The following is a 56,167-nucleotide window of genomic DNA, read 5'->3' as shown; positions in this document are numbered from 1 at the left end:
CGGCCAGCGGCACCCCGGCCTCGCCCGAGGAGCCCGCCCGCCTCTCGATCCCCTCCATCGGCGTGGACAGCGCGCTGCTGCGCCTCGGCAGGAACGGCGACGGCACCGTGCAGGTGCCGCCGCCGGAGAAGGGCATGACGGCCGGCTGGTACACGGGCGGGGCCGTGCCCGGCGAGCCCGGCGCCGCCGTCGTCATCGGCCGCGACGACACCCGCGAGGGCAGCGCCGTCTTCCACGACCTGGAGAAGGTGGACGAGGGGACGGCCGTCGACGTCCGGCGCGGGGACGGCAAGCTGCTGCGCTTCTCCGTCACCGGCAAGGAGACGGCCGAGGGGTCCGCCTTCCCCGCGCGGAAGGTCTACGGGCCGACGAAGGAGCGCGTGCTGCGGCTGGTCACCTGTGCGGGCGGCCCGGACGCGGACGGCCACCCGGCGAAGCACCTCATCGTCTACGCGGCCCTGACGCCGTGACGCCGGGGCCGCGCAGCGCGAACGAGGCGGATGTCAGGCCAGCTCGGCCGACAGCGTGATCGTCGTCCCGGTGAGGGCCTGGCTGACGGGGCAGTTCTTCTTGGCGTCCTCGGCGGCGGCCGCGAAGCCCTCCTCGTCGAGGCCGGGCACCTCTCCGCGAACCCACAGGTGGATGCCGGTGATGCCCTCGCCCGGCTGGAACGTGACGTCGGCCTTGGTCTCCAGGCGGGTGGGCGGGTTGCCCGCGCCCGTCAGGCCGTGCGAGAGGGCCATGGAGAAGCAGCTGGAGTGCGCGGCCGCGATCAGCTCCTCCGGGCTCGTCTTGCCGTTGGCCTGCTCGGCGCGCGACGGCCACGACACCGGCTGCGAGCCGATGCCGGACGAGTCGAAACTGACGGTGCCGCTGCCCTTGAGCAGCTCGCCTTCCCAGACGGTGTGCGCGGTGCGGGTGGTAGCCACGGATACGTCCTCCAGTCACTGCTCGGTTACGAGGATCAAAGCTTATGGGCCTGCAGCGGGCGCAGGCCCCGTGTCACGCCGACCGGACGTTCCAGGCCACGAGCGCGGGACGCCCGTGCTCGGTGCCGATCCGGCTGACGGTCGCGGTGTCGAGCCGGAAGAGCGCGCCCGCGGCGGGCGGCAGGCCGAGCCTGCGGGCGGTCAGCACGCGCAGGAAGTGCCCGTGCGCCACGAGGACCACGTCCCCGCCACCGGCCTCCAGCAGGGGGACGACGCGGGCCAGCACCCGGTCGGCGCGGGCGCCGACCTGCGCGGGCGTCTCACCCGGGTGCTCCGGCGGCCCGGGAACCACGCCGTCGTCCCACAGGCACCATCCGGGGCGGGTGCGGCGGATCTCCTCGGTGGTGACGCCCTCGTAGCCGCCGTAGTCCCACTCGTGGAGGTCCGGGTCGGTCTCCGTGCTCTGCGGGCTCTCCAGCCCGGCGAGCTCGGCCGTCCGCAGGGCCCGCTTCATCGGGCTGACCAGGACCTTCGCGGGCGTGCTGCCGGCGAGCAGCGGGCGCAGGGCCTCCGCCTGCCGCTCGCCGCGGTCGGTCAGGGACACGTCCGTGAAGCCGGTGTGGCGGCCGTCGCGGCTCCACTCCGTCTCGCCGTGCCGGATCAGCAGCAGCTCACTCACCGGAGGGCTGCCCCTCGCCCTGCATCGTCGGCTGCCCGGCCTTGGCCTGCTCCTCGGCGACGGAGGCGCGCACCTCGTCCATGTCGAGCGCGCGGGCCTGCCGGATGACGTCCTCCAGCGCGGCCTCCGGCAGCGCGCCCGGCTGCGCGAACACCGCGATGTTGTCCCGCACGATCATCAGCGTGGGGATCGACCGGATGTCGAAGGCGGCCGCCAGCTCGGGCTGGGCCTCGGTGTCGACCTTGGCGAAGACCAGGTCGCCGTGGCGCTCGGAGGCCGCCTCGTACACCGGTGCGAACTGCCGGCAGGGGCCGCACCACGACGCCCAGAAGTCGATGAGCACGAATCCGCTGCCGGAGACGATCTCGTCGAAGTTGTCCTTGGTGAGCTCCACCGTGCTGCTGCTCATGCGTCGCTACCTGCTTCCGCTGTGGCGTCGGGTGACCGTCGGACCGGCCCAGCAGCGCCAACAGGATGACGCCGGGCCGTATTCCGCCGCATACCCGGGCGGGGACGGGGCAGACGGTCCGCATGGCACGACGTGGCCGAAGTCATGCGGTCCCGGGCCCCGCACAGCAGCAAGCCCCGCCGGGGCCGAGCGGGAGCCGGGCCGGGCGGGGCTTCGTAGACGCAGGTCGCATCGTTTCTGCAGCGACATCGCGCGAGTGGGGCGGGTGGGACTCGAACCCACGGCCGACGGATTATGAGTCCGCTGCTCTAACCGGCTGAGCTACCGCCCCGTTCACGGCGCGTCGCGCACATCTGTGCGCGCCGTCTGCCGCAGCATAGCCGCTCATACGATCTGCTGCCCCTGAGGGGGCGTATTGCGTGACCTACCTGACCATGAGGACTTCGATCACGGCGGGACGGTTCCCTCCGGAAGCACATCCGGACACGAAAAAGGACCCCCGAAGGGGTCCTCGATCGTTTGCTCCTCCGACTGGACTCGAACCAGTAACCTGCCGGTTAACAGCCGGCTGCTCTGCCAATTGAGCTACAGAGGATCGCGCTCCCCCGACTGGACTCGAACCAGTAACCTGCCGGTTAACAGCCGGCTGCTCTGCCAATTGAGCTACAGGGGACTGCTGCGTTTGCTTCGAATGCCCTTCCGACCGGTCTTCCGGGCGGCGGGCGCTCGCTGCGAGACATACATTAGCGCAAGCAGGGGGGTGCTCCGCCAATCGGTATCCCGGGAGTGACCTTCGCACCCGGCGGGTAGGCGGCGACCACGGTGCGACGACGGTGTCCGAGGGATCCGAGGAAGGGTGGAGCGGGATGCGCTACCGGCTGACGTTCATGTTGGGAGCAGCCGTCGGATACGTCCTGGGGGCGCGGGCCGGCCGGGAACGGTACGAACAGCTGCGCAAGGGGGCCCGGCAGATCGCGCAGAACCCCGCCGTCCGGAACACCGTCGAGTCCGCCGCGCAGAACGGCCGGGCGCTGGCTTCCCAGGCCCTCGCCAAGGCGGGCGACCGGATGCCGGAGTCCGTGGCCGGGCGCGTGCGGTCCCTGCGTGAGCGGGGCCAGGGCTCCGAGGACGACTGGGGCACCAGCAACACCTGACCCGGCCGTCCCGCCCCGCCCCCTCCGCGGTCACCCCCGTCCCGGCGGTTCACTCCTGACCCGGGCCGGCGGGCGGGCGGCTAACACCCCTCCGGCGCACGGAGCATGCCCCGGGGTTTGGCATCATCTCGGCATGGGCATAGTCGCGGGCTTGGACAGTTCCACCGAGAGCACACGGATCGTCGTCTGCGATACGGACACGGGTGCCGTGCTCCGGCAGGGGTACGCCCCCCATCCGCACACCGACGGCGACCCCCAGGCCTGGCTGATCTCCCTGGGCGAGGCCGCCGCCGGCGGGCTCCTGGAGGGCGTCCAGGCCATCGGGGTGTCCGCGCAGCAGAACGGCCTGCTCGCGCTGGACGCGGGCGGGGTGCTCGTACGGCCCGCGATGCTCGGCAACGACAAGCGGATGCAGCCTTCCGCCGCCGACCTGACCGACGCGCTCGGCGGCCGGGCCGCGTGGGCGCAGGCGGTCGGTTCCGTGCCGCAGCCCGGCCACATGGTCGCCAAGCTGCGCTGGCTCGCCCGCAACGAGCCCGAGTCCGCCCAGCGCATCGCCGCCCTGCTGCAGCCCCACGACTGGCTCGTGTGGCAGCTCCTGGGCCGCCCGCTGCGGCGCACGACCGACCGCGGCGACGCCTCCGGCACCGGTCTGTGGTCGGCCGCGACCGGCTCCTGGCGGCCGGACCTGGTGGAACTCGCCCTGGGCCGCCCGGCGGTGCTCCCCGACGTGCTCGCGCCCGCCGAGCCCGCCGGGCACACCCCCGAGGGGCTGCTGATCTCCGCGGGCACGGGCGAGACCATGGCCGCCGCCTTCGGGCTGGGCGTGGGGCCGGGTGACGCGGTGATCTCGCTCGGGGCCTCGGGCTCGGTGTTCGCCGTGCACCACGAGGCGCTCGTCGACGACACCGGGACGATCACCTCCCTCGCCGACGCGACCGGCATGCACCTGCCCGTGGTGCACACCCTCAACGCCGTACGGGTGCTGCGCGGCACGGCCGAGCTGCTGGGCACGGACCTCCCCGGCCTGTCCGAGCTGGCCCTGCAGTCCTCCCCCGGCTCGTACGGGCTCGTGATGCTGCCGTACCTGGAGGGCGAGCGGACCCCGCACCTGCCGCACACGGCGGGCAGCCTCGCGGGGCTGCGGCGCGAGAGCATGAAGCGCGAACACCTGGCGCGGGCCGCGTTCGAAGGCATGCTGTGCGGGCTGACGGACGCCCTCGACGTGCTGCGCACGCGCGGGGTGCAGGTGCGGCGGGTGTTCCTGCTGGGGCCCGCGGCGGAGCTGCCCGCCGTGCAGGTGATCGCGCCGGCGCTGTTCGGCACGCAGGTCGTCGTGCCGCAGCCCGCGGACTACGCGGCCCTGGGCGCGGCCCGGCAGGCGGCCTGGGCGCTGGGCGTCCAGCACGGGGGGCTGGCGCCCCACGAACCGCCCCTGTGGCCCGCCGCCGCCGGTCAGGCGTACGACCCCGGGGAGGATCTCGCCGTGGGGCAGGCGGTGCGGCAGCAGTACGCCGCCGTGCGCGATCAGACGCACCCGGAAGCGTTCCAGGCCGGCTAGGCGGGGCCGCGCCCCCGGCCCGGTCCCCCGGCCCGGCCCGCCGGGTCAGTCGAGGTAGCCGCGCAGCTGGTCGGCGAACGCGTGGTCGCGGAGCTTGTTGAGGGTCTTGGACTCGATCTGGCGGATCCGCTCGCGGGTCACGCCGAAGATGCGGCCGATCTCCTCCAGGGTGCGGGGACGGCCGTCGGCCAGCCCGTAGCGCAGCTGCACGACCTTGCGCTCGCGCTCGCCGAGCGTCGACAGGACGGCCTCCAGGTGCTCGCGCAGCAGCAGGAACGCGGCCGACTCCACGGGGGAGGCCGCGTCGCCGTCCTCGATCAGGTCGCCGAGGGCGACGTCGTCCTCCTCGCCGACGGGCGCGTGCAGCGAGACCGGCTCCTGGGCCAGCCGCAGCACCTCGCTGACCCGTTCCTGGGTGAGGTCGAGGTGGGCGGCCACCTCGTCGGCCGTGGGCTCGTAGCCGCGCTCCTGGAGCATGCGGCGCTGGACGCGCACGACGCGGTTGATCAGTTCGACGACGTGCACGGGGACGCGGATCGTGCGGGCCTGGTCCGCGAGGGCCCGCGACATGGCCTGGCGGATCCACCACGTCGCGTACGTGGAGAACTTGTAGCCGCGGGCGTAGTCGAACTTCTCCACGGCCCGGATCAGGCCCAGGTTGCCCTCCTGGACGAGGTCCAGCATGGTCAGGCCGCGGCCGATGTAGCGCTTGGCGACGGAGACGACGAGGCGCAGGTTGGCCTCGATGAGGCGCCGTTTGGCCATCCGGCCGAGCACGACCAGGCGGTCCAGGTCGAGGGCGAGCTGGGAGTCCAGGTCCGGGGCGCCGGCGAGCTTCTCCTCGGCGAACAGGCCGGCCTCCACGCAGCGGGCCAGCTCGACCTCCTCGGCGGCGGAGAGCAGCGGGATGCGGCCGATCTCGCGCAGGTACTGGCGGAAGAGGTCGGAGGAGGGGCCGCCGCCGGTGTCGGGGCGTACGGAGTCGGCCCGGGGGGCCTCGGATTCGGCCTCGGGTTCGGCCTCGGCGGCGGCTTCGGCGGCCTCGGACGCGGCTTCGGTCTCGGCCTCGTTCTCGTTCTCGGCTTCGGATTCCGCTGCCCGGCTCGCGGCCGGATCCGGCAGGAGCGGCTCGTCGGGGAGGCTCTCGGCCTGCGGTGCGGCGGGCTGCCGGGGCACGCCCTGGGCCGGGGCGGCGGCCGGGGGCCGGGGCTGGGGCCTGGTCGGGGTCCGGGTCTGCACGGGGGCGACCTCCAAGGTGATCGCTGCCGGTTTCGGGGCGGCATGCGCCGGAGGGGCGGCAGCGGCCTGGCCGCCGGCCGTCCCGGGGATCAGGAGCGGCTTCGCGAAGGGTTCCGAGTTCCGGGTCCGAGCGGCCGGGCCTGCCGCGTCCGAGGACTCAGGCACCGCCCACCAGTGTGGGGTACGACGCGGGCCCGCCACGAGGGGCCTGCGGGCACTTTCTGAGTCCGTTCCGTGACCGGGGGTTACGACCTCCGCTTCCGCGGCGGTGGGCCGACAGGGCCGGGCCCGTTGCTCCCGGAGCACCGCTCCCTCGGATCCGCCGCCGCGGCGATCAGCCGGTACGGCGCGGACCGGCGGTGCCAGGCGAAGCTGCTGGGCGGCTTGGCACCGCCGGACCGCTCGGTGGGGGTCACTCGCCGTCGCGGCGGAGTTGAAGGGCGTTCACCCGCCGGTTCCCGGCACCGGGCCCGGGCCCCCTCGGGGCGGGCGCTACAGCGCCGCCGCCCCGCGGTCCTTCAGGGAACGGGCGTACTGCTCCAGGACCCACAGTTCGTTCTGCACGGCGGCCAGGTGCTCCGGATCCGGCCGGCTGCCCAGGCGGATCAGGCTGCCCTGGACCTCCTGGATGCGGCGCTCCACGGCGCGCAGCCGGACCTGGACGAGCTGTATCCCCGCGTAGACCTCGTCCACGTTCTTGTGCCGGATCGCCTCGACGGCCAGCTCCGTGATCATCGCCCGGACGGTGTCGTCGGGGGCGGCCTCGCGGACGCGGGTGAGGTAGTCGGCGGGGGCGGCGGTGACACCGCCGGCCTCCTCGATGGCGCGGCGCACGGCCACGTAGGGCGCGGCGGTGAACTCGTCCTCGCCGTACGCGTCGAAGGCGGGGGCGACGAGCTCGGGCCGCTGCAGGGCGAGCTTGAGCAGCTCGCGCTCGGTGAGCGCGACGGGGCTGCGCAGGTTGAGCGCGGGCCCGCGGGCCTGCGGCCCGCCGGTCCGGTGGGCGAGCCCCGGCGCGGGCCCGGTGGGGCTCGCGGCGGGCCCGGGGGCCGGCGCGCCGGCCCGGCCGGCGGAGCGCTGCTGGGGGCCGCCGCGCTCCCCGCGCTCGCGCGCCCAGCGAGCCAGCTGCCCGACGCGCATGACGACGAACTGGGTGTCGAGGATGCCCAGCAGGCCGGCGAGCCGGACGGCGTACTGGTGCCGGATGGAGCCGTCCTTGATGTTCGCCACGATGGGCGCGGCCTCCTCCAGGGCGGCGGCCTGGCCCTCGGGGTCCTCGACGGTGTGCCGGGCGACCACGGAACGGATCGCGAACTCGAAGAGGGGGGTACTCTCCTCGACCAGTCGCCGTACGGCGTCGTCGCCGTCGGCGAGGCGGAGCTCGCACGGATCCATCCCGCCGGGACTGATGGCGATCTTGGTGCTCGCCGCGAACTTCTGGTCGTCCTCGAAGGCCCGCAGGGCCGCGCGCTGCCCGGCGGCGTCACCGTCGAAGGTGAAGATCACCTTCGCGCCGGAGTTGTCCATCAGCAGCCGGCGGAGGATCTTGATGTGGTCGCCGGCGAAGGCCGTGCCGCAGGTGGCGATGGCGGTGGTGACGCCGGCCAGGTGGCAGGCCATGACGTCGGTGTAGCCCTCGACGACGACGGCGCGGCTGGTCTTGGCGATGTCCTTCTTCGCGAGGTCGATGCCGTAGAGGACGTGCGACTTGCGGTAGAGGGGCGTCTCGGGGGTGTTGAGGTACTTGGGGCCGTTGTCGTCGTCGCGGAGCTTGCGCGCGCCGAAGCCGACGACCTCGCCGGTGATGTCGCGGATGGGCCACATCAGGCGGCCGCGGAAGCGGTCGATGGGGCGGCCGCCGCGGCTCTCCTGGGCGAGGCCGGAGAGGATCAGCTCCTTGTCGCTGAAGCCCTTGCCGCGCAGGAAGCGGGTGAGGTGGTCCCAGCCGGCGGGGCTGTAGCCGACGCCGAAGTGCTCGGCGGCGTCCTGGCCGAAGCCGCGGCTCGCGAGGAACTGCCGGCCGATCTCCGCCTCGGGGCTGCCGAGCTGCTCGGCGTAGAACTTCGCGGCGTGCTTGTGCGCCTCGACGAGGCGGATGCGCTCGCCCTGCTGGCGGCCCGGGGTGTAGCCGCCCTCCTCGTAGCGCAGGGTGATGCCGGCCTGGGCGGCCAGCCGCTCGATCGTTTCGGCGAAGGAGAGGTGGTCGATCTTCATGACGAAGTCGACGGTGTCCCCGCCCTCCTGGCAGCCGAAGCAGTAGAAGAGCCCCTTGGCCGGGCTGACCTGGAAGGACGGAGACTTCTCGTCGTGGAAGGGGCACAGGCCCTTGAGGTTGCCGCCGCCCGCGTTGCGCAGCTGGAGGTACTCGGACACGACGGCGTCGATCGGGACCGCGTCCCGTACCGCCTTCACGTCGTCATCGTTGATCCGTCCTGCCACGCGTGAATTCTACGGGCGGGGGGCGGCGGAGCGGACCGGTCAGGACTGTGCCGGGCTGGGCAGCAGGGCGTCGAGGGGGACGGCGGGGTCGGCGAGGGCCTCGGGGTCCAGGGGGGCGCCGGAGCGGATGAGCTTCTGGATGCTCTCCGTGACATCCCACACATTGACGTTCATCCCGGCGAGGAGGCGGCCCTCGGCGAGCCAGAAGGCGATGAACTCGCGCTTGCCGACGTCGCCGCGGCAGACGACCTGGTCGTAGGAGCCGGGCGGGGCGTAGCCGGAGTACTCCAGGCCGACGTCGTACTGGTCGGAGAAGAAGTACGGCACGCGGTCGTACGTGACTTCCTGGCCGAGCATGGCGCGGGCGGCGGCGGGGCCGGTGTGGAGGGCGTTGGCCCAGTGCTCGACGCGGAGGCGGGTGCCCAGCGAAGGGTGCTCGGCGGCGGCGACGTCGCCGGCGGCGTAGATCTCGGGGTCGGAGGTGCGCAGGGAGGCGTCGACGGCGATGCCGCCGCCGTCGGCGCGGTCGACGAGGGCGAGGCCCGCGGCCTCGGCGAGGGCGGTGCGGGGGGCGGCGCCGATGGCGGCGAGGACGGCGTGGGCGGGGTGCTCCTCGCCGTCGTCGGTGCGGGCGGCGAGGACCATGCCGTCCTGGCCGGCGATCTCGGTGAGGCGGGCGCCGAAGTGGAAGCGGACGCCGTGCTCGCTGTGCAGGTCGGTGAAGAGCTGGCCGAGCTCGGGGCCGAGGACGGGGTGCAGCGGGGTGGGCTCGGGCTCGACGACGGTCACCTCGGCACCGTAGGAACGGGCGGCGGCGGCCACTTCGAGGCCGATCCAGCCCGCGCCGGCGATGACGAGGTGGCCGTTGTCGCGGCCGAGGGAGGCGAGGACGCCGCGCAGCCGCTCGGCGTGGGCGAGGCGGCGCAGGTGGTGGACGCCGGCGAGGCCGGTGCCGGGGATGTCGAGGCGGCGGGGCTCGGCGCCGGTGGCGAGCAGCAGCTTGTCGTAGTGGACGCGGGTGCCGTCGCCGAGGCGGACGGAGCGGGCCGCCCGGTCGAGGTGGACGGCGGGCTGGCCGAGGTGCAGCTCGATGTCGGCCTGGGCGTACCAGGCGGGCTCGTGGACGAAGACGCTGTCGCGGTCCTCCTTGCCCGTGAGGTAGCCCTTGGAGAGCGGCGGGCGCTCGTAGGGGTGTTCACGCTCGTCGCAGATGAGGATCACCCGGCCGGTGAAGCCTTCCGCGCGGAGGGTCTCCGCGGCCTTCGCCCCGGCCAGGCCCCCTCCGACGATGACGAACGTCTGGTTCGCGTCGACCACTTGCTGCCTCCTCGCTGCCACGCGCTGCGTCTGCAGCGCGTCTGCGGTGAACCGCCCCCGGCCGGAATCGGCCCGTGCAGAGGTTGCCGCACGGGGCCCGCCGCCGGAAGAGGGACTACCCCGGACGGGTCAGTACCCGCAAGGTGTGGGGGAAGTCCTCGGATTCTGTGGACATTCGGTCACCCTTCTGACACACCACGCCCTTCGGTGAGGCGGGCGAGCAGGGAGCGCGCGGAGACGTCGGTCAGGGCGGCGATCTGGTCGACGACGGCGCGCTGGCGGCCGGCGTCGTCCGTGGCGGCGGCGTAGAGGGTGCGGAACTGCGGGTCGAGGCCGTCGGGGGCGCGGGCGGTGAGGGCCGCGGCGAGCTCGGCGATGACGACGCGCTGCTCGGCGCGGAGCTTCTCCTGGTCCTCGCGCTGCATCACGTAGCGGTCGGCGACGGCCTTCAAGACCGCGCATTCGAGGCGGGTTTCGCGGGGGACGACGAGCTCGGCCCCGTAGCGGGTGAGCCGGCCGGGGCCCCACGCGGCGCGGGTGGCGGTCTCGGCGGCCAGGCAGAAGCGGCCGATGAGCTGGCTGGTGGCGTCCTTGAGGCGGGCCTGGGCCACGGCCGAGCCGTCGTAGCCGTGCGGCCACCACTCCTGTTCCAGGAGCCGGTCGAGGGCCTCGGCGAGCTCGCCGGGCGCGGCGCCGGGGGCGTAGCGGCCGGCGGCGACGGCGAAGACGTCCTGCCGCTCGGGGGCGGCGAGCAGCACGTTGGGGTCGAGGTGGCCGGCGTGCAGGCCGTCCTCGACGTCGTGCACGGAGTAGGCGACGTCGTCGGCCCAGTCCATGACCTGGGCCTCGAAGCTCTGCCGGCCCGCGGGGGCGCCCTGCCGCAGCCAGCTGAAGACGGGCACGTCGTCCGCGTAGACGCCGAACTTGCGGGAGGCCGGGTCGGTGGGGTGGCCGCCGCGCGGCCAGGGGTACTTGGTGGCGGCGTCGAGGGCGGCCCGGGTGAGGTTGAGGCCGACGCTGACGAGCTCGCCGGTGCGCTCGCTGGGGACGAACCGCTTGGGCTCCAGGCGGGTGAGGAGGCGCAGCGACTGGGCGTTGCCCTCGAACCCGCCGCACGGGCCCGCGACTTCGTTGAGCGCCTCCTCGCCGTTGTGGCCGAACGGGGGGTGGCCGAGGTCGTGCGCGAGGCAGGCGGCCTCGACGAGGTCGGGGTCGCAGCCGAGGGCCGCGCCGAGCTCCCGGCCGACCTGGGCGCACTCCAGGGAGTGGGTGAGGCGGGTGCGGGGGCTGGCGTCCCAGGCCTGGGAGCTGACGCCGGGTGTGACGACCTGGGTCTTGCCGGCGAGGCGGCGCAGGGCGGCGGAGTGCAGCACGCGGGCCCGGTCGCGCTGGAAGGCGGTGCGCCCCGGGCGTTTGTCGGGCTCGGGGGCCCAGCGCTCCAGGTCCTGCTCGTCGTATCCGGCGATGGGGGGCCGCTCGCCCTCGGTGCGTGCCGTTCCGTTCATACTCCTGACGGTAACCGCCGGGTCTGACAGCAGCGACGGCGCGGGCGGCCGCGGGCCACGGTTCCGGACGTGGCGCAGGGGGCACGGCCCTGACCTGCGGGAGCCGGGAACCGGCCGGGTGTCCGGCGCGTCCTTACCGGTCGACGGGGAGAGTGATCGACATGATGCGGGGCCGCGTGCTGCGGATGCGGATACGGCTGCCGCGGACGCGCCGGGAGCGGCGGCGGCTGCTGTGGGCCGCCGTGGCCGGCTGCGTGCTCGGTCTGCTGCCGGCGACGTGGGTGTACGCGGCGGCGGAGCCGCGGGTGCGGACCGTTGCCGACGTGCCGGCCGCCCCGGTCGCCATGGTCTTCGGCGCGGGCCTGTGGGACGGCAAGCCGTCCCCGTACCTGGCGCACCGCCTCGACGCGGCGGTCGAGCTGTACCGGGCGGGCAAGGTCCGGGTGGTGCTGGTCACCGGCGACAACAGCCGCGAGGAGTACGACGAGCCGGACGCGATGCGGGCGTACCTGACGGAGCGCGGGGTGCCGGCGGACCGCATCGTGAGCGACTTCGCGGGCTTCGACACGTGGGACTCGTGCACGCGCGCCGTGCGTGTCTTCGGCGTGAAGAAGGCGGTGCTCATCACCCAGGGCTTCCACGTCCGGCGGGCGCTGGCGCTGTGCGGGGCGGCGGGGATCGACTCGTACGGGGTCGGGGTGGCCGCCAAGCACGACGTGACCTGGTACGCGGGGGGTGCGCGGGAGGTCTTCGCGTCGGGCAAGGCGGCGCTGGACGCGATCGTGCGGCCCGGGCCGCGGTTCCTGGGGCCGCACGAGCCCGGGGTCGAGCAGGCGCTGGCGGACGAACCCGCGCGCTAGCCGCGCTCGGGCTCCCGGTCGTTTATGGCGTCCAGGTACAGCTTGAAGATCTCGTCGTCGTTGACCGGGCTGTACGAGATCCGGGCGCTGTCGTCGCCGTCCGGCCCGCCGCCGTTGAGGCCGCCCAGCACGCCCACGAGGTCGCCGGTGCGCGTGCGCTCGTCGAAGTGTGTGAGCCACGGGCTGCCGGAGGTGCCCGAGACGAAGCCGTCGCAGCGCATCCGCAGCTGGTTGCGGTCTTCGAGGCGGGTGGTCATGGCGGTGCAGCGGACGGCCTTGTCGGCGGGGTCGTCGTCCGCGTCGGGATAGCCGATGACGGTGACCCGGTTGACGTAGCCGGGCGTGCGGACCAGCCGGTTGGCGCCGGTGACGCGCTCGATCTGGCGGCCGCGGCCGTCGGCCCTGACGGTGGCGAAGGCGAAGTCCAGGTCGGAGCCCGCGCCCGTGTCGCTGCGGCGGGGGTCGGCGTAGACGTGGTCCACCGGCCACACCCCGTACGGCTGCTTGCCGGCCCCGGCCCGGTAGTCGGGGACGAACGCCGCGTCGTCGCCGATGGAGCAGTGCCCGGCCGTGACGATCAGATTGCCCTTGGGGCTGTGCACCACGCTGGCCGTGCAGTGGTGGTCGCGCATGTCCTCGCCGACGGAGAAGAGCATGCCCACGGACGGCACCCCGTCGAAGTGGCGGGCGCTGCCGGTGATGCGCTGCGCGTCGGGCACGGCGTCGCCGTTCTCGCCGTCGGCGCCGTCCTGCGCCGACTGCTCCATCCGCGTCGGGCCCCAGAACCGCCGGGCCTCTTCGCTGGACCAGCTGCCCTCCCGGCCGTGGCCACCGGCCCCGCGCGGCACGGCCGCCGCGAGGGCGACGACATAGAGCCCCGCGAGCACGGCCCGGACCCACCGGGCCCGGCCCCACCGGGAGAAACGCACGAGAACCCCCACCACGTCAGGAAGGTAGTGGTCAGGCTAGCCCCATTCACGGGCGCACCGGATCGCGCCGGGCCTATTTAAGGGATTTCTTATGCAAGTGCCAGCCGTTCGGTGCAGCCGGGCGCCTTTGCGCAGCTCAGACGGCCCCGGCGGCGTGGGCGGGTCAGCCGCCCCACTGGTCGTATCCCAGCTTGCACACCAGCGACAGGACCACCACGACGAGCACCACCCGGACGAAGCCGCTGCCCCGCTTGAGGGCCATGCGGGCGCCCACCGCGCCGCCGGTGAGGTTGAACAGCGCCATGGGCGCGGCGATCTGCCAGATCACGGCGTGCTGGAAGGAGAAGGTGACGAGCGCGCCCACGTTGGTGCACACATTGACGATCTTGGAGGTGCCGGAGGCCGTCACCAGGTCCATGTGCAGGATCGCGGCGAGGGCGAGCACGAGGAACGTGCCGGTGCCGGGGCCCATGAGCCCGTCGTAGAACCCGATGCCGAGGCCCGCGACGACGATCGCGGCGAGGACGCGGCGACGCGACACCGGCCCGGCCTCCGGGAGCGCGCCCGTGCCGAAGGAGGGGCGCAGCAGCACGAAGGCCAGCACGGCCACCAGGATCGCCATGATCAGCGGGCGCAGGACGGCGCTGCTGATGGCGGAGGCGAAGAAGGCCCCCGCGAAGGAGCCGCCCAGCGCGGCGAGGCCGATGCGCAGCGCGGTGCGCCCGTTCACCGGTGCGCGGCGGGTGTAGGTGACGGCGGCCGCCGCGGTGCCGCAGATGGCGACGGCCTTGTTGGTGCCGATGGCGTGCGGGACCGGTACGTGCGGCAGGGCCACCATCAGCGCGGGGAGCTGCAGGAGGCCGCCGCCGCCCACCACGGCGTCCACCCACCCCGCCGCGGCCGCGGCGAGGCAGAGCACGAGCAGCGTCGTCAGCGATATGTCGGTGGTCACCCCGGCGATCGTACGGGTTCCGCCCAACTCGCCTGCGGAAGACGGCGGCAGGCCGCGCCGGAGCCGGACACACAGCCGTCACACCTGTGGTGAAAACGTGTGCCACGGTGGCGACAGACGGCGGCGGCTGTGCCACAGTGCTGGGCGCTCCGCAGCCCGGCCCGCTCCCCCACCGTCCCTGCCCGCTCTCCCGAAGGGACCTCCCGCGATGACCGTCGCTCCCGAGCAGCTCCCGCCCGCGCCCGCCTCCGCGCCCGTCTCCGCAACTGTCTGCGCACCCGGCTCCGTACGCGCCTCCGTACGCGTCGAGGCGCTCCTCGGGCGCCGCTGGCACGCCCTCTGCGAGCTGGGCGATCTGACGCCCGGCCGCGGGGTGGCGGTCCTGCTGCCGGACGGCCAGCAGGCCGCCGTCTTCGTCGACCGGGCGGGGCGCGCGTACGCCATAGGCAACCAGGACCCGTTCAGCGGGGCGTACGTCCTCGCGCACGGCCCGCTGGGCTCCGCGGGCGGGCGGCCCTACGTCACCTCACCGCCGGCCGGGCGGCGGTTCGACCTGACGGACGGCCGGTGCCTGGACGACGCCGCCGTGTCGGTCCCGGCGTATACGGTCCGGCTGCGCTGAGCGGGGGCGCCCCGCGGGCGGGCCACCGTATCGGGCGAATGCCCGCCCTGCACCCGCACCCCCTCGCCTACGCTGGGACCGACGAGGGCTACTGACGCGTATGTGCCGGGTGCGGACCGCAGAGGAGCGCAGCAGACGTGACTGGATGGAACGCGAGCGAGATCCCCGATCAGAGCGGCCGCACGGCGGTGGTCACGGGCGCCAACAGCGGCCTCGGCTTCGTCACGGCCCGCGAGCTGGCGCGGCGCGGCGCGCGGGTCGTCCTCGCCTGCCGCGACGCGACGCGCGGCAAGGCCGCCGAGGAGCGGGTCCGCGCGGCGGCGCCCGGTGCCGACGTGCAGTTCGCCCCGCTCGACCTCGCGGACCTGTCCTCGGTGCGGGCCTTCGCCGCGGACCTGCCCGGCGACCGGCTGGACCTGCTGATCAACAACGCCGGGGTGATGGCGCTGCCGCAGCGCCGCACGGTCGACGGGTTCGAGATGCAGTTCGGCACGAACCATCTCGGCCATTTCGCGCTGACCGGGCTGCTGCTGCCGCGGCTGCGGGAGGCCGGGCACGGCGCGCGGGTCGTCACCGTCGCCAGCGGGCTGCACGTCCTGGGCACGGTCGACCCGCACGACCTCAACATGGAGCACCGCTACCGCCGCTGGATCGCCTACGGCCGCTCCAAGAGCGCCAACCTGCTGTTCACGCACGAACTGGCGCAGCGGCTGACGGCGGAGGGCTCGCGCGTCATCGCCGTCGCCGCGCACCCCGGCTACGCGGCAACGAACCTGCAGACGGCCGGGGCGCGGATGGAGGGCCGGGAGGCGGCCGAGCGCCTCGCCGAGCTGGCCAACCGGCTCTTCGCCCAGAGCGCGGAGCAGGGGGCGCTGCCCACCCTGTACGCGGCGACGGCGCAGGACGTCCGGCAGGACGACTACTTCGGGCCGCGCTTCGAGTTCCGCAGTGCGGGGACGCCCACGCGGCGGGCGGTGCGGGCGTGGTGGACGCGGAACGATCGTGCGAGTGCGGGGCTCTGGGCGGCGTCGGAGCGGCTGACGGGCGTGACGTACGACTGGCTGTGACCCGGACCTGACCCTGGTCATTGTCCTCAATCGCCGGACAGGCTCTTGTGGGTGAGCGCATCCAGCAGCCGCCGCGCCCCCTCCCCGTCGATCCGTTCCGCCAGTTCCGTCAGCGGTGCCCCGCCCTCCCGCAGCAGGCCGCTCTCGCGGGCGCGCCGCACCCCGGTGTCCAGCCAGTGCCAGAGCAGCGGGTTGGCGACGAGCACTTCCGGGTCGAACTCCACGCGGTTGCCCCCGGCGTCCCGCAGCACGAGCCGCGGTGTCATGCCGTCCGCGCGGCGCACCTGCGTGAGCAGGTCCGTGCGGACGCGCTTCTCGCCCAGCAGGCCGCGCACGGCGAGCCAGCCGTCGCCGGCGGTGACCTTCTGCGGCAGCAGGACGGCCAGCAGGAGCGCGCCGAGGCCGGTCCAGCAGGCGGCGCGCGGCCAGTCGAGCCCGCCGCGGGCGAAGTCGGCGAGGACGAGGACGCCCGCGAGGGCGGAGCCGCAGTACCAGGCGGCCCGCGCCTCGCGCCGCCAGCCCCGGTCGTGGGCGAGGACCGCGCCGCCGGGCGGCCGGGCCTTGGTCCGTGCGGTCTGCGCGACGGGTCCGCCCGCCCGCGCCTTCGAGAGCTGTCGCCGTCCCATGCCCGAGACGCTAGGCCCGTACCAAGGGCGGAACGCCCGGTGTTGACGGGGTACTGACGCCACTTGGGCCAACCCTTACGCCTCGCTGACGTAACCGGAGCCTGCCCGTCAAGAACACGTGAAGATCCCTCCGGAACGCGCCAAGAGCCCGCCAAGGATGTGCGCGGGCGCGCGGGGCCGGTTGCACGCTGGGCGTCCCACTCACGGAGGTACGAACAGAATGTCCCTGCTCGCGCACGCGAACCAGCGGCCCGAAGGGGCCGGCGAGGAACCCCCTGATACCGGCGCCGCGCAGCCGTCCGCCGAGGACCGGCACCGGCTGACCGCCCCTCAGGGGCTCGCGGCCCTCTCGCTGGACGCGATGGCGTCGGTGGCCTACGGGCCCGAGTCGATCGTCCTGGTGCTGGCCGCGGCGGGCGCGTACGGGCTGGGCTTCACGCTCCCCGTCACCTTCGCGATCGCCGCGCTGCTGGCGGTCCTCGTCGCCTCCTACCGGCAGGTCATCGCGGCGTTCCCGGACGGCGGCGGCTCCTACGCGGTCGCCAAGCGGCACCTGGACCGGCGCACCGCCCTGGTGACCGCGGCCTCCCTGGTGCTGGACTACGTGCTGAACGTGGCGGTGTCGGTCACCGCCGGCGTCGCCGCCCTGACCTCCGCCTTCCCCTCCCTCTACGGCGACCGGCTGTGGATCTGCCTGGCCGTGCTGGCCCTGGTGACCGGGGTGAACCTGCGCGGCATCGTGGAATCCGCGAAGTGGTTCATGGTGCCGACGGCCGTGTTCGTCGGCTCGGTCCTCACGATGATCGTGGCCGGGCTGCTGCGGGACGCCCCCGCGAGCACCGAGGCCGCCACCGGGCACGCCTCCGTGCTCGCCGGGAACGCCACGTCCGTGGGCGCCCTGCTGCTCCTGAAGGCCTTCGCCGCCGGCTGCTCCGCCCTCACCGGCGTGGAGGCCGTGGCCAACGCCGTGCCGGCCTTCCGCGCGCCGGCGCAGCGGCGGGCCCAGCGCACGGAGGTCGCGCTGGGCGCCCTGCTGGGCGTCATGCTGATCGGCCTGGCGGTGCTCATCGGCCGCTTCCACCTGCAGCCGGTGGCGGGCGTCACCGTCCTCGCGCAGCTCGCCGACGCCTCGCTCGGCCACAACTGGGCGTTCTACGTGGTGCAGTTCGCCACGGTCCTGCTGCTGGCGCTGGCGGCGAACACGTCCTTCGGCGGGCTGCCCGTCCTGATGGCCCTGCTGGCCCGGGACAACTACCTGCCGCACGTCTTCGGCCTCAAGGCGGACCGGCAGGTGCACCGGCACGGCGTGCTGGCCCTGGCGGCGGTCTCCGCGCTGCTGCTGGTCTTCTCCGGGGGCGACGTCAACACGCTCGTGCCGCTGTTCGCGATCGGGGTGTTCGTGGGCTTCACGATCTGCCAGGTCGGCATGGTGCGGCACTGGCGGCAGGAGCGCTCGGCGGGCTGGCGCGGCAAGGCGCTCCTCAACGGCTCCGGCGCGCTGCTGACGGGTGTGTCGGCGGTCGTGGTCACGGCCACGAAGTTCGAGGAGGGCGCCTGGCTGATCGCCCTGGCGCTGCCGCTGATGGTCCTGGTCTTCGAGGCCGTGCACCGTTCGTACGGGCGAATCGGCGAGCGGCTGGGGCTGGGCCGGGTGCCGGAGGCGCCGCGCCGCTGCCACAGCGTGGTCGTCGTGCCCGTCTCCTCCCTCTCCCGGCTGACCAGCAAGGCCCTGACCGCGGCCGTGTCGCTGGGCGACGAGGTGATCGCGGTGACCGCCGTGCAGCCCGACGCGGAGGGGGCGCGGGCCGCCGAGACCCTGCGGCGCGACTGGGAGCTGTGGAACCCGGGCGTCGACCTCGTCGAACTGCCCGCGCCCACGCGGGCCCTGGGCCGGCCCATCGTCGCCTACGTCCACGAGCTCACCGACCGGCACCCCGACAACCGCGTCACGGTCCTGATCCCCGAGGTCGAGCCCGCCCGCATCTGGCAGCGGCTGCTGCAGAACCAGCGCGGCGCGGTCGTGGCCCACGCGGTGCGGCGGGACACGGACGCGGTGATCTGCCGCCTCCGCTTCCGCATCGGCGCGGAACCGGCCCGGCCGGCCGACACGCGGCGGTAATCACCCTGTCGTAATCCTCCCCCATCGTTGATCGTTGGTCCGTACGGTCCCGACCGCGAGGGGGAGAACCGACATGCCGATCAGCCGCAGACTGCTCTTGGCCGGGGGTGCGGGCATCGCACTGACCGGGTGCGGGTCCAACACGGGGCGCGGCGGGGAGGGTTCGGGCCGGCCGCGGCTCTCCCACTGGTACCACCAGTACGGCGAGGCGGGCACGCGGCAGGCGGTGGGCCGGTACGCCGCCGCGTACGAGGACGCCGACGTGCGGATCGAGTGGCGGCCCGGGAACTACGACCAGCAGACCGCCGCAGCCCTGCTGACGGACTCCGGGCCGGACGTCTTCGAGGTCAACGGCCCGACCCTGGACCAGATCCGCGGCGGGCAGGTCGCCGACCTCACCGGCCTGCTGGAGGGCGTCAAGGACGACTTCGACCGGACCGTCCTCGCGCCGAAGACGTGGGACGGCCGCGTGTGGGCGGTCCCCCAGGTCGTCGACACCCAGCTGCTCTACTACCGCCGCAGCCTGCTGGAGCGGGCCGGGGTGCGGCCGCCGCGCACCCTGGACGAGCTGGTCGACGCCGCGCGCAGCCTCACCCGCGGCACGGTCAAGGGCCTCTTCCTCGGCAACGACGGCGGTGCGGGCGTCCTCGGCGGCACGCCCCTGTACGCGGCGGGCCTCTCGCTCGTCACCGCCGACGGCAGGCCGGGGTTCGACGACCCGGCCGCCGCCCGCACCCTCGGCAAGCTGCACCGGCTGTACGCCGACAAGTCGCTGCTGCTGGGCGCGCCCGCCGACTGGTCCGACCCGTCGGCCCTCGTCCAGGGGCTGACCGCGATGCAGTGGTCCGGGCTGTGGGCGCTGCCGCAGGTGAAGAAGGCGCTCGGCGGCGACTTCGGGGTGCTGCCCTTCCCCGCCGACGGGCCCGCGGGCAAGCCGGCCCTGCCCGTCGGCGCGTACGGCGCGGCCGTCAGCACGCGCGGCAAGCGGCAGGAGGCGGCGAAGGCGTACGTGAAGTGGCTGTGGGTCGACCGCAGCGACTACCAGGAGGACTTCGCGCTGTCGTACGGCTTCCACATCCCGGCCCGCAAGTCGCTGGCGGCCAGGGCCGGCAAGCTGAGGGAGGGTGCGGCGGCCGAGGCCGTACGGTTCGCCGCCGACCACGGCTACGCCCAGCCGCTGCTGTGGACGGTCGCCGCGCAGAGCGCCTACCAGGACGGGCTCAGCCGGATCATCAAGGAGGGCGCCGATCCGGAGCGCGAGGTGCGGGCGGCGGTGGGGCGGGCCGCGGAGGAGCTGAAGCGCGCCGGGAAGAAGGCCTGACGTGGCGGCGTACGGTGCGGTGCGCCGGCGTCGGCAGGCCCTGTGGTTCTGGGTGTTCACCGGCCCCTTCGTGCTGGGTCTCGTCCTCTTCACGTACGTGCCGCTGGGCTGGAGCGTGTGGCTCAGCTTCTTCGACGCGCACAACACCGTCTCCCCCACGGACTTCACCGGTCTGGACAACTACCGGCAGGTGCTCGGGGACCCCGCGTTCCGCTCCTCGCTGGGCACGTTCGTGCTGTTCACGGCCTTCATCGTGCCCGCCACGTACGCCCTGTCGCTGGGGCTCGCGCTGGCCGTGGGCCGGCTGCGGCGGGCGCGGGCGTTCTTCCGGTCGGTGTTCTTCCTGCCGACGGCGTGCAGCTACGTGGTCGCCGCGCTGGTGTGGAAGCTGTCGGTGTTCAACGGCGTGCGGTTCGGGCTGGCCAACACCGTGCTGGGCTGGTTCGGCGCCGAACCGGTGGCGTGGCTGTCGACCACCGACCCGCCCTGGTACTGGCTGGTCGTGGTGACCGTCCGGCTGTGGCTCCAGGCGGGCTTCTACATGGTGCTGTTCCTCGCCGGGCTGCAGCGGATCCCGCCGCAGCTGTACGAGGCGGCGGCCGTCGACGGGGCGCGGCCGGGGTGGCAGACGTTCCGGCACATCACCTTCCCGGCGCTGCGGGCGACGTCGGTGGCGGTGGTGCTGCTGCTCGTCATCAACGCCTTCCAGGCGTTCGACGAGTTCTACAACCTGCTGGCGGACGCGCGCGGCTATCCGCCGTACGCCCGGCCGCCGCTCGTGTACCTCTACTACACAGCGCTCGGGCAGGGGCAGAACCTCGGGGTGGGCAGCGCGGGAGCGGTGGTGCTGGCGCTGGTGATCGCGGTGGTGACGGTGGTGCAGTCGCGCTGGTCGGGGCTGGGCAGGAGGGAGGCATGAGGCGGACGGACGGAAGCATGAGGCGGACGGACGACGCCCTCGTACGGGCCGGGCGGGCGCTGCGGCTGGTGCTGCTGGTCGCGCTCGCCGGGCTGTTCCTGATCCCCTTCTACCTGCTCGTGCGGAACGGGCTCGCCGCCGAGGCGGACATCACCTCGCCGGAGTGGACGTTCTTCCCGTCCGAGGTGCACTGGTCGAACGTGCGGGAGCTGTTCGCCGACCCGGACGTGCCGATGGCGCACGCCCTGCTGAACTCGGCGCTGATCGCGGTGGCGACGACGCTCGGCACGCTGCTGCTCGCCTCGCTCGCGGGCTACGGCCTGGCCCGGATCCCCTACCGGTGCTCCGGCGCCGTCCTGGCCGCGGTCCTGGGCACGCTGCTGGTGCCGGCGGCGGTCACCTTCGTGCCGTCGTTCGTGCTGGTGTCGTCGCTGGGCTGGGTCTCCAGCCTGCGCGGGCTGATCGTGCCGACGCTGTTCAGCGCCTTCGCATGCTTCGTCTTCCGCCAGTACTTCCTGGGGTTCCCGCGGGAGCTGGAGGACGCGGCGCAGGTGGACGGCCTCGGGCCGTGGCGGACGTACTGGCTCGTGGTCGTGCCGAACACGCGGCCGGTGTTCGCCGCGGTCGGCACGATCGTGTTCATCGGGGCCTGGAACTCGTTCCTGTGGCCCCTGGTCATCGGCCAGGACCGCGACGCGTGGACCGTCCAGGTCGCCCTGTCGACGTTCACGACGGCCCAGGCCGTGCACCTGCACGAGCTGTTCGTGGCGGCGGCCGTGTCGGTGGTACCGCTGCTCGTGGTCTTCCTGGTGCTGCAGCGGTACATCGTGGCGGGGGTGGAGCGCTCCGGGATCGACGGCTGAGCCCCCCCGGCCCACGCCGGGCTGGGGGTCCGGGGGTCATCCCCCGGGAGACTGCAGCATCGTTGCCGGGGTGGAGCGCTCCGGGATCGACGGCTGAGGCGGCCTGGGCGCGAGCGGTGTCGCCTTGTGGCCGCCGCGCAGGAGGGCCGCGCCCAGGGGCGTCAGGGTGTGCATCACCGCGCTGCCGTTGCGCAGCGTCAGGACCAGGCCCGCCTCGCGCAGCACGCCCGCGTGCTGGCTGGCCGAGGCCGCGGACACGCCGACGCGGCGGGCGAGTTCGCTGGTGGTGCAGCCGCCGCCGATGGAGCCGAGGACCGCAGAGCGGGTGTGCCCGACGAGCTTGCCGAGCGAGCGCGGCGCGGCCTGCACGGCGGGCGCGGACTCCGACATGTGCCGGGCGGGGTAGACGAGGACCGGGGTGAGTTCGGGGTTCTGGTAGGTGACGGGCGTGCGCCGGCAGAAGAAGGAGGGAACCAGCAGCAGCCCGCGGCCGTTGAGGTGGACGTCGCGGTCGACGGGGTAGTCGGCTTCCAGGACGGGCGCGCGCCAGCGCATCATGGGCGGGAGTGAGGAGAGCAGGGCGTCCGCGCCGCCGTCCAGCAGGGCCCGGCCGCGCACGGCCCGGTCGGCCTCGATCTGGGCCTGGATGTGCTGCCAGTAGGGTGCTATCGCGGCCTCGTGGTAGGCCTGGAGCGCGCCGGTGAGCTTGGCGAAGGCGCGCTCGTCGCCCTCGGCCATGGATCGTATCCAAGCGGGGAGCGTCCGGGCCGTGGAGAGCCGGCCGAGCTCGCGGTGCACCCGCTCGCCCGGCGTCTCGCGCAGGGCCTGCATGCCGGAGTCGAGTCCGAGTACCCCTTCGGGGGGTGTGAGGAAGTCCGGAAAATACCCGCGGGAAGGCACCAGCGGGGCGAGAAGCCGAGTTTCACCATTCAACCTGGCGCGGGTTTCCGAGCGCCAATCCCCGAAGATCGACTCGCCTTGTTTGTCCCGGAGCCGGTGGAGGCTCAATACGGTTTCCCAGAGTGCGTCCGGGTCTCCGGCCAGGCGCAACCGGGCCAGATCGAGTCCCGTGAAATGGACGCGCAGCACCAAACCCCCACATGAGACATCCGCAACCACCCCCCGCTCACTGAGTATGCACACCGATACGAGCTGTTACCACGCCCTTTTGGCCACAGTTGAAAGGACTCGCGGGGAACGCGGGGGAAGCGAAATGCTATTCACGCACTCGGGGCCGCGCCCCGCTCGTTCCCGTGGGGGGTGGCGAGCGAAAAAGCGGCCGCTGAGTATGCGAGTTGCCGCCCGAGCCGATGCGGGCGGCAACAACTCCCGGTGGGGGAGTAAAGAGGGGCGGCGCTCCCGCACGAGCGCCGCCCCTTCGCCCTGCCCGGCACAGGGAAGCCACAGGTCGGGCACATCTCGGGCGCAGGATCACCACAGGATGACCACGCGCCGGTAACCCCCGCGTCATGTGCCGGAGACACCGCCGCCCCACCACGCGCCCCACGGGCCCCACGGGAGCGGCGTTTTCCGGCCACCAGGGTTCCGGATGAGGGGCCTTGGTCCGTACCGGACGGTCCGTGCGCAGGCGGTCGGGCGCGGGCGCACGCGGGCGGATCATACGCGTGCGAAGGGGCGGCCCCCCGCACGGGTGCCGCCCCTTCGAGGTGCTGGAGCCGCCGCCGGGGCTGAGGGTCGGGGTCGCCCGGGCGGCGGCTCCGCCGCGCCGGCCCGGTTCGTGCCGGGCCGGCGCGGCAGCCGCGTCAGCGGCTGTCCGAGCCCCCCTTGCCGAGCGCGGCCGCACGGCCGGCCTCCAGGCGTGCCACGGGGATGCGGAAGGGGGAGCAGGAGACGTAGTCCAGGCCCACCTCGTGGAAGAAGTGCACCGAGTCCGGGTCGCCGCCGTGCTCGCCGCAGACGCCGAGCTTGAGGTCGGGGCGGGTGGCCCGGCCGGCCTCGGCGGCCGCCCGTACGAGCGAGCCCACGCCGTCGCGGTCGATGGTCTCGAAGGGGCTGACGCCGAAGATGCCCTTCTCCAGGTACGCGGTGAAGAAGCTCGCCTCGACGTCGTCGCGGGAGAAGCCCCACACGGTCTGGGTGAGGTCGTTGGTGCCGAAGGAGAAGAACTCGGCGGCCTCGGCGATCTGACCGGCCGTGAGCGCGGCGCGCGGCAGCTCGATCATGGTGCCGAGGGTGAGCCCCAGGCCGGTGCCGGTGGCCCGCTCGACCTCGGCGATGACCCGCTCGGCCTCCTCGCGGACGATCTCCAGCTCCTGGACGGTGCCCACCAGCGGGATCATGATCTCGGCGTGCGGGTCGCCGCCGGCGTTGCGCCGCTCGGCCGCGGCCTCGGCGATGGCCCGCACCTGCATGGCGAACAGGCCCGGGATGACGAGGCCGAGGCGGACGCCGCGCAGGCCCAGCATCGGGTTCTGCTCGTGGAGCTTGTGCACGGCCTGCAGCAGGCGCAGCTCGTTCTCGTGCGGCTCGTGACGGGCCTCGGCGAGCGCGACCCGCACCGACAGGTCGGTGATGTCGGGCAGGAACTCGTGCAGCGGCGGGTCGAGCAGGCGCACCGTGACGGGCAGCCCGTCCATGGCCTCGAAGAGCTCGACGAAGTCGGACTTCTGCAGCGGCAGCAGGGCCTTGAGGGCCTCGTCGCGCTCGTCCTCGTGGTCGGCCAGGATCAGCCGCTCGACCATCTCGCGGCGCTCGCCGAGGAACATGTGCTCGGTGCGGCACAGGCCGATGCCCTGGGCGCCGAAGCGGCGGGCGCGGGCGGCGTCCTCGGCATTGTCGGCGTTGGCCCGGACCTGCAGCCGGCGCCCGCCGTCCGCGTAGGTCATCACGCGGTGCACGGCCTTGACGAGCTCGTCGGCGTCCTCCGCGGCGCCGTCCGCGCGGCCCTCGAAGTACTCGACGACCGGGGAGGGCACGACGGGCACCTCACCGAGGTAGACCTTGCCGGTGGAGCCGTCGATGGAGACGACCTCGCCCTCCTCGATGACCACCCCGCCGGGGGCGGTCATCCGGCGGCGCTTGGTGTCGACCTCCAGCTCCTCCGCGCCGCAGACACAGGTCTTGCCCATGCCGCGGGCGACGACGGCGGCGTGCGAGGTCTTGCCGCCGCGGGAGGTGAGGATGCCCTCGGAGGCGATCATGCCGTCGAGGTCGTCGGGGTTGGTCTCGCGGCGGATCAGGATGACCTTCTCGCCCGAGCGGGACCACTTCACGGCGGTGTACGAGTCGAAGACGGCCTTGCCGACGGCGGCGCCGGGCGAGGCGGCGATGCCCCGGCCGAGCAGCTCGGTGTTGGCCTTCTCGTCGAAGCGCGGGAACATCAGCTGCGCGAGCTGCGCGCCGGTGACGCGCTGCAGCGCCTCGGCCTCGTCGATCAGGCCCTGGTCGACCAGCTGGGTGGCGATGCGGAAGGCGGCGCCCGCGGTGCGCTTGCCGACGCGGGTCTGCAGCATCCACAGCTTGCCGCGCTCGATGGTGAACTCGATGTCGCACAGGTCCTTGTAGTGCGTCTCGAGCGTCTCCATGATCTGCATCAGCTGGGCGTAGGACGCCTTGTCGATGCGCTCCAGGTCGGCGAGCGGCACGGTGTTGCGGATGCCCGCGACGACGTCCTCGCCCTGGGCGTTCTGCAGGTAGTCGCCGTAGACGCCCTGGTGGCCGCTGGCGGGGTCACGGGTGAAGGCGACGCCGGTGCCGGAGTCGGGGCCGAGGTTACCGAAGACCATGGAGCAGATGTTGACGGCGGTGCCGAGGTCGCCGGGGATGCGCTCCTGGCGGCGGTAGAGCTTGGCGCGGTCGCCGTTCCACGAGTCGAAGACCGCCCGGATGGCGAGGTCCATCTGCTCGCGCGGCTCCTGCGGGAAGTCCCGGCCGGTCTCCTTGGCGACGGTGCCCTTGAACTCCTCGACCAGGCGCTTGAGGTCGGCGGCGTCGAGCTCGACGTCCGTGGTGACGCCCTTGGCCCGCTTGGCCTCGTCGAGCGCCTCCTCGAAGAGCTCGCCGTCGACGCCGAGCACGGTCTTGCCGAACATCTGGATGAGGCGGCGGTAGGAGTCCCAGGCGAAGCGCTCGTCGCCGGCCTGGGCGGCGAGCCCGGCCACGGAGGCGTCGGAGAGCCCGATGTTGAGGACGGTGTCCATCATGCCGGGCATGGAGAACTTGGCGCCCGACCGGACCGAGACCAGCAGCGGGTCGTCCGCCTGCCCCAGCTTCTTGCCCATCCGCTTCTCGAGGGCCTCGAGGTGGGCCGAGACCTCGTCGCGCAGGGCCGTGGGCTCGCTGCCGCTGTCGAGGTAGACCTTGCAGGCTTCGGTGGTGATGGTGAAGCCGGGGGGTACGGGCAGGCCGAGGTTGGTCATCTCGGCGAGGTTGGCGCCCTTCCCGCCGAGCAGGTCCTTCAGGTCCTTGTTGCCCTCGGTGAAGTCGTAGACGAACTTCTGCTGATCTGTGGTTTCCGGCACGGGACTCGACTCCTCACTGGGGTCCCCCCGTACACAGTTGGGGGAAGGCGTGCTCAAACGTGCTGACGGCGGGGAGCGTACCCAGATCGAAGGCTTATGAGGAGGTCCACCCCCCGGCCATATGGGCGTAACCGCCTGTCAGCCAGCAGATCGAAAGTCACGCCCCGGTAAAGGGTCCGGAAGCCGGTTGTTCGACTTCTGAAGACAGAATGACAAACAGAAGCCGGGGCAACACGGAGCGTCGACCAAATGGAGGATGCGGCGTCAAGTCGTGAACGCAAGAGGGGTGGCACGCAGTGCCACCCCTCAAGAGATGCACCCCTGTGTATACCGCTCATCTGAGCGAACCACTGATCAGGGGTGGCGAGAATCACGCCGTCGGACGACGCATCAGCCGCCGGATGTGTCGAGTTCGGCGTCGGCGCTGACGGCCGCGCAGTCGTACGGGTCGTTCAGCCAGCCGTCCGGGAGCACCACGCGGTTGCGGCCCGACGTGCGCCCGCGGGGTCCGTCGGCGCCGGCCGGCCAGGACTGGTCCAGGTCGAGCTCGCTCAGGTGAGCGCCGAGCTCGTCCAGGGACGAGGCGATCGCCAGCTTCTTGCGCATGTCCGAGCCGATGGAGAAGCCCTTGGTGTACCAGGCCACGTGCTTGCGGAAGTCGATGACGCCGCGCTCCTCGCTCTCCAGCCACTCGCCGAGGAGCGTCGCGTGGCGCACCATCACGCGGGCCACCTCGCGCATCGTGGGCGCGGCCGGGGCGCCGCCGCCCTCGAAGGCCGTGACGAGGTCGCCGAAGAGCCAGGGGCGCCCGAGGCAGCCGCGGCCGACGACGACGCCGTCGCAGCCGGTCTCGCGCATCATCCGCACGGCGTCCTCCGCCGACCAGATGTCGCCGTTTCCGAGCACGGGGATCTCCGGCACGGTCTCCTTCAGCCGCGCTATGGCCTCCCAGTCGGCGGTGCCGCCGTAGTGCTGGGCCGCCGTGCGGCCGTGCAGGGCGATGGCCGTGACGCCCTCCTCGACGGCGATCCGGCCGGCGTCGAGGTAGGTGATGTGGTCGTCGTCGATGCCCTTGCGCATCTTCATGGTGACCGGGAGGGAGCCGGCGTTGCCGACGGCCTCGCGCAGGATCGAGCGGAGCAGGTTGCGCTTGTACGGGAGCGCCGAGCCGCCGCCCTTGCGGGTGACCTTGGGGACGGGGCAGCCGAAGTTGAGGTCGATGTGGTCGGCCAGGTCCTCGTCCACGATCATGCGGACGGCCTTTCCGACGGTGACCGGGTCGACGCCGTAGAGCTGGATCGACCGGGGCTTCTCGGTGCCGTCGAAGTGGATCAGACGCATGGTCTTGGCGTCGCGCTCGACCAGGGCCCTGGTGGTGATCATCTCGCTGACGAAGAGCCCCTTGCCGCCCGAGAACTCTCGGCACAGCGTGCGGAAGGGCGCGTTCGTGATGCCCGCCATGGGGGCGAGGACCACCGGCGGCCACACGGTGTGCGGGCCGATCTGGAGCGGCGTGGCGGCGTCATGCGTCATGGACCCATTGTCGCGTACCGCCATGGAACATTTAGTTGTACTCTTTAAATCATTGGAGATGTACAACTATCTGTTGTGCGCCCGCACCCCAGGGGGTCCCCCGTGCCCGAGCTCTCCCGGCGCCGCCGGCTGCTGGTCCTCGCCATCTGTTGCACGAGCCTGCTCATGGTGAGCCTCGACAACACGATCCTGAACGTGGCGCTGCCGTCCATGCAGCGCGAGCTGCACACCACGGTCCCCGGCCTGCAGTGGACGATCGACGCCTACACGCTCGTCCTCGCCTCGCTGCTGATGCTCGCCGGCTCGACCGCCGACCGGCTGGGCCGCCGGCGGATCTTCCAGGCCGGGCTGGTGCTCTTCACCGCGGGGTCCGTGCTGTGCAGCCTGGCGCCCGGGCTCGGCTGGCTCGTCGCCTTCCGCATGGTGCAGGCGGTGGGCGGCTCGATGCTCAACCCCGTCGCCATGTCGATCATCACCAACACCTTCACCGACCCGCGGGAGCGGGCCCGCGCGATAGGCGTGTGGGGCGGCGTCGTCGGCATCAGCATGGCGGCCGGGCCGGTCATCGGCGGGGCGCTCGTCGAGACCACCGGCTGGCGGGCCATCTTCTGGATCAACCTGCCGGTGGGGCTCGCCGCGCTCGCCATGACCGCCCGGTACGTGCCCGAGTCGCGCGCGGCCGAGCCGCGCCGCCCCGACCCCGTGGGGCAGGTGCTGATGATCGTGCTGCTCGGCTCGCTCACGTACGGGATCATCGAGGGCTCCGCGGCGGGCTGGGGCTCCCCGCTCATCCTCGGCTGCTTCGCCGCCGCCGGCTGCGCGCTGGCCGGGCTCGTCGCCTACGAGCGGCGGCGCGCCGAGCCGCTGATCGAGCCGCGGCTCTTCCGGAGCGCGCCCTTCGGCGGGGCCACGGTGGTGGCGGTGTGCGCCTTCGCGGCGCTGGGCGGCTTCCTCTTCCTCAACACGCTGTACCTGCAGAACGACCGGGGCCTGTCCGCGCTGGACGCCGGCCTCTACATGCTGCCCATGGCCGTCATGTGCCTGGTGTTCGCGCCGCTGTCGGGCCGGCTGGTGGGAGCCCGCGGGCCGCGGCTGCCGCTGGTGCTCGCGGGGACGGCGATGACGGCGAGCGGCGCGCTCGTGGCGGCGAGCGGCGCGGGCACCTCCGCCGGCTCCTCCGACGCGCTGCTGATCTGCGCGTACGTCCTCTTCGGCATCGGCTTCGGACTGGTGAACGCGCCCATCACCAACACGGCCGTCTCCGGCCTGCCGCGCTCCCGGGCCGGCGTCGCGGCCGCCGTCGCCTCGACCAGCCGGCAGGTCGGCAGCTCGCTGGGCGTCGCGGTGATCGGCGCCGCGGTCGCGGCGGGGATGCGGGAGACGGGCTGGTGGATCGTCACGGGGTGCGGCGCGGCCGTACTGGTGGTCGGTACGATCACCACCGGCCGCTGGGCCGCCCGGACCGCCGAGCGGGCCGCGGCCCGGACCGGCCTCTCCTCCGAGCAGAGCAGGATCCCGGTGACACCATGACCGCGCACGACACGCACGCCGCGACGGCGGAGCGCGCCTGGGGGCAGCTGCGGGAGATCGTCCTCGGCGGCAACGAACGCCGCAAGGAGGTCGTCGACGCCCTCGGCATGAGCTTCTTCCGCATCAAGGCCCTGCGGCGCATCGCCCGCGGCCCGCTCACCCTCCGCGAGCTGGCCGAGCAGCTGCTGACGGACCGCCCGTACGCGACGCTGGTCGTGGACGACCTCGCGGGCCGCGGCCTGGTGGAACGCACCGCGAACCCGGCCGACCGCCGCTCGAAGATCGTTTCGGCCACCCCGGCGGGCAAGGAGCTGGCGGCCCGCGCGGAGCGCATCCTGGGCACGCCGCCGCCGGCCCTGCTGGCGCTGCCTGCGGAGGACCTGGCGGAGCTGGAGCGCATCACCTCGCGACTGGCGTCCCACGACTCCTGAGCGACGTGGCGGTCGCTGCGGCCGTGCGGGGCGCCGGGTCCTCGCCGCGGTGGCTCGTCGCCGTGGCGGCGGGCAGATTCCTTCCGCCTCGGCCAGGGGTCCTTCTTCCGCCGCAGCGGTGAGGAACCACCGCGCAGGAAACCGGCGGTGCCGCACCCCGCCGCAGCGGCTATGCGCTCCGCGCAAGCGCACTCAGCCGCTCCAGTCTCTCCCGCGTGGCGTCGTCCGCCGGGGTGAGGGTGAGCAGCCGGCCGCCCGGGTGCGGGCCGGTCCACAGGCTGGTGAAGTTGAGGCGGAGCTCGCCCACCACCGGATGCCGGTGGCCGCGGAGCCGTGGCGACGCGACCGGGGCGACCTCGTGGCGGGCCCAGATCATGCGGAACTCCGGGGAGGCCGCCAGCAGCTTGGCCAGGAGGCGCTCCCACGCCGGCTCCCCGAGGTGCTCCGCCATCGAGCCGCGGAACCGGGCCGCCATCGCGCGGGTCGTCTCCTCCCGGTCGCAGAGCGTCGCGCGGACCTCGGCGTTGGTGAACGCGAGCCACATGCAGTTGCGCTCCTCGCGGGGCAGCTTGTCGAGGTCGCACATGAGCGCGCTGTACGTGCGGTTGTAGGCGAGGAGGTCGTACCGCGCGTTCTGGATGACCGCGGGGAACGGCTCCAGCTGCTCCAGCATCATCCGCAGGTCCGCGGAGACCCCCGGGCAGTCGGTCTCCGGCATCGGGTCGACCGCGTTGGCCAGCGCGAAGAGGTGGCTGCGCTCGCTGCGGTCGAGCTGCAGGGCGCGGGCGACGGCGTCGAGGACCTGCGGCGAGACCTTGATGTCGCGGGCCTGCTCCAGCCACGTGTACCAGGTGACGCCCACCGCGGCGAGGTGCGCCACCTCCTCCCGGCGCAGGCCGGGCGTGCGCCGCCGCGGCCCGCGCGGCAGGCCCGCCTGCTCGGGGGAGACGCGCTCGCGGCGGCTGCGCAGGAACGCGGCCAGCTCCCCGCGGCGGACGTCGTCGGCGGTGGGGGCGTGGGGGACGGGCACGCGGGGAAGGCCGGTCCGGGGCTCCTGCAGCATCGTGGGCATGCCTCCAGCGTGCGCGAGTCCTGCGGCCTGTTCCAGGTAGTGCCGGTACCAGGATAAGGACGCTCTGGTACCGGGCTGGGCGGGCGGCCATCGTCGATCCTGTGAGCGATACCCGAACAACTCCCCCTGTCACCGAATCCGTTGCGGCGTCCGCCGGAGGCTCCCTCCGGCCCTCCTCCCCCGCCCTCTCCCCCCTCGGCCTGTTCACCGTGCTGACCGGCGCGGCGCTGCCGATGATCGACTTCTTCATCGTCAACGTCGCCCTGCCCGCCATCGACCACGACCTGCACGCCGGCCCGGCCCTGCTGGAGATGGTCGTGGGCGGCTACGGGGTCGCCTACGCCGTGCTGCTGGTGCTCGGCGGGCGGCTGGGCGACATGGTGGGCAGGCGCCGGCTGTTTATGTGGGGCACGGCCGCGTTCGGCGTGACGTCGGTGGCGTGCGGTCTCGCGCCGGGGGCCTGGTGGCTGGTGGCGGCGCGGATCGCGCAGGGCGCGGCGTCCGCGCTGATGCTGCCGCAGGTGCTGGCGACGATCCAGGCCACGACGAGCGGGGCGGGCCGGGCCAGGGCGCTCAGCTTCTACAGCGGCACGTCCGGGATCTCCGCCTCGGTCGGCCAGGTGCTGGGCGGGGTGCTGGTCGCCGCGGACGTGGCGGGCACGGGCTGGCGGTCGATCTTCCTGGTGAACGCCCCGGTCGCGGCGGTCGCCCTGGTGCTGGCCGCCCGTGCCGTGCCCGAGACCCGCTCCCCGCGCCCGACGCGGGTGGACGGCCTGGGCACGGTGCTGCTGTCGCTGTCGCTGATCTCCCTGCTGGTGCCGCTGACGGAGGGCAGGGCGACGGGCTGGCCGGTGTGGTCGTGGGTGCTGCTCGCGGTCTTCCCGTTCGCGGCGGTGGCGTTCACCGTCACGGAGCGGCGCCTGGAGCGGGCGGGCAAGGGCGGGCGGACGCCGCTGGTGCCGCCGTCGCTGCTGCGGGTGCGGTCGGTGCGGACGGGGCTGGCCGTGGTGGTGCCGTTCTCGCTGGGCTGGGGCGGCTTCATGTTCGTCCTCGCGGTGGTGCTGCAGGAGGGGCTGCGGCTGGGCCCGCTGGCGGCGGGGCTGGCGCTGGTGCCGATGTGCGTGACGTTCTTCGCGGGCTCGCTCGCCGGGCCCCGGCTCTTCAGCCGCTACGGGCGGCGGGCCGTCACGGCCGGGGCGCTGATCCAGGGCGTGGGCCTGCTCGGGGTGGCCGCGGCCTTCTTCTGGGGCTGGGAGGGGCGGAACGTCTGGGGCCCGTGCGCGGCGATGGCCGTCCAGGGCCTGGGCCAGGGCCTGCTGCTGCCGCTGACCCTGCGGACGGTGCTGAGCGAGGTGCCGGTGGCGCAGGCGGGCGTGGGCGGCGGGGTCATGGTCACCACGCAGCAGTCGTTCATGGCGCTGGGCGTGGCCACGCTCGGGTCGCTGTTCCTGACGCTGTCGGAGTCGCTGGGGATGCGGGATGCGCTCGCCGTGACGCTGGGGGTGCAGGTGGTGGCGGTGGCGGTGTCGGCGCTGCTCACGTTGCGGATGCCGAGCGCGAACGACTGACAGATATTGAAATCTGTCAGTCCATGTGCCACTCTTCAAGGGAGCCGCAATCCTGCTTACCCGCATATGAGCGGATTGCTCAGGTATTTCCGTATTTCCCGCCTCCCTTCCGAAGGAGCTCCCGTGCAGCACCGCACCCTCGGCACCACCGGCCCCCGGGTCTCCGCGCTCGGCCTCGGCGCGATGGGCATGTCCGCCCTCTACGGCGAAGCCGACCGCGCCGAGTCCATCGCCACGATCCACGCCGCCCTCGACGCCGGCGTCACCCTGATCGACACCGGCGACTTCTACGGCATGGGCCACAACGAACTCCTCATCGGCGAAGCCCTGCGCACCGCCGGCGAGGCCGCCCGCGCCAAGGCGCTCACCAGCGTCAAGTTCGGCGCCCTGCGCGACCCGGACGGCGGCTGGTCCGGCTACGACGGCCGCCCCGCCGCCGTGAAGAACTTCGCCGCGTACTCCCTGCAGCGCCTCGGCGTCGACCACATCGACGTCTACCGCATCGCCCGCGTCGACCCCGACGTGCCGATCGAGGAGACCGTCGGCGCCATCGCCGAGCTCGTCGAGGCCGGCCACGTGCGCCACGTCGGCCTCTCCGAGGTGGGCGCGGACACCCTGCGCCGGGCCGCGGCCGTCGCGCCCGTCTCCGACCTGCAGATCGAGTACTCGCTGATCTCCCGCGGCATCGAGGACCGGATCCTGCCCACCGCGCGCGAGCTCGGCATCGGCATCACCGCGTACGGCGTGCTCTCGCGCGGCCTGATCAGCGGCCACTTCGACCGCGACCGGCAGCTCGGCGCGGGCGACTTCCGCGGCATGAGCCCGCGCTTCCAGGGCGAGAACCTCCAGCGCAACCTCGACCTCGTCGACGCCCTGCGCAAGGTCGCCGAGGGCAAGGGCGCGTCCGTCGCGCAGACCGCCATCGCCTGGGTCCTCGCCCAGGGCGAGGACATCGTGCCCCTCGTCGGCGCCCGCCGCCGCGACCGCCTCACCGAGGCGCTCGGCGCGCTCGACCTCACCCTGGACGCGGCCGACCTCGCCGCGATCGAGGAGGCGGTCCCCGCCGGCGCCGCGTCCGGCGCGCGCTACCCGGAGTCCCAGATGGCGCACCTCGACAGCGAGCGGTGAGCCCTGCGGGCGGCTCGCCGGATCTCCGGGCGGGGGTGGCTCCGGCACCGCCGGGCTGCGACGTCGTGGCTGATCACCACTGCGGCGGAACGGAGAGGCACAGCCTCTCCACGCCCCCTGCCGCCAGGCAGGAAATCCCGCCGCCACGGCGCACAACCCCCACCGGGGTGACCGGCGGCGCCATACAGGCGCCGGCCCGCGGCCGGTCCGGCACCGCCGGGATCCGCCGCGGTGGTTGCTCACCGCCGCGGCGGAAGGACTTGCCGCAGCCGGCCGCAGGCCCACCGCCCCCGCGCCCCCGGGGACCGGCCCGGTACCGTCCATATGGGCGTATCACCCGGGACCGCCCGCCCCCAGCCGAAAGGTACGAGCCCGTATGCCGCCCGAGCCGCTGACCCCCGAGCGCATCCTCGAAGCCACCGAGGACGTGCTGCGCCGCTACGGCCCCGCCAAGGCCACCGTGGTCGACGTCGCCCGCGCGCTGGGCGTCAGTCACGGCAGCGTCTACCGGCACTTCGGCAGCAAGGCCGCCCTGCGGGAGGCCGTCACGCAGCGCTGGCTGGACCTGTCGCACGCGGAGCTGTCGGCCGTCGCCGGCGCGGAGGGGCCCGCCGGGCCGCGCCTGCGCGCATGGCTCTCGGCGCTGTTCGCCGCGAAGCGGCGCAAGGCGGGGGGCGACCCCGAGCTGTTCGCCACGTACATGGTCCTCGTGGGCGAGAACAGCGCCACCGTCGACCGGCACATCGAGACGATGATCGGCCAGCTCGCGCAGATCGTCGAAAGCGGCGTCCGCAGCGGCGAGTTCGCGGAAACGGAATCCGGCCCCGCGGCCACGGCCCGCGCGCTCTGGGACGCCACGAACCGCTTCCACGACCCCGCCTACGCCGCGGACTGGTCCCTCCCGGGGATCGACGCGGCGTTCGACGCGGTGTGCGGGCTGCTCCTGCGCGGCCTGCGGGGGTAGGCCGTAGGCCAGAGGCCGGAAGTCCTCAGCCGACGCCCAGGAACCGCAGCACCGCCAGCACCCGCCGGTGGTCCGCGTCCGCCTTCGGCAGGTCCAGCTTCGCCAGGATCGAGTTGATGTGCTTGGCCACCGCGCTCTCGCTGACGACCAGCGCCTGCGCGATGCCCGCGTTCGACCGCCCGGACGCCATCAGCTCCAGCACGTCCCGCTCGCGCGGCGTGAGCCGGTCGAGCGGGTCGCTGTGCCGGCGCAGCAGCAGCTGCGAGACGACCTGCGGGTCGAGCGCGGTGCCGCCGCCCGCGACGCGCCGCAGCGCGTCGATGAACTCCTCCACGTCGGCGACCCGTTCCTTGAGCAGGTAGCCGACGCCGCGCGTGTCGCCGGACAGCAGGTCGGCGGCGTAGCGCTCCTCCACGTACTGGGAGAGCAGCAGCACGGCCGTGTCCGGCCACTGCTTGCGGATGACGAGCGCGGCGCGCACGCCCTCGTCGGTGAAGCCCGGCGGCATGCGGACGTCGAGGACGACCAGGCCGGGCCGGTGCTCGTCCACCGCGGCCAGCACCGCCTCCGCGTCGCCGGTCTCCGCGACCACGTCGAACCCGGCCGTCTCCAGGACCTTCACCAGGCCGATCCGGAGCAGGACGGAATCTTCGGCGATCACGGCGCGCACGGCAGCTCCACGGTGACTACGGTCGGGCCCCCCGCGGGGCTGCTGATCGAGAACGTGCCGTCGACCGACGCGACCCGCTTGGCCAGCCCGGCCAGCCCGGTGCCGCCCTCGGGAGCGGCCCCGCCCACGCCGTCGTCGGTGACGACGACATGAAGTATCCCCCCGCGCGTTTCGAGGCGGACATCGGCCCGGCCCGCGCGGGCGTGCTTGACGACGTTGGCGAGCGCCTCGGAGACGACGAAGTAGGCGACGGCCTCGACCGCGGGGGCGGGCCGGACGGGCAGGTCGGCCGTCAGCCCGACGGGCAGGGGGGTGCGCTCGGCGATGCCGGACAGCGCGGCGTCGAGGCCGCGGTCCTCCAGCACGGCGGGGTGCAGGCCGCGGACGAGGTTGCTGAGCTCGGCGATGGCGTCCTTGGCCTCGCGGTGCGCCTCGTCGATGACCTTGCGGGCGTCCTCGGGCAGGTCCTTGAGCGTCACCTTGGCGAGCCCGAGGTTGACCGCCATCGACACGAGCCGCTGCTGCGCGCCGTCGTGCAGGTCGCGCTCGATGCGGCGGCGCTCGGCGTCGGCCGCGTCCAGGACGCCGGCGCGGCTCTCGGTGACCTCTTCGACGCGCATCTGGAGGAGTTCGGCGCGGCTGGGGCCGAGGCGGGCCGTGGCGGCGCGGGTGTCGAGCCGGGCGAGCGCGCCGGAGAGCCAGGCGGCGCCGTAGAGCCCGGCGAGGCCGGCGACGGTGAGGAAGGCCGCCTGTGTGGTGTAGCCGAGGTGTTCGACGCGCGTCTCGGGCGGCAGCGCCCAGATCCAGACGTAGACGGTGGCGGCGACGGCGGCCGCGGCCCACAGGAGCAGCGCCACCGCCCCGGCGAGGGAGATCAGCGGCCCGGCCAGCAGGTGGTAGCCGATCTGCCGCCAGGTCGCGGGGGTCCGCAGCCATTGCCGGGCCCGGTCCGCCCGTGACGCGCCGCCCACGGCGGGGAGCCGGGGGATCTCCACGCCCAGGCGGGTGCGGAAGCGGGCGGTCTGCGCCGCGGTGAGCACGGGCGTGGCCAGGGCGAGGACGCCGAGCGGCACGAGCACGGCGACGAGCACGCTGAGCGCCTCGGTCGGCCCGCCGTTCAGCCACGGCACCGCGAGGACGAGCAGGGCGGCGAGCTGCAGGAGGATGCCGGTCGCGAGGAAGGCGACGGCCCGGCCCGCGCCGCCGAACGGCTTGCGCAGGACCCCGGCCAGGCTGGTGATTCGCATGCCCAAACGGTAAGGCCGCAGGTCAGAGCCGATCCATGGCGCTGCTTTCCGTCCTCGGGGTGTAGCTGTCACCACCCCGGAACGGGGAAGGCCCCGGTCCCCGCCGAGCGGGAACCGGGGCCTCCGGCCGTACGGAGAGCCGTACGGAAAACCGTGGGGACGGCCTGCGGAAAGCGTCAGCAGCCCAGCAGACGGCTGCCCAGGTAGCCCTCGATCTGGTCGAGGGAGACGCGCTCCTGCTTCATCGTGTCGCGCTCGCGGACCGTCACCGCGTTGTCCTCGAGCGTGTCGAAGTCGACCGTGACGCAGAACGGCGTGCCGATCTCGTCCTGGCGGCGGTAGCGGCGGCCGATGGCGCCCGCGTCGTCGAACTCGATGTTCCAGTTCTTGCGCAGGTCCGTCGCGAGGCCCTTGGCCTTCGGCGAGAGCTGCGGGTTGCGGGACAGCGGCAGGACGGCGACCTTGACCGGGGCCAGGCGCGGGTCGAGGCGCATGACGACGCGCTTCTCCATGACGCCCTTGGCGTTGGGGGCCTCGTCCTCGTTGTACGCGTCGAGCATGAAGGCGAGCATGGCGCGGTTGAGGCCGGCCGCCGGCTCGATGACGTACGGGAACCAGCGCTCGCCGGCTTCCTGGTCGAAGAAGGTCAGGTCCTGGCCGGAGGCCTGGGAGTGGGCCTTCAGGTCGTAGTCCGTGCGGTTGGCGATGCCTTCCAGCTCGGAGAACTCGGTGCCGCCGAAGTTGAAGCGGTACTCGATGTCAGTGGTGCGCTTGGAGTAGTGGGAGAGCTTCTCCGCGGCGTGCTCGTACCACCGCATGTTCTCCTCGCGCATGCCGAGGCCGGTGTACCAGCTCCAGCGCTGCTCCATCCAGTACTCGTGCCACTTCTCGTCCTCGCCCGGCTTGACGAAGAACTCCATCTCCATCTGCTCGAACTCGCGGGTGCGGAAGATGAAGTTGCCCGGCGTGATCTCGTTGCGGAAGGACTTGCCGGTCTGGGCGATGCCGAACGGCGGCTTCTTCCGGGAGGTCTGCTGGACCTGGGCGAAGTTGGTGAAGATGCCCTGCGCGGTCTCGGGGCGCAGGTAGCTGACCGAACCGGAGTCCTGGGTCGGGCCCAGGTGGGTGGAGAGCAGGCCGGAGAACAGCTTGGGCTCGGTGAAGGCGCCCTTGGTGCCGCAGTGCGCGCAGTTGAGGTCGGCGAGGCCGTTCTCGGGCAGCTTGCCGTGCTTGGCCTCGTACGCCTCCTCCAGGTGGTCGGCGCGGTAGCGCTTGTGGCAGGAGGTGCACTCCGTCAGCGGGTCCGTGAAGGTCGCGACGTGGCCGGACGCCTCCCAGACCTCACGGGCCAGGATCACCGACGAGTCGAGACCGACGACGTCGTCGCGCGAGGTGACCATGGAGCGCCACCACTGGCGCTTGATGTTCTCCTTGAGCTCCACGCCGAGCGGACCGTAGTCCCAGGCGGCACGCTGTCCGCCATAGATCTCACTGCACGGATAGACGAAGCCACGGCGCTTGCTCAGGCTGACGATGGTGTCGATCTTGTCGGCGGCCACGGTGCTCTCTTCATTGCGACGACGAACAGCGAATGATTCAGGTTACCGGCGCTGCACCCCCTCTCATCAAATCGGCTCTGGCCTTGGCTTGACCACCCCCCTCCGCCATCCGCTTTGCCCCCGTCTCGGCCCCCCTTGTTGACAATCGTTTCCATCTTTGTTGAAAATGAGTGTCATGAACGTAAGCCGTCCCCTCCGTGCCCGTGCCCCCCGAATACGCACCGCCGCCGTCGCCGCGGCCGCCGCACTGGGGCTGCTCGGCCTCTCCGCCTGCTCCTCGGGCGGGACGGGCAAGGCCGCGGACGGCAAGCTCGCCGTGGTGGCGTCGTTCTACCCGATGCAGTACCTCGCCGAGCAGATAGGCGGCGACCACGTCAGCGTGACCAGCCTGACCAAGCCCGGCGTCGAGCCGCACGACCTGGAGCTCAAGCCCCGGCAGATCGGCTCCCTCGCCGACGCGGGCGCGATCGTCTACCTCAAGGGCCTCCAGCCCGCCGTCGACGAGGCGATCAAGCAGTCGAAGAACGAGCACGCCGTGGACGTGGCCTCCCTGACCTCGCTGGAGGAGCACGGCACCGAGGTCGACGGCCACCACCACACCACGGGCGACAACCACTCGCACTCCGAGCACGAGGGCGGCGCCGACCCCCACATCTGGCTCGACCCGGTGAAGTACGCCGAGGCCGCCAAGGGCGTCGCGAAGACCCTCTCGGAGGCGGACCCGGACCACAAGGGCGACTATGAGAAGAACGCCGCCGCCCTGGCGAAGAAGCTCGGCGCCCTCGACGCGAAGTTCGAGGACGGGCTGAAGAACCGCGCCTCGGACACCTTCATCACCACCCACGCGGCCTTCGGCTACCTGGCGGAGCGCTACGGGCTCACCGAGGAGTCCATCAGCGGCCTCGACCCCGAGTCCGAGCCCAGCGCCGCCCGCATCAAGGACCTGCACAAGCTCGCCGAGGAGCACCACGTCTCGACGATCTTCTTCGAGACGCTCGCCAACCCGGCGACCGCGAAGACGCTGGCCAAGGACCTCAAGCTGAAGACCGACGTCCTGGACCCCATCGAGGGCATCACGGACGACTCCAGGGGCCGCGACTACGTCGAGGTCATGGAGGCCAACCTGGCGGCCCTGCAGAAGGCGCTGGGCACCAAGTGAGCGTCCCGGAGGAGATCACCATGGAGCAGCCCGTCATATCCCTGCGGGGCGCCGGCGCGAGCCTCGGCGGCCGCCCCGTCCTGCGCGGCGTGGACCTGGCCGTGCGGCCCGGCGAGGTCGTCGCCCTGCTCGGCGCCAACGGCTCGGGCAAGTCCACCGCCGTGCGCAGCATCGTCGGCCAGGTGCCGCTCACCGGCGGCGAGCTGGAGCTCTTCGGCACCCCGCAGCGCCGCTTCCGCGACTGGGCCCGCGTCGGCTACGTCCCGCAGCGCACCACCGCCGCCGGCGGCGTGCCCGCGACCGTCCGCGAGGTCGTCTCGTCCGGGCGGCTCGCCCGCACCCGGTTCGGGATGATGCGCAGGGCCGACAAGGAGGCGGTCATACGCGCCCTGGAGCTCGTCGGCATGGCGGACCGGCTCGGCGACCCGGTGGACGCGCTCTCCGGCGGCCAGCACCAGCGGGTGCTCATCGCCCGCGCCCTGGCCGGCGAACCCGAACTGCTGATCATGGACGAGCCGATGGCCGGCGTGGACCTCGCGAGCCAGGAAGTCCTCGCCGGTGCCCTGCGCGCCCAGGTCGCCCGCGGCGCCACCGTCCTGCTCGTGCTGCACGAGCTCGGCCCGCTGGAGCCGCTCATCGACCGCGCGGTCGTCCTCCGCGACGGCTGCGTCGTCCACGACGGACCCCCGCCGGAGGCCGTGGGCCAGCACGCGCTCCCCGGCCACGACCACGTACACCCGCACGCCGGACCGGCGGCGGAACCGATTCGGACAGGGTTGCTGACCTGATGGACATCCTCGACCTCGCCTTCATGCAGCGGGCGCTGCTCGCGGCGCTCCTCGTCGGCCTCACCGCGCCCGCCATCGGCACCTACCTCGTCCAGCGCCGCCAGGCCCTCATGGGCGACGGCCTCGGCCACGTCGCCCTCACCGGCGTCGGCCTCGGCTTCCTGCTCAACTCCAGCCCCGTGTGGATGGCCACGGCCGTGTGCATCGCGGGAGCCGTCGTCATGGAGCTGATCCGCTGGTACGGGCGGACCCGCGGCGACATCGCCCTCGCCATGCTCTTCTACGGCGGCATGGCCGGCGGCGTGATGCTGATGAACCTCTCCGACAGCGGCTCCAGCGCCAACCTGAGCAGCTACCTCTTCGGGTCGATCGCCACGGTCTCGGAGGAGGACCTCGTCGCGATCTGCATCCTGGCCGCCTTTGTGATCCTCACCACGGTCGGGCTGCGCCGCCAGCTCTTCGCCATCTGCCAGGACGAGGAGTTCGCGCGCGTCACCGGGCTGCCGGTGCGGATGCTGAACCTGCTCGTGGCCGTCACCGCCGCCGTCACCGTCACCGTCGCCATGCGCGTCGTCGGCCTGCTGCTCGTCAGCGCCCTGATGGTGATCCCGGTGGCCGCCTCGCAGCAGATCGCCCGCAGCTTCAAGGCGACCTTCGCCCTGGCGGTCGGCATCGGCGTCACCGTGACGGTGTCGGGCACCGCCACGTCCTACTACGCCGACGTGCCCTCCGGCGCGACCATCGTGCTCTTCGCCATCGGCCTGTTCGTCGTCCTCACCGCGCTCGCCACGCCCCTGGCGAAGCGGCGCGCGGGAAAGCCGGCGCCCGCGGAGGAGTGCACCCTGGAGGCGCCCGGGGAGCGCCCGGCGGCGGACGACGTCAGGGTCTGACGGCCGTCCGGGCTTGCCCACCCGCTCTCGTGGACTGGCACAATTGCCGTGCGACATGTGCGGATGGGTGTTCATGCGAGCTGGAGGAGGCAACTGTGGCGACGGCGGGTCCCCCCGTACGCGGCCGGTCCACCAAGCAGCGGGCAGCGGTGGCGGCCGCGCTCGACGAGGTGGACGAGTTCCGTAGCGCGCAAGAGCTCCACGACATGCTCAAGCACCGCGGCGCGTCGGTCGGTCTGACCACCGTCTACCGCACGCTGCAGTCCCTCGCCGACGCGGGCGAGGTCGACGTGCTGCGCACCAGCGAGGGCGAGGCGGTCTACCGCCGCTGCTCCAGCGGGCACCACCACCACCTGGTCTGCCGGCTGTGCGGCAAGGCCGTCGAGGTGGAGGGCCCCGCCGTCGAGAAGTGGGCGGACTCCATCGCGGAGGAGCACGGCTTCGTGGACGTCGCGCACACGATCGAGATCTTCGGCACGTGCGGGGACTGCGCCGCCAAGCGCTGACCCCGTACGGAAACGGAAGCCGCCCCCGGACGGCGTCCGGGGGCGGCTTCCGGTTCCGGCCTCACGCCGCTCAAGCGCCGCCGTCCTCCACCGCGTTCGGGATCGCCCCGCCGAACCGGCGGTCGCGCTGCGCGAACTCCAGGCAGGCGCGCCACAGGTCGCGGCGGTCGAAGTCCGGCCACAGCACGTCCTGGAAGACCATCTCGGCGTACGCGCTCTGCCAGATCAGGTAGTTGGAGGTGCGCTGCTCGCCCGAGGGCCGCAGGAAGAGGTCCACGTCCGGCATGTCCGGGTAGTAGAGGTACTTCGCGAAGGTCTTCTCGCTGACCTTGGACGGGTCGAGGCGGCCCGCCTTCACGTCCTCCGCCATCGCCTGCGCCGCGTCCGCGATCTCCGCGCGGCCGCCGTAGTTCATGCAGAAGTACAGCGTGAGCTTGTCGTTGCCCTTGGTCTGCTCCTGGGCGACCTGGAGCTCCTTGGCCACCGAGCGCCACAGCTTGGGCATGCGGCCCACCCAGCGCACCCGGATGCCGAGCTCGTCGAGCTGGTCGCGGGTCTTGCGGATGAAGTCGCGGTTGAAGTTCATCAGGAAGCGCACCTCGTCCGGCGAGCGCCGCCAGTTCTCGGTGGAGAAGGCGTAGAGGGAGATGCTCCCGACGCCCATCTCGATCGCGCCCTGCAGCACGTCCAGCACGCGCTCGGCGCCGACCTTGTGCCCCTCGGTGCGCGGCAGGCCGCGCTCCTTGGCCCAGCGGCCGTTGCCGTCCATGACGATCGCCACGTGCTCGGGGACCAGCTCGCCGGGGATCTTCGGCGGCCGCGCCCCGGTCGGGTGCGGGTCGGGTGTGCGGTACTCGCGTCGGGAACGGCCCAGAATCCCGCGTCGTGCCATGCGTGCCACTACTCCTTGGTCCCTGTTTCCCTATTTCTCGACATACCGGAGCGAGCGGAGGCCCCGCTCCAGATGCCAGTGCAGATATGCCGCGACCAGACCGCTGCCCTCTCTGACGTGGCGCGGCTCGCAGGCGTCGGCCGTGGCCCAGTCGCCGGTCAGCAGCGCACCGAGCAGCCCGATCGCCTCCGAGGAGGGTACGACGCTTCCGGGCACCCGGCACTCACCGCAGACCACACCGCCCGCGGCCACCGAGAAGAACCGGTTCGGACCGGGCATTCCGCACCGGGCACAGGCGTCGAAGCTGGGCGCGTAGCCGTTGACGGCGAGGGAGCGCAGCAGGAAGGCGTCCAGGACCAGGCCCGGGGCGTGCTCGCCCGCGGCGAGCACACGCAGCCCGCCGACGAGCAGCAGGTACTGCTGGACGGCCGGTTCGCCCTCGTGGTCGGTGAACCGCTCGGCGGTCTCCAGCATGGCGGTGCCCGCGGTGTAGCGGGCGTAGTCGGTGACGATGGAGCCGCCGTACGCGGCGATGGTCTCGCTCTGCGTGCACAGCGGCAGGCTGCGCCCGACGAGCTCGCTCCCCCGCGCGAAGAACTGCACGTCGACGTGCGAGAACGGCTCCAGGCGCGCCCCGAACTTCGACTTGGTCCGCCGCACGCCCCGGGCCACGGCCCGCACCCGCCCGTGCCCGCGCGTGAGGAGGGTGATGATGCGGTCGGCTTCGCCGAGCTTCTGCGTGCGCAGGACGATGCCGTCGTCGCGGAAGAGGCTCATGGAGCTATTCTCCCGTACCCACGAGGGCGGAACGCCCGCCCCTGACGAGGGCACAATGTGAGCGCCATGACGATCTTCCTCCCCCCAGTGAGTACCCGGTGACCCCCTCCCGCCGCCGGCGCCGCAGGCGCCGCCATCCCGTCCGTTCCTCCGGCGCCGCGACCCTCGTGTGCGTGCTCGCCGCCCTCTTCCTGCTGTTCGTCACCGTGCCCGGAAAGCGCGCCGACAGCCGGGCCTTCGCGACGGCGGCCGCGTGCGTGGGCGACGAGCCGGCCCTGGAGTGCCGCAAGACGATCGAGGGCACGGTGAAGGGCACCGAGACCGTGCCCCGGGGCAAGACGACGCACTACTGGCTCACGATCACCGGCCGCGGCGGCGACACCCACCGCGCCGAGATGAACGGCCCGTCCTCGGTCTTCGGCCGCGTCAAGCCCGGCGACACGGTGAAGGCGACCTACTGGCGGGGCAAGATCCGCTTCGTCGACTTCCGCGGCACCGTGCAGCTCACCGCCGACCAGCCCAAGGACGCCTACCGCCTCCCGCTCGCCTGCGGCCTGGGGCTGCTCGCGCTGGGCGGCACGTTCGCCTGGCTCACCTACTGGATGGTCGCGCAGGTCGGCCGGCACCCCGCGCGCTACGCCTGGCAGGCCACCGTGCTGCCGTTCACCGGGGTCCTGATCGGGGTCGTCGCCTTCCTCACGGCCCTGCTCACGGACACGGTGCCGACGGCCCTGGCGCTGACGGGGGTGGCCTCGGTGCCGATCGTCCTGGGCGCCCTGTGGCGCGTACGGGTGCGCCGCCGGCAGTCGGAGGAGTTCGAGGTCGCCCCGGTCGTGCCGGAGCGGGAGGAGTGCATCGAGGGCGGTGTCGCGGCCCGCACCCCGTACCGCGGCGAGCTCATCGGCCCGTACCTGGTGGTGGGCCCCGGCCTGCTCGCGGTGACCCCCGACCCGGAGGGCCGCGCCCTGCGCAGGGTCCTGCCGCGCACGCTGGTCGTGGAGCGCGTCCGCGTGCCGTACTGGTCGGATCCGTCGGGCGTCACCGCGGAGACCCGCGGCTGGCGGAAGGCGCTCCGCCAGGTGGTCGTCGTCTGCCGGGACGGCGCCGACGAGGTCCTCATCGGCGTGCAGCGCAAGCACGTGCCGTGGGTGCTGGGGGCCCTGCGGCAGCCGGCGGCGGAGGGGCCGCAGGAGGCGGTGACCTCGGAGGGCAGGGCGTAGCGCGCCGCTACGAGGGGGTACGGGCGTCCGCTACGAAGGGGTCCGCGCCGCGGCCAGCAGCCGGTCCGTGTCCTCCGGGGGGAGCATGAGGGCGCGGCCCACCGTGGCGAGGACCTCCCGCTCGGCGGGCCGGTAGGGCCCGTCGGCGAGGGCGATGCGGGCGCCCTGCAGCAGGATCGATTCGCGCCCGGCGGGTGCGAGGTGGGGAGCGAGGGGCTCCAGGGCCTCGTGGAGCTCGATGGCCAGCGCCGTGCCCCGGGGGTCGAAGCCGTCCCGGCCGGCGTAGGGGGACGGGGTGCCCAGGTCGGTGCCGTACGCCCCGGGGAGGCGGCCCGTGTCGGCGGCGAGGGCCTCGATCAGGGTGATCAGCTGTTCCTCGCTGCAGTCCACGAAGCCCGCGGCCCGGACGGCGCCCACGGCGGCTCTTCGGACCGTGCGGGCCTCGGTGCCGCCCGCGGCGAGGACGGCGAGCGCGACGGTGTGCACGGCGTCGCGCAGCATCGCCGAGAAGCGGGTGGTGGTGGGGTGGTCGAGGACGTCCGTGCCGTAGCGGGCGCGGCACGCGGAGCACTCCACGACCGGCCCGACGGGGCCGCGCGGCAGCAGCGGCAGGCCGAAGGCGACGAGGCGGCGGCGCCCGGTGCGGCGGCGGTAATTGCGGTCGCCGCCGCAGCCGGGGCAGTAGAACTCGCCGTCGCCGACCGTGCGCCAGACGGTGCGTACGCCCACCACACACCGGTCCCGGCCGGGTCGGCCCTGCGCGTGCATCACGGCGCACACCTCCATAACGCCGCGGCCTCGTCGCCGCGTTGACGTGATGTTAGCCACATCGATGATGCGACGTCAGTACCCCGTGCGCAGGCTGCGGGCGTCATACGGGGGATCTCGCCACGGGGCCACCGGATCCGGTGGTTTTCCCCGGGGCCCCTTGACGGCGGCCGCCCGGTTCGCTGCGGTACCGCGCCCCGTAAGGGGTGCGGGGCTGTGCCGGTCCACGGCTCCGCCGCGTGGGCGCGACCAGCCGCATGCGGCCCGCAGCCGACTGTTCAGCCCCGGTACGCCCGGTTCACCGCCGAGACCACGGCCTTGATCGAGGCGCGCGTGGTGTTCGGGTCGATGCCGATGCCCCACAGCACCTTCCCGTCGATCACGCACTCGATGTACGACGCGGCGCGCGCGGCGGCGCCCTCGCTCATGGTGTGCTCGCTGTAGTCGAGGACGCGCGCGTCCACGCCGATCGCGGCCAGCGCGTCGACGAAGGCGGAGATCGGGCCGTTGCCCGTACCGGTCAGGACCGCGTCGGCGCCGTCCACGACCGCCTCGACGGTCAGCGCGTCGCCGCCCTCGCCCGTGGTGGACGTCTGGGTGGAGCGCAGCGCGATCCGGCCCCAGGGGTTGCCGTCGGTGGGCAGGTACTCGTCCTGGAAGACGGACCAGATCTCGGCCGGGGTGACCTCGCCGCCCTCGGCGTCGGTCTTGCCCTGGATGATCTTCGAGAACTCGATCTGCATCCGGCGCGGCAGGTCCAGCTTGTGGTCGTTCTTCAGGACGTACGCGATGCCGCCCTTGCCGGACTGCGAGTTCACCCGGATGACGGCCTCGTAGGAGCGGCCGACGTCCTTGGGGTCGATCGGCAGGTAGGGGACGGCCCACTCGATGTCGTCCACGCCCTTGCCCTCGGCCGCGGCGGTGGCGGCCATGGCCTCGAAGCCCTTCTTGATGGCGTCCTGGTGGGAGCCGGAGAAGGCGGTGTAGACCAGGTCGCCCGCGTAGGGGTGGCGCGGGTGGACCTCCATCTGGCTGCAGTACTCGGCCGTGCGCCGCACCTCGTCGATCTGCGAGAAGTCGATCATCGGGTCGACGCCCTGGGAGAACAGGTTCATGCCCAGGGTGACCAGGTCGACGTTGCCGGTGCGCTCGCCCTGGCCGAACAGGCAGCCCTCGATCCGGTCGGCCCCGGCCATGATCGCCAGCTCGGCGGCGGCGACGGCGGTGCCCCGGTCGTTGTGCGGGTGCACGGACAGGCAGACGTGCTCGCGGCGGGACAGGTGCCGCGACATCCACTCGAAGCGGTCGGCGTGGGTGGAGGGCGTGGAGCGCTCGACGGTGGCCGGCAGGTTCAGGATGATCTCGCGGCCGTCCTCGGGCTGCCAGACGTCCATGACGCCCTCGCAGACCTCCAGGGCGAAGTCCAGCTCGGTGTCGGTGAAGATCTCCGGGCTGTACTGGAAGCCGAAGACCGTCCCGTCTCCCAGGATCTTGTCCGCGTACTCCACGACCAGGCGCGTGCCGTCCACCGCGATCTGCTTGACCTGCTCGCGCGAGCCGCGGAAGACGACCCGCCGGAAGACCGGGGCGGTGGCGTTGTAGAGGTGCACCGTGGCACGGCGGGCGCCGCGCAGGGACTCCACCGTGCGCTCGATCAGCTCCTCGCGGGCCTGGGTGAGGACGGAGATCGTCACGTCCTCCGGGATCGCGTCCTCCTCGATGATCGAGCGGACGAACTCGAAGTCGGTGGCGCCGGAGGACGGGAAGCCGACCTCGATCTCCTTGTAGCCCATGCGGACCAGCAGGTCGAACATCTCGCGCTTGCGGGCCGGCGACATCGGGTCGATCAGGGCCTGGTTGCCGTCGCGCAGGTCGGTGGAGAGCCAGCGGGGCGCCTTGGTGATCCGCTGGTCCGGCCAGGTGCGGTCCGGGATGTCCACGGCGTCGTAGGGGCGGTACTTGTGCACCGGCATCCCGGAGGGGCGCTGGGTGACCGTGGCGGCGGTCAGGGGGGTGGGACGGCCGACGGAAGCGGGGGTCGTCTCAGGCATCTGCGGGGGCTCCTCGTATGTCCTTCTGGGACCTTGGGAACGGCCGACGGGCGGGTCACCGGGTGACCGCAACGCCTCACTCCGCGGGGAGGGGGTCGGCCGATCGACTACAGGCCCTCGCCGCGGCAGCTAAGAAGAAGCAACCCGAAACGCATGATGCACAGCACCGTAGCTGAGCCGGACGGGATGCGGTACGGGCGTTCCAGCATGCGGGACGCGGGGGCGGGACACGGAACGGTGCCACTCGATTGTGTTAATCGGTGCGCCGGGGCCTGACAAGGCCCGGGGCCGCTGCCAGATTCAGGCCATGAGTGACACCGTGAAGAGCGTTTTCTGCACCATCGTTCCGCCGCACGTGCTCGACAGGCTCGCGCAGGCCGACGATTCCGCGCGGGCCGAGGTCGCCCAGCGCACCCTCGAGCACGACTCCCAGTACCGCACCCGGCGCCGCGTCACGGCGCTGCGCGGCGCCGCCGCCCCGGCGGGAACCCCGTCCGACAGCCCGCGGCGCACGATCTACGACGCCGGTCACCGGGCGACGCAGCCCGGCAAGAAGGTCCACTCCGAGGGCGACGCCCCCTCGAAGGACGCGACGGTCAACCGCGCCCACGCCGGGCTCGGCGCCACCTTCGACCTCTACCTCAAGGCTTACGGACGGCACTCCATCGACGACGCGGGCCTGCCGCTGGACGCCACGGTCCACTACGGCGAGGGCTACAACAACGCCTTCTGGGACGGCAGCCAGATGGTCTTCGGGGACGGCGACGGGGACGTCTTCCTCGACTTCACCATCCCGGTGGACGTCATCGGCCACGAGCTCACCCACGGTGTCACCCAGCACACGGCCAACCTGGAGTACTACGGCCAGTCCGGCGCGCTGAACGAGTCGGTCTCGGACGTCTTCGGCTCGCTGATCAAGCAGTACGCCCTGGGGCAGACCACCGACCAGGCCGACTGGCTGATCGGCCAGGGGCTGCTGGGGCCGGGCATCGACCACGGGGTGGCCCTGCGCTCCATGAAGGAGCCCGGCACGGCCTACGACGACGACGTCCTCGGCAAGGACCCGCAGCCGGCGACGATGGACGACTACGTCCGCACCTCGCGCGACAACGGCGGCGTGCACATCAACTCGGGCATCCCCAACCGGGCCTTCTACCTCGTGGCCACCGCGCTCGGCGGCCACGCCTGGGAGCGGGCCGGGAAGGTCTGGTACGCGACGCTGACCGGCGGGCAGCTGGCGTCGGACGCCCAGTTCGCGGACTTCGCCCGGCTCACCGCGGCCACGGCGCGGACGCTCTTCGGCGAGGGCGACGAGGTCCAGGCCGTCCTCAAGGCGTGGTCGCAGGTGGGCGTACCCACCTCGTAAGGGCCGCCCGCCGGGGCGAGAATGGCGCCATGCGGATCGTCATCACCCGGACCGGCGGGTTCGCCGGCATCGAGCGCCGGGCCGAGCTGGACACGAACGGCCGGCCCGACGCGACCCACGTACAGGCCCTGGCCCACCGCGCGCTCGCCGCGTCGCCCGCCGAGGCGGCGGCCGTGCGGGGGGTGCCGGACGGCTTCCGCTACGAGATCGACGTGGACGGCCGCACGGTCCACTGCGCGGACCCGCACGTCAACCACGACCAGCGCGAACTGATCAGGCTGGTGCTACGAGAAGGCGCGTAGCGCCCCTCGATCTCCGCCGCCACGGCGAGAACGCACGACGCGGCGGACCGGCGGTGCCGGACAGGCCCGAGCCCCCGGGGCTAGAAGCCCAGCTTCCGGAGCTGCTTCGGATCCCGCTGCCAGTCCTTCGCGACCTTCACATGCAGGTCCAGATAGACCGGCGTGCCCAGAAGCGCCTCGATGTGCTTGCGGGACTTCATGCCCACCTCCTTGAGGCGGGCCCCCTTCGGGCCGATGATGATGCCCTTCTGGCTGGGGCGCTCGATGTAGACGTTCGCGTGGATGTCCAGCAGCGGCTTGTCCGCCGGCCGGTCCTCCCGCGGCAGCATCTCCTCGACCACGACGGCGATGGAGTGCGGCAGCTCGTCCCGCACGCCCTCCAGCGCGGCCTCGCGGATCAGCTCGGCCACCATGACCTGCTCGGGCTCGTCGGTCAGGTCGCCCTCGGGGTAGAGCGGCGGGCTCTCCGGCAGCATCGGCACCAGCAGGTCGGCCAGCAGGCCCACCTGCTTGTCGCCGACGGCCGACACCGGGATGATCTCCCGCCACTCGATGCCGAGCTCCTCGCCCAGCTTCTGGATGGCGATCAGCTGCTCGGCGAGCGCCTTGGAGTCCACCAGGTCGGTCTTGGTGACGATCGCGACCTTGGGGGTCTTCTTGATCCCGGCCAGCTCGGCCGCGATGAAGCGGTCGCCCGGGCCGAGCTTCTGGTCGGCGGGCAGGCAGAAGCCGATCACGTCGACCTCGGCCCACGTGGTGCGGACCACGTCGTTGAGCCGCTCGCCCAGGAGCGTGCGGGGCTTGTGCAGACCGGGGGTGTCGACCAGCACGAGCTGGGCGTCGGGCCGGTGCACGATGCCGCGCACGGTGTGGCGCGTGGTCTGCGGACGATTGGAGGTGATCGCGACCTTCGTCCCCACCAGTGCGTTGGTCAGGGTCGACTTGCCCGCGTTGGGGCGGCCGACGAAGCACGCGAAGCCCGCGCGGTGAGGGGCCCGGGAGGGGGACGAGGCGTTATCCATACCGGCCATTCTCCCCGATCGCCGGGGACACGCCGACCAGCGGCCGGCCGGCGGCCGACCGATCAAGCCCGGCCCGCGCCCGCGGCCGGCGCGCGTCCGGCGCGGAACCGGGGCCCGGGGCGGCCCCCGGCCCCCGACCGGCTCAGCCTGCGGTGACCGTGCCGCGCAGCGCCCCGTCCGGCCCCGCAAGGAGCACGGGGGTCGCGGCCCCGCCCAGATCCCGTACGGCCGCCCGGTCCTCGTCGGAGACAGCACCCGCCTCGGAGACGACGGCCGCGGCCTCCAGCGACTTCGCGCCGCTCGCGACGGCCATGGCGACCGCGGTCCGCAGCGCGCTGAGCCGCAGCGAGTCGAGCGCGACCGTGCCGGCCACGTACGTCCGGCCCGTCTCGTCGCGTACGGCGGCACCCTCGGGCACGGCGTTGCGGGCGCGCGCGGAGCGGGCCAGGGTGATGATCTTGCGGTCTTCGGGGTCCAGCGTCGTCTCCGTCATACCGGGGAGCATAGAGAGGGCCGGGGCGGCCGCCCGTGCGGGGATCAGCCCGCGACCGAGTACATCCCGCCCCGCCGGCCCTCCGGCGAGACCAGCCGTTCCAGCTTCGCGGCCGTGCCGGTGTCCGCCACCGGGTTGTGCATGACGATCGTCAGGTCCGGCCGGGCCGGCACGCGCAGGTGCGTGCTCTCCAGGTACAGCGCCCCGGCCACCGGGTGGTCGAACTCCTTGACCAGCTGGCCGCCCGCCTGCACGTCGCCCCGCGCCCACAGCTCCACGAACTCCGGGCTCGCCGCGGACACCTCCGCCACGATCTCCCGGAACCCCTCGTCGTCCGGGCGCTCCGAGCACGCGGCGCGGTACTGGGCGACGACCCGCCGGGCGTTCTGCTCCCAGTTGGCCGCGCGGGCGCGGTAGGCGGGGTCGGTGAAGAAGTCGACCAGGCAGTTCGGCCGCGGCTTGCGGCGGAAGCCGATGACCATGCGGGCCGAGTCGTTGAAGGCGACCAGGTTCCAGTACGGGTCCATGATGTGCGCCGGGTACGGCATCCAGGCGTCGATCAGCCGCTGCAGGCCCTCGCAGAGGTAGTCGGGGTCGAAGGGGGACTCCGGCTGCGGCGGGTTCAGCCCGGCGAGCACGTAGAGGTGCCGGCGCTCGTCGCCGCTGAGCCCCAGCACCTTCGCCACGGAGTCCAGCACCTGCGGGGAGACGGTGATCTCCCGCCCCTGCTCCAGCCACTGGTACCAGGAAGCGCCCACGCCCGCGAGGACGGCGACCTCCTCGCGGCGCAGCCCCGGCGTGCGCCGGCGGCCCCCGCCGTCCGGCAGGCCCACGTCGGCCGGGGACACCCGGGCCCGACGGCTCATCAGGAAGTCACGCAGCTCTTGGCGGCGACGCGGCTGTGCGGTCGACCCGGTCAACTTTCTCCCCCTTGCCTGGTGGTGCGGCCACCACCATAAGCACGCTCTCCCCACGTTTCTTCCGCACGCCGGAAGGTGGGCGCATGGCGATCGACTCCCCTCCCCGCACGACTCCTCCCCGTACCGCCCCTGACGCCCCTGCCGCCGCGGCGGCCGGCGCCGGGCCGGTCTTGTCCGGCCGCGACAAGCTGGTCCTGCTGGTGCTGTGCGCCGCGCAGTTCATCGTGGCCCTGGACTTCTCCATCCTGAACGTGGCGCTGCCCGTCCTGGGCGACGACCTGGGCATGGGCCAGGCGGACCTGCAGTGGGCGGTGACGGCGTTCGCCCTGCCGTCCGGCGGCTTCCTGCTGCTCTCCGGCCGGATCGCCGACCTCTACGGGCGCCGCCGCGTCTTCCTGGCCGGCCTCGCGCTCTTCGCCGCGTCCTCCGTGCTCGCCACGCTCGCCTGGGCCCCGGCCGCCTTCCTCGCCGGGCGGGCCCTGCAGGGCCTCGGCGCGGCCGTCATCGTGCCGACGGGCATGTCGCTGCTGACCACGACCTTCACCGAGGGGCCGCAGCGCGAGCGCGCCCTCGGCATCAGCAGCACGCTGCTCTCCCTCGGCTTCACCATCGGCATGGTGCTCGGCGGCGTCATGACCGACACGCTGGGCTGGCGCTCGACGATGGGCCTGCTGGCCCTGGCCGGTCTCGCGATCCTGATCGTCGCGCCGGGACTGCTCACCGAGTCCCGCCCCGCGGAGCGGCCCCGGATCGACATACCGGGCGCGGTGACCGTCACCGGCGGCCTGCTGGCCCTCATCTACGGGCTCTCTACCGCGGCCCAGGGCGGCTTCGGCAGCGCGGACGTCCTCATCTCACTCGTCCTGGGCGTCGTGCTGCTGGTGGCCTTCGTGGTCGTGGAGTCCCGCGCCGCGGAGCCGCTCGTCTCGCTGCCGATGCTCCGGCGGCCGACGGTCGCCTGGGGGAACCTGGCCGGCCTGGTCACCTTCGCGATGATGTCCACCGTCGTCTTCCTGCTCACCCTCTACCTGCAGGAGGTGCTGGAGCTGTCGGCCTTCCGCACCGGGCTCGTCTTCGGCGTGCAGGGTCTCTTCGCGGTGGTCGCCGGCCTGACCGCGCCGAAGATCATCGCCCGCTTCGGCACCCGCGCCACGCTCCTGTCCGGCCTGGCCGTCCAGGCCGTCTGCACGGCCGCGCTGCTCGCGCTGGGGCAGGACGCCTCCGGCGCGTGGCTGGCCCTGGGGGCGGCGAGCATCGCCTGCGTCGGGCACCTGTGGGCGATCGTCGCCTACGGGGTGACGGCGACGTCGGGCCTGCCGGACACCGAGCAGGGGCTGGCCACGGGGCTGGTGACCAGCTCGCAGCAGATCGGGCTCACGATCGGGATCCCGCTGCTGAGCGCGGTGGCCTCGGCCCGGACCGCGGCCCTCTCCGAGGGCGGCTCGGGCTTCGCGGCGGCCACGCTGGGCGGCATCCGGCTGGGGCTGGGGGTGGACGCGCTGATCGTCGTCGTGGTGGCGGCGGCGGTCGCGGCGGGCCTGCGGAAGCGGCGCGCGGCCTGAGAACACGCGAAGGGGGCGGGCCGGGGATTCCGGCCCGCCCCCGTCGCGGGGGGGGAAAGGGCGATCCGGAGGCGGGCGTCGGCCCCTCCATCTGCTCGCTGATCCACTTCATGGGCTCTTCCATGTTCTTGAGGTACGTGGCGCCGTTGTGGGTGCCGCCGGGTATCTCCCACGTCTTGGTGTGGACCGGGCCCTTGCCGTAGGTCGCCGTGAACTTCTTCACGTCGGCGATCATCTTGGCGTTCTCCTTCGAGCCGTACTGGAAGGCGATGTAGACGTCCTTCCCCTTGGTGGCCGCCAGCTGCTTGGCCAGCACCTCGGGGTTGTTCTCCGCCTTCTCCTTCTCGTGGCCCCGCCACAGCGGCGAGTCGGGCACGATGTCCGGGCCGTTGGCGATCGCGGTCTTGAACTTGTCGGGGTGCTTCAGCACGGACTTCAGGCTCGCGAAGCCGCCGGTGGAGGAACCCATGTAGCTCCAGCCGCCGCGCGACTTGATCGTGCGGAAGTTGGCCTTCATCAGGTCCGGGACGTCCTCGGTCAGCCAGGTGCCCATCTTCGCCTGGCCGGGGATGTCACTGGCGTCCCAGTAGATGCCCTTGTCGTCCGGGCCGGGGTTGAGGATGGGCATGGCCAGCAGGAACGGCTTGCTCTTGCCCTCCTGGTACCACTTGGAGACGCTCTTCTCCAGCGAGAGCTTGTCCGGGCCGAACTCGCCCATCGCCCAGTAGTTGCTGTCGTTGCCGGGACCGCCGGGCAGGGCGATCATCACGGGGAAGCCGCTGGAGGCGAACTTCGGGTCGTCGGTGTACTCCTTGGGCGCCCACACCCACACCTTGCCCTTGAACCCGGACTTCTTGCCGTCCAGGGTGACGACGCTGACGTGCGTGCCGTCGGAGAGCGTCTTGACGTTCTTGAAGGAGGCCTGCGGACCCGTGGGCATCAGCGTCTTCTCGTCGCCGCCCTTCCCGCCCTCCCCACCACCGGCCTGGCCGTAGCTGACGGGGTCGCCCTTGTCGGTGAACGGCGGGATCTCGTAGTAGCTCATCACCGGCCAGGCGATCAGCCCCAGCGTGGCTACGGACGCCACCGCAACGAGCCATCGTCGGGCACGGCGAGCACGGTTGCGGCCGCGGGACTGGTAGGCCCCGGTGGAGGGATTCGTCATCGTGGTGCTCCGGCAGACAAAGGCGGTCAGTTCTGTGCCTGCAGATGTACGAACCAGGGCCGAAGGTTCCGGAATCACCCCGTCCAACGGCTCCTGATACGAAATGCTCACAAAGCCCCTCCCGCCGCGCGGAAGGGGCCCTGCGGGGTCAGCGGACCGGCTCGACCAGGACCGTCACGATGCGGTTCCGGCGGCCCGCGGCCGCCTCCGCCGTCAGGCGCAGACCCGTGAGGACGCCCGGCTCGGCCAGGCCGTACCCGGCGAGGTCCACCTCGGCCACGGCGCCCGCGATCGGCACCCGGCCCAGGGACTTCGCCAGCAGGCCGCCCACCGTCTCGACGTCCTCGTCGTCGAGCTCGCCGAGGCCGTAGAGCTCGCCCAGATCGCCCAGGTCGAGCCGCGCGGTCACCCGGTAGCGGCCCTCGCCGAGCTCCTCCACCGGCGGCAGCTCCCGGTCGTACTCGTCGGTGATCTCGCCGACGATCTCCTCCAGGATGTCCTCGATGGTGACGATGCCGGCCGTGCCGCCGTACTCGTCGATGGCGACGGCGCAGTGGTTGCGCTGCTGCTGCATCTCGCGCAGCAGATCGCCGGCGTTCTTGGTGTCGGGCACGAAGACGGCGGGCCGCATCGCGGTCGACACCAGCTCGGACTCCGCGTCCCGGCTGATGTGCGTCTTGCGGACGAGGTCCTTGAGGTAGACGACGCCCACGATGTCGTCCTCGCTCTCGCCGGTGACCGGGATCCGGGAGAAGCCGGAGCGCAGGGCGAGGGTGAGGGCCTGGCGGATGGTCTTGCCGCGCTCGATGACGACGAGGTCGGTGCGCGGCACCATCACCTCGCGCACCAGGGTGTCGCCGAGCTCGAAGACGGAGTGGACCATGCGCCGCTCCTCGTCCTCGATGAGCGACTCCTTCTCGGCCAGGTCGACCATGGCCCGCAGCTCGGCCTCGGAGGCGAAGGGGCCCTTGCGGAAGCCCTTGCCGGGGGTGAGGGCATTGCCCAGGAGGATCAGCAGCTGCGGCACCGGGCCCATGATCCTGGCGAGCGGCAGCAGCACGTAGGCGGCCGCCGTGGCCGTGCCCAGCGGGTGCTGGCGGCCGATGGTGCGCGGGGAGACGCCGACGGCCACGTAGGAGACGAGGACCATGACGGCGATGGCGACGGTCAGCGCCTGCCAGGTCTGCTCGAAGCCCTGCAGGCAGACGTAGGTGACGAGCACGCCGGCCGCCATCTCGCAGGCGACGCGGACGAGCAGCGCCACGTTGAGGTAGCGGGTGGGGTCGGCGGCGACCGCCATCAGCCGGGCGCTGCCCCGCCGCCCGGACCGGACGGCCTCCTCGGCGCGGAACCGGGTGGTCCGCGCGAGGCCGGCCTCGGCGCAGGCGGCGAGCCAGGCGACGACGAGGAGCAGGACCGCGACCGCGATCAGGCGCCCGGTCACGTGATCGTCGGGGCCGGGGAGGGCCCCTCGATCCCGCGCTCGGCGCGCCAGCCGTCGACGATGGCGGCCTGGAGGCCGAACATCTCGGCCTTCTCGTCGGGCTCCTCGTGGTCGTAGCCGAGGAGGTGGAGGACGCCGTGGACGGTGAGCAGCTGGAGCTCCTCGTCCATGGAGTGCCCGGTGGGCGCGTCCTCGCCCTGCTTCTTGGCGACCTCGGGGCACAGCACGATGTCGCCGAGGAGGCCCTGCGGGGGCTCGTCGTCGTCCTTGGCCGGGGGACGGAGCTCGTCCATCGGGAAGGACATCACGTCGGTGGGCCCGGGCAGGTCCATCCACTGGATGTGGAGCTGCTCCATGGCTTCGGCGTCGACAACGATGACCGAGAGTTCGGAGAGCGGGTGGATGCGCATCCGGGCGAGGGCGTAGCGGGCGATGTCGAGGACCGCCTGCTCGTCGATGTCCGTGCCGGATTCGTTGTTGACGTCGATTGCCATCGTGTTCTTACCGGGGGGTGCTTTCGTTTCGGCTGTCGTACTGCTCGTACGCGTCGACAATACGGCCGACGAGCTTGTGCCGGACGACGTCGTTGCTGGTGAGCATGGAGAAATGGACGTCCTCCACCCCTTCGAGGATCTCCCGCACCTGGCGCAGGCCGCTCTTCGTACCGCCGGGGAGGTCGATCTGGGTGATGTCGCCCGTGATGACGATCTTGGAGTCGAAGCCGAGCCGGGTCAGGAACATCTTCATCTGCTCGGGGCTCGTGTTCTGGGCCTCGTCGAGGATGATGAAGGCGTCGTTCAAGGTGCGGCCGCGCATGTACGCCAGCGGCGCGACCTCGATCGTCCCGGCGGCCATCAGGCGCGGGATGGAGTCGGGGTCGAGCATGTCGTGCAGCGCGTCGTAGAGGGGGCGCAGGTACGGGTCGATCTTCTCGTAGAGCGTGCCCGGCAGGAAGCCGAGCCGCTCGCCGGCCTCGACCGCGGGGCGGGTCAGGATGATCCGGTTGACCTGCTTGGACTGCAGGGCCTGGACGGCCTTGGCCATGGCCAGGTAGGTCTTGCCGGTGCCCGCGGGGCCGATGCCGAAGACGACCGTGTGCTTGTCGATCGCGTCGACGTAGCGCTTCTGGTTGAGCGTCTTGGGGCGGAT

At 72.8% G+C, this 56,167-nt stretch carries 50 protein-coding genes, 3 tRNA genes and 1 pseudogene (2 of these 54 only partly in view); 23 read left to right on the top strand and 31 right to left on the bottom strand.

Annotation, left to right across the window (positions count from 1 at the left end; translation table 11 throughout):
• Positions 1-470, top strand: the 3' portion of a protein-coding gene (locus ACOTKD_RS04865; protein WP_424887604.1) for a sortase domain-bontaining protein. It extends 112 nt beyond the left edge of the window; only the last 470 of its 582 coding nucleotides appear in the window; the start codon falls outside the window, past its left edge; it ends in the stop codon at positions 468-470.
• 33 nt (positions 471-503) lie between these two features.
• On the opposite strand, the gene ACOTKD_RS04860 is transcribed toward ACOTKD_RS04865, so the two are convergent.
• From ACOTKD_RS04860 to ACOTKD_RS04835, 6 genes are all read right to left on the bottom strand, one after another.
• A complete protein-coding gene (locus tag ACOTKD_RS04860) occupies positions 504-929 on the bottom strand; it encodes an OsmC family protein (RefSeq protein WP_424887603.1) in 426 nt (141 codons plus the stop codon).
• 73 nt (positions 930-1,002) lie between these two features.
• Positions 1,003-1,608, bottom strand: coding sequence for a histidine phosphatase family protein (locus tag ACOTKD_RS04855; protein WP_424887602.1), 606 nt, complete (start codon positions 1,606-1,608; stop codon positions 1,003-1,005).
• The gene (gene trxA, locus ACOTKD_RS04850; protein ID WP_424887601.1) at positions 1,601-2,017 is read right to left on the bottom strand and encodes a thioredoxin; all 417 of its coding nucleotides are present in this window, start codon (positions 2,015-2,017) and stop codon (positions 1,601-1,603) included. The genes ACOTKD_RS04855 and trxA overlap by 8 nt, the downstream gene beginning before the upstream one ends.
• A 257-nt stretch (positions 2,018-2,274) precedes the next feature.
• Positions 2,275-2,348: transfer RNA gene (locus ACOTKD_RS04845), tRNA-Ile, on the bottom strand.
• Positions 2,349-2,539: 191 nt separating this feature from the next.
• A tRNA-Asn gene (locus ACOTKD_RS04840) sits at positions 2,540-2,612 on the bottom strand.
• A 5-nt stretch (positions 2,613-2,617) separates the two neighbouring features.
• A tRNA-Asn gene (locus ACOTKD_RS04835) sits at positions 2,618-2,690 on the bottom strand.
• 193 nt (positions 2,691-2,883) lie between these two features.
• Between ACOTKD_RS04835 and ACOTKD_RS04830 the strand changes: the two genes are divergently transcribed.
• Entirely contained in the window at positions 2,884-3,171 is a 288-nt protein-coding gene (locus ACOTKD_RS04830) for a YtxH domain-containing protein (RefSeq protein WP_424887972.1), read from the top strand.
• Positions 3,172-3,304: 133 nt separating this feature from the next.
• Positions 3,305-4,732: an FGGY family carbohydrate kinase gene (locus ACOTKD_RS04825; RefSeq protein WP_424887600.1), complete on the top strand. Its 1,428-nt coding sequence runs from the start codon at positions 3,305-3,307 to the stop codon at positions 4,730-4,732.
• 45 nt (positions 4,733-4,777) lie between these two features.
• On the opposite strand, the gene ACOTKD_RS04820 is transcribed toward ACOTKD_RS04825, so the two are convergent.
• From ACOTKD_RS04820 to ACOTKD_RS04805, 4 genes are all read right to left on the bottom strand, one after another.
• Positions 4,778-6,136, bottom strand: a complete 1,359-nt coding sequence (locus ACOTKD_RS04820; RefSeq protein WP_424887599.1) for an RNA polymerase sigma factor — start codon at positions 6,134-6,136, stop codon at positions 4,778-4,780.
• 327 nt (positions 6,137-6,463) lie between these two features.
• Positions 6,464-8,410 carry a DNA primase gene (gene dnaG / locus ACOTKD_RS04815; RefSeq protein WP_424887598.1) on the bottom strand — a complete coding sequence of 649 codons (1,947 nt, stop codon included), beginning with the start codon at positions 8,408-8,410 and terminating at the stop codon, positions 6,464-6,466.
• A gap of 39 nt (positions 8,411-8,449) precedes the next feature.
• Positions 8,450-9,727 (bottom strand): NAD(P)/FAD-dependent oxidoreductase, encoded by a 1,278-nt coding sequence (locus tag ACOTKD_RS04810; protein WP_424887597.1) that lies wholly within the window; start codon positions 9,725-9,727, stop codon positions 8,450-8,452.
• 179 nt (positions 9,728-9,906) lie between these two features.
• The gene (locus tag ACOTKD_RS04805) at positions 9,907-11,232 is read right to left on the bottom strand and encodes a deoxyguanosinetriphosphate triphosphohydrolase (protein WP_424887596.1); all 1,326 of its coding nucleotides are present in this window, start codon (positions 11,230-11,232) and stop codon (positions 9,907-9,909) included.
• Between the two features lie 164 nt (positions 11,233-11,396).
• Here ACOTKD_RS04805 and ACOTKD_RS04800 point away from each other — a divergent pair, with 164 nt between their 5' ends.
• Positions 11,397-12,092 (top strand): SanA/YdcF family protein, encoded by a 696-nt coding sequence (locus ACOTKD_RS04800; RefSeq protein ID WP_424887971.1) that lies wholly within the window; start codon positions 11,397-11,399, stop codon positions 12,090-12,092.
• Here ACOTKD_RS04800 and ACOTKD_RS04795 read toward each other — a convergent pair.
• Positions 12,089-13,036 carry a trypsin-like serine peptidase gene (locus ACOTKD_RS04795; RefSeq protein WP_424887595.1) on the bottom strand — a complete coding sequence of 316 codons (948 nt, stop codon included), beginning with the start codon at positions 13,034-13,036 and terminating at the stop codon, positions 12,089-12,091. The two genes, ACOTKD_RS04800 and ACOTKD_RS04795, sit on opposite strands and share 4 nt — an antisense overlap.
• A gap of 148 nt (positions 13,037-13,184) precedes the next feature.
• Positions 13,185-13,973 (bottom strand): sulfite exporter TauE/SafE family protein, encoded by a 789-nt coding sequence (locus ACOTKD_RS04790; protein WP_424887594.1) that lies wholly within the window; start codon positions 13,971-13,973, stop codon positions 13,185-13,187.
• Between the two features lie 208 nt (positions 13,974-14,181).
• On the opposite strand from ACOTKD_RS04790, the gene ACOTKD_RS04785 reads away from it, so the two are divergent.
• Complete coding sequence (locus ACOTKD_RS04785; RefSeq protein ID WP_424887593.1) at positions 14,182-14,595, top strand: nitrite reductase (NAD(P)H) small subunit; 414 nt, start codon at positions 14,182-14,184, stop codon at positions 14,593-14,595.
• Positions 14,596-14,732: 137 nt separating this feature from the next.
• The gene (locus ACOTKD_RS04780) at positions 14,733-15,662 is read left to right on the top strand and encodes an oxidoreductase (RefSeq protein WP_424887592.1); all 930 of its coding nucleotides are present in this window, start codon (positions 14,733-14,735) and stop codon (positions 15,660-15,662) included.
• Positions 15,663-15,688: 26 nt separating this feature from the next.
• Here the strand turns inward: ACOTKD_RS04780 and ACOTKD_RS04775 are convergent, their stop codons facing one another.
• Entirely contained in the window at positions 15,689-16,288 is a 600-nt protein-coding gene (locus ACOTKD_RS04775) for a hypothetical protein (protein ID WP_424887591.1), read from the bottom strand.
• 220 nt (positions 16,289-16,508) lie between these two features.
• Between ACOTKD_RS04775 and ACOTKD_RS04770 the strand changes: the two genes are divergently transcribed.
• From ACOTKD_RS04770 to ACOTKD_RS04755, 4 genes are all read left to right on the top strand, one after another.
• A complete protein-coding gene (locus tag ACOTKD_RS04770) occupies positions 16,509-18,407 on the top strand; it encodes an APC family permease (protein ID WP_424887590.1) in 1,899 nt (632 codons plus the stop codon).
• Between the two features lie 73 nt (positions 18,408-18,480).
• The gene (locus tag ACOTKD_RS04765) at positions 18,481-19,728 is read left to right on the top strand and encodes an ABC transporter substrate-binding protein (RefSeq protein WP_424887589.1); all 1,248 of its coding nucleotides are present in this window, start codon (positions 18,481-18,483) and stop codon (positions 19,726-19,728) included.
• A 1-nt stretch (position 19,729) separates the two neighbouring features.
• Positions 19,730-20,647, top strand: coding sequence for a carbohydrate ABC transporter permease (locus ACOTKD_RS04760; RefSeq protein ID WP_424887588.1), 918 nt, complete (start codon positions 19,730-19,732; stop codon positions 20,645-20,647).
• A gap of 17 nt (positions 20,648-20,664) precedes the next feature.
• Positions 20,665-21,510, top strand: a complete 846-nt coding sequence (locus ACOTKD_RS04755) for a carbohydrate ABC transporter permease (protein WP_424887587.1) — start codon at positions 20,665-20,667, stop codon at positions 21,508-21,510.
• Positions 21,511-21,546: 36 nt separating this feature from the next.
• Here the strand turns inward: ACOTKD_RS04755 and ACOTKD_RS04750 are convergent, their stop codons facing one another.
• From ACOTKD_RS04750 to dusB, 3 genes are all read right to left on the bottom strand, one after another.
• Complete coding sequence (locus ACOTKD_RS04750) at positions 21,547-22,599, bottom strand: ArsR/SmtB family transcription factor (RefSeq protein ID WP_424887586.1); 1,053 nt, start codon at positions 22,597-22,599, stop codon at positions 21,547-21,549.
• A 674-nt stretch (positions 22,600-23,273) separates the two neighbouring features.
• A complete protein-coding gene (gene ppdK / locus ACOTKD_RS04745; RefSeq protein WP_424887585.1) occupies positions 23,274-25,991 on the bottom strand; it encodes a pyruvate, phosphate dikinase in 2,718 nt (905 codons plus the stop codon).
• Positions 25,992-26,381: 390 nt separating this feature from the next.
• Positions 26,382-27,524: a tRNA dihydrouridine synthase DusB gene (gene dusB, locus ACOTKD_RS04740; protein WP_424887584.1), complete on the bottom strand. Its 1,143-nt coding sequence runs from the start codon at positions 27,522-27,524 to the stop codon at positions 26,382-26,384.
• A gap of 102 nt (positions 27,525-27,626) precedes the next feature.
• Here dusB and ACOTKD_RS04735 point away from each other — a divergent pair, with 102 nt between their 5' ends.
• Positions 27,627-29,054, top strand: coding sequence for an MFS transporter (locus ACOTKD_RS04735; protein ID WP_424887583.1), 1,428 nt, complete (start codon positions 27,627-27,629; stop codon positions 29,052-29,054).
• Positions 29,051-29,485, top strand: coding sequence for a MarR family winged helix-turn-helix transcriptional regulator (locus ACOTKD_RS04730; protein WP_424887582.1), 435 nt, complete (start codon positions 29,051-29,053; stop codon positions 29,483-29,485). Before ACOTKD_RS04735 ends, ACOTKD_RS04730 begins: the two co-directional genes overlap by 4 nt.
• Before the next feature lie 169 nt (positions 29,486-29,654).
• Here the strand turns inward: ACOTKD_RS04730 and ACOTKD_RS04725 are convergent, their stop codons facing one another.
• The gene (locus ACOTKD_RS04725) at positions 29,655-30,557 is read right to left on the bottom strand and encodes a helix-turn-helix transcriptional regulator (protein WP_424887581.1); all 903 of its coding nucleotides are present in this window, start codon (positions 30,555-30,557) and stop codon (positions 29,655-29,657) included.
• 101 nt (positions 30,558-30,658) lie between these two features.
• On the opposite strand from ACOTKD_RS04725, the gene ACOTKD_RS04720 reads away from it, so the two are divergent.
• The 3 genes from ACOTKD_RS04720 (at position 30,659) to ACOTKD_RS04710 (ending at position 34,217) form a co-directional block, all read left to right on the top strand.
• On the top strand, positions 30,659-32,125 hold the full coding sequence (locus tag ACOTKD_RS04720; protein WP_424887580.1) for an MFS transporter: 1,467 nt from the start codon (positions 30,659-30,661) through the stop codon (positions 32,123-32,125).
• A 123-nt stretch (positions 32,126-32,248) separates the two neighbouring features.
• Complete coding sequence (locus tag ACOTKD_RS04715) at positions 32,249-33,253, top strand: aldo/keto reductase (RefSeq protein ID WP_424887579.1); 1,005 nt, start codon at positions 32,249-32,251, stop codon at positions 33,251-33,253.
• 376 nt (positions 33,254-33,629) lie between these two features.
• Positions 33,630-34,217 (top strand): TetR/AcrR family transcriptional regulator, encoded by a 588-nt coding sequence (locus tag ACOTKD_RS04710; RefSeq protein ID WP_424887578.1) that lies wholly within the window; start codon positions 33,630-33,632, stop codon positions 34,215-34,217.
• Positions 34,218-34,242: 25 nt separating this feature from the next.
• Here the strand turns inward: ACOTKD_RS04710 and ACOTKD_RS04705 are convergent, their stop codons facing one another.
• The 3 genes from ACOTKD_RS04705 to ACOTKD_RS04695 form a co-directional block, all read right to left on the bottom strand.
• Positions 34,243-34,887, bottom strand: a complete 645-nt coding sequence (locus tag ACOTKD_RS04705; protein ID WP_424887577.1) for a response regulator — start codon at positions 34,885-34,887, stop codon at positions 34,243-34,245.
• Positions 34,875-36,134, bottom strand: coding sequence for a histidine kinase (locus tag ACOTKD_RS04700; protein ID WP_424887576.1), 1,260 nt, complete (start codon positions 36,132-36,134; stop codon positions 34,875-34,877). The genes ACOTKD_RS04705 and ACOTKD_RS04700 overlap by 13 nt, the downstream gene beginning before the upstream one ends.
• 176 nt (positions 36,135-36,310) lie before the next feature.
• Complete coding sequence (locus ACOTKD_RS04695; RefSeq protein WP_391834644.1) at positions 36,311-37,693, bottom strand: glycine--tRNA ligase; 1,383 nt, start codon at positions 37,691-37,693, stop codon at positions 36,311-36,313.
• A 175-nt stretch (positions 37,694-37,868) separates the two neighbouring features.
• Here ACOTKD_RS04695 and ACOTKD_RS04690 point away from each other — a divergent pair, with 175 nt between their 5' ends.
• From ACOTKD_RS04690 to ACOTKD_RS04675, 4 genes are all read left to right on the top strand, one after another.
• Positions 37,869-38,852 (top strand): metal ABC transporter substrate-binding protein, encoded by a 984-nt coding sequence (locus tag ACOTKD_RS04690; protein WP_424887575.1) that lies wholly within the window; start codon positions 37,869-37,871, stop codon positions 38,850-38,852.
• A gap of 20 nt (positions 38,853-38,872) precedes the next feature.
• Positions 38,873-39,640, top strand: coding sequence for a metal ABC transporter ATP-binding protein (locus ACOTKD_RS04685; protein ID WP_424887574.1), 768 nt, complete (start codon positions 38,873-38,875; stop codon positions 39,638-39,640).
• Positions 39,640-40,530 carry a metal ABC transporter permease gene (locus ACOTKD_RS04680; protein WP_424887573.1) on the top strand — a complete coding sequence of 297 codons (891 nt, stop codon included), beginning with the start codon at positions 39,640-39,642 and terminating at the stop codon, positions 40,528-40,530. Before ACOTKD_RS04685 ends, ACOTKD_RS04680 begins: the two co-directional genes overlap by 1 nt.
• A 95-nt stretch (positions 40,531-40,625) precedes the next feature.
• Positions 40,626-41,036: a Fur family transcriptional regulator gene (locus tag ACOTKD_RS04675; protein WP_030368877.1), complete on the top strand. Its 411-nt coding sequence runs from the start codon at positions 40,626-40,628 to the stop codon at positions 41,034-41,036.
• A gap of 70 nt (positions 41,037-41,106) precedes the next feature.
• Here ACOTKD_RS04675 and ACOTKD_RS04670 read toward each other — a convergent pair whose 3' ends face one another.
• The gene (locus ACOTKD_RS04670; protein WP_424887572.1) at positions 41,107-41,928 is read right to left on the bottom strand and encodes an isoprenyl transferase; all 822 of its coding nucleotides are present in this window, start codon (positions 41,926-41,928) and stop codon (positions 41,107-41,109) included.
• 30 nt (positions 41,929-41,958) lie between these two features.
• Entirely contained in the window at positions 41,959-42,705 is a 747-nt protein-coding gene (recO, locus tag ACOTKD_RS04665) for a DNA repair protein RecO (protein ID WP_424887571.1), read from the bottom strand.
• A 98-nt stretch (positions 42,706-42,803) separates the two neighbouring features.
• Here recO and ACOTKD_RS04660 point away from each other — a divergent pair, with 98 nt between their 5' ends.
• Positions 42,804-43,925: a hypothetical protein gene (locus tag ACOTKD_RS04660; RefSeq protein ID WP_424887570.1), complete on the top strand. Its 1,122-nt coding sequence runs from the start codon at positions 42,804-42,806 to the stop codon at positions 43,923-43,925.
• 30 nt (positions 43,926-43,955) lie between these two features.
• Here ACOTKD_RS04660 and ACOTKD_RS04655 read toward each other — a convergent pair whose 3' ends face one another.
• Positions 43,956-44,693, bottom strand: coding sequence for a TerB family tellurite resistance protein (locus tag ACOTKD_RS04655; protein ID WP_030368881.1), 738 nt, complete (start codon positions 44,691-44,693; stop codon positions 43,956-43,958).
• Positions 44,694-44,971: 278 nt separating this feature from the next.
• Positions 44,972-46,744, bottom strand: a complete 1,773-nt coding sequence (gene leuA, locus ACOTKD_RS04650; RefSeq protein WP_424887569.1) for a 2-isopropylmalate synthase — start codon at positions 46,742-46,744, stop codon at positions 44,972-44,974.
• Positions 46,745-47,051: 307 nt separating this feature from the next.
• Between leuA and ACOTKD_RS04645 the strand changes: the two genes are divergently transcribed.
• The gene (locus tag ACOTKD_RS04645) at positions 47,052-48,110 is read left to right on the top strand and encodes a M4 family metallopeptidase (RefSeq protein ID WP_424887568.1); all 1,059 of its coding nucleotides are present in this window, start codon (positions 47,052-47,054) and stop codon (positions 48,108-48,110) included.
• Between the two features lie 29 nt (positions 48,111-48,139).
• On the top strand, positions 48,140-48,412 hold the full coding sequence (locus ACOTKD_RS04640) for a protealysin inhibitor emfourin (protein WP_424887567.1): 273 nt from the start codon (positions 48,140-48,142) through the stop codon (positions 48,410-48,412).
• Between the two features lie 80 nt (positions 48,413-48,492).
• Here ACOTKD_RS04640 and era read toward each other — a convergent pair whose 3' ends face one another.
• The 3 genes from era to ACOTKD_RS04625 form a co-directional block, all read right to left on the bottom strand.
• A complete protein-coding gene (gene era / locus ACOTKD_RS04635) occupies positions 48,493-49,434 on the bottom strand; it encodes a GTPase Era (protein ID WP_030368885.1) in 942 nt (313 codons plus the stop codon).
• Between the two features lie 142 nt (positions 49,435-49,576).
• Positions 49,577-49,927 carry a cytidine deaminase gene (locus ACOTKD_RS04630; protein ID WP_424887566.1) on the bottom strand — a complete coding sequence of 117 codons (351 nt, stop codon included), beginning with the start codon at positions 49,925-49,927 and terminating at the stop codon, positions 49,577-49,579.
• Between the two features lie 44 nt (positions 49,928-49,971).
• Positions 49,972-50,793: a helix-turn-helix transcriptional regulator gene (locus tag ACOTKD_RS04625; protein WP_424887970.1), complete on the bottom strand. Its 822-nt coding sequence runs from the start codon at positions 50,791-50,793 to the stop codon at positions 49,972-49,974.
• Positions 50,794-50,930: 137 nt separating this feature from the next.
• Between ACOTKD_RS04625 and ACOTKD_RS04620 the strand changes: the two genes are divergently transcribed.
• Positions 50,931-52,409, top strand: a complete 1,479-nt coding sequence (locus tag ACOTKD_RS04620; RefSeq protein WP_424887565.1) for an MFS transporter — start codon at positions 50,931-50,933, stop codon at positions 52,407-52,409.
• Between the two features lie 268 nt (positions 52,410-52,677).
• Here ACOTKD_RS04620 and ACOTKD_RS04615 read toward each other — a convergent pair.
• The 4 genes and pseudogenes from ACOTKD_RS04615 to ACOTKD_RS04600 all read right to left on the bottom strand — a co-directional run.
• Positions 52,678-53,037 (bottom strand): annotated as a pseudogene (locus ACOTKD_RS04615) (alpha/beta hydrolase-fold protein); the annotation flags it as partial.
• 685 nt (positions 53,038-53,722) lie between these two features.
• Positions 53,723-55,018 carry a hemolysin family protein gene (locus tag ACOTKD_RS04610; protein ID WP_424887564.1) on the bottom strand — a complete coding sequence of 432 codons (1,296 nt, stop codon included), beginning with the start codon at positions 55,016-55,018 and terminating at the stop codon, positions 53,723-53,725.
• On the bottom strand, positions 55,015-55,512 hold the full coding sequence (gene ybeY / locus ACOTKD_RS04605; RefSeq protein WP_030368892.1) for an rRNA maturation RNase YbeY: 498 nt from the start codon (positions 55,510-55,512) through the stop codon (positions 55,015-55,017). Before ybeY ends, ACOTKD_RS04610 begins: the two co-directional genes overlap by 4 nt.
• A 7-nt stretch (positions 55,513-55,519) precedes the next feature.
• Positions 55,520-56,167 carry the 3' portion of a PhoH family protein gene (locus ACOTKD_RS04600; RefSeq protein ID WP_424887563.1) on the bottom strand. 360 nt of this gene lie beyond the right edge of the window, so 648 of the gene's 1,008 nt are visible here — the last part of the coding sequence; its start codon lies off the right edge, out of view — the gene reads right to left on this strand; its stop codon occupies positions 55,520-55,522.

Origin of the sequence: Streptomyces sp. XH2, assembly GCF_049725035.1 — a bacterium.
GTDB lineage: Bacteria > Actinomycetota > Actinomycetes > Streptomycetales > Streptomycetaceae > Streptomyces > Streptomyces roseoverticillatus.
Note: the sequence above shows the minus strand (reverse complement) of the source record. Positions and strands in the feature narration are given on the sequence as shown.

Coding starts and splice junctions, on each gene's coding strand:
- trxA (WP_424887601.1), bottom strand. CDS start 2,017: ATGAGCAGCAGCACGGTGGAGCTCACCAAGGACAACTTCGACGAGATC.
- ACOTKD_RS04830 (WP_424887972.1), top strand. CDS start 2,884: ATGCGCTACCGGCTGACGTTCATGTTGGGAGCAGCCGTCGGATACGTC.
- ACOTKD_RS04825 (WP_424887600.1), top strand. CDS start 3,305: ATGGGCATAGTCGCGGGCTTGGACAGTTCCACCGAGAGCACACGGATC.
- ACOTKD_RS04805 (WP_424887596.1), bottom strand. CDS start 11,232: ATGAACGGAACGGCACGCACCGAGGGCGAGCGGCCCCCCATCGCCGGA.
- ACOTKD_RS04800 (WP_424887971.1), top strand. CDS start 11,397: ATGCGGGGCCGCGTGCTGCGGATGCGGATACGGCTGCCGCGGACGCGC.
- ACOTKD_RS04785 (WP_424887593.1), top strand. CDS start 14,182: ATGACCGTCGCTCCCGAGCAGCTCCCGCCCGCGCCCGCCTCCGCGCCC.
- ACOTKD_RS04775 (WP_424887591.1), bottom strand. CDS start 16,288: ATGGGACGGCGACAGCTCTCGAAGGCGCGGGCGGGCGGACCCGTCGCG.
- ACOTKD_RS04770 (WP_424887590.1), top strand. CDS start 16,509: ATGTCCCTGCTCGCGCACGCGAACCAGCGGCCCGAAGGGGCCGGCGAG.
- ACOTKD_RS04765 (WP_424887589.1), top strand. CDS start 18,481: ATGCCGATCAGCCGCAGACTGCTCTTGGCCGGGGGTGCGGGCATCGCA.
- ACOTKD_RS04755 (WP_424887587.1), top strand. CDS start 20,665: ATGAGGCGGACGGACGACGCCCTCGTACGGGCCGGGCGGGCGCTGCGG.
- dusB (WP_424887584.1), bottom strand. CDS start 27,524: ATGACGCATGACGCCGCCACGCCGCTCCAGATCGGCCCGCACACCGTG.
- ACOTKD_RS04730 (WP_424887582.1), top strand. CDS start 29,051: ATGACCGCGCACGACACGCACGCCGCGACGGCGGAGCGCGCCTGGGGG.
- ACOTKD_RS04725 (WP_424887581.1), bottom strand. CDS start 30,557: ATGCCCACGATGCTGCAGGAGCCCCGGACCGGCCTTCCCCGCGTGCCC.
- ACOTKD_RS04710 (WP_424887578.1), top strand. CDS start 33,630: ATGCCGCCCGAGCCGCTGACCCCCGAGCGCATCCTCGAAGCCACCGAG.
- ACOTKD_RS04700 (WP_424887576.1), bottom strand. CDS start 36,134: ATGCGAATCACCAGCCTGGCCGGGGTCCTGCGCAAGCCGTTCGGCGGC.
- ACOTKD_RS04690 (WP_424887575.1), top strand. CDS start 37,869: ATGAACGTAAGCCGTCCCCTCCGTGCCCGTGCCCCCCGAATACGCACC.
- ACOTKD_RS04685 (WP_424887574.1), top strand. CDS start 38,873: ATGGAGCAGCCCGTCATATCCCTGCGGGGCGCCGGCGCGAGCCTCGGC.
- ACOTKD_RS04680 (WP_424887573.1), top strand. CDS start 39,640: ATGGACATCCTCGACCTCGCCTTCATGCAGCGGGCGCTGCTCGCGGCG.
- ACOTKD_RS04670 (WP_424887572.1), bottom strand. CDS start 41,928: ATGGCACGACGCGGGATTCTGGGCCGTTCCCGACGCGAGTACCGCACA.
- recO (WP_424887571.1), bottom strand. CDS start 42,705: ATGAGCCTCTTCCGCGACGACGGCATCGTCCTGCGCACGCAGAAGCTC.
- ACOTKD_RS04655 (WP_030368881.1), bottom strand. CDS start 44,693: ATGCACGCGCAGGGCCGACCCGGCCGGGACCGGTGTGTGGTGGGCGTA.
- leuA (WP_424887569.1), bottom strand. CDS start 46,744: ATGCCTGAGACGACCCCCGCTTCCGTCGGCCGTCCCACCCCCCTGACC.
- ACOTKD_RS04645 (WP_424887568.1), top strand. CDS start 47,052: ATGAGTGACACCGTGAAGAGCGTTTTCTGCACCATCGTTCCGCCGCAC.
- ACOTKD_RS04640 (WP_424887567.1), top strand. CDS start 48,140: ATGCGGATCGTCATCACCCGGACCGGCGGGTTCGCCGGCATCGAGCGC.
- era (WP_030368885.1), bottom strand. CDS start 49,434: ATGGATAACGCCTCGTCCCCCTCCCGGGCCCCTCACCGCGCGGGCTTC.
- ACOTKD_RS04630 (WP_424887566.1), bottom strand. CDS start 49,927: ATGACGGAGACGACGCTGGACCCCGAAGACCGCAAGATCATCACCCTG.
- ACOTKD_RS04625 (WP_424887970.1), bottom strand. CDS start 50,793: ATGAGCCGTCGGGCCCGGGTGTCCCCGGCCGACGTGGGCCTGCCGGAC.
- ACOTKD_RS04620 (WP_424887565.1), top strand. CDS start 50,931: ATGGCGATCGACTCCCCTCCCCGCACGACTCCTCCCCGTACCGCCCCT.
- ybeY (WP_030368892.1), bottom strand. CDS start 55,512: ATGGCAATCGACGTCAACAACGAATCCGGCACGGACATCGACGAGCAG.